Annotated in this window: 43 protein-coding genes, 1 rRNA gene and 1 pseudogene (1 of these 45 only partly in view); 32 read left to right on the top strand and 13 right to left on the bottom strand. The window is 72.9% G+C overall.

Annotated elements, in window-relative coordinates:
- Positions 1 to 105: ribosomal RNA gene (gene rrf, locus ACH4LD_RS14465) — 5S ribosomal RNA — on the top strand; the annotation flags it as partial.
- A 1,248-nt stretch (positions 106 to 1,353) separates the two neighbouring features.
- On the top strand, positions 1,354 to 2,115 hold the full coding sequence (locus tag ACH4LD_RS14460) for a hypothetical protein (protein WP_398055961.1): 762 nt from the start codon (positions 1,354 to 1,356) through the stop codon (positions 2,113 to 2,115).
- Positions 2,116 to 2,203: 88 nt separating this feature from the next.
- Here the strand turns inward: ACH4LD_RS14460 and ACH4LD_RS14455 are convergent, their stop codons facing one another.
- Positions 2,204 to 3,487 carry a DUF1015 domain-containing protein gene (locus ACH4LD_RS14455; protein ID WP_398055672.1) on the bottom strand — a complete coding sequence of 428 codons (1,284 nt, stop codon included), beginning with the start codon at positions 3,485 to 3,487 and terminating at the stop codon, positions 2,204 to 2,206.
- A 74-nt stretch (positions 3,488 to 3,561) separates the two neighbouring features.
- Between ACH4LD_RS14455 and ACH4LD_RS14450 the strand changes: the two genes are divergently transcribed.
- The 4 genes from ACH4LD_RS14450 (at position 3,562) to ACH4LD_RS14435 (ending at position 7,626) form a co-directional block, all read left to right on the top strand.
- Positions 3,562 to 4,590: an HAD hydrolase-like protein gene (locus tag ACH4LD_RS14450; protein WP_398055673.1), complete on the top strand. Its 1,029-nt coding sequence runs from the start codon at positions 3,562 to 3,564 to the stop codon at positions 4,588 to 4,590.
- A gap of 80 nt (positions 4,591 to 4,670) precedes the next feature.
- Positions 4,671 to 5,714: a FecCD family ABC transporter permease gene (locus ACH4LD_RS14445; protein WP_398055674.1), complete on the top strand. Its 1,044-nt coding sequence runs from the start codon at positions 4,671 to 4,673 to the stop codon at positions 5,712 to 5,714.
- The gene (locus tag ACH4LD_RS14440; protein WP_398055675.1) at positions 5,711 to 6,757 is read left to right on the top strand and encodes a FecCD family ABC transporter permease; all 1,047 of its coding nucleotides are present in this window, start codon (positions 5,711 to 5,713) and stop codon (positions 6,755 to 6,757) included. Before ACH4LD_RS14445 ends, ACH4LD_RS14440 begins: the two co-directional genes overlap by 4 nt.
- Positions 6,754 to 7,626: an ABC transporter ATP-binding protein gene (locus ACH4LD_RS14435; protein WP_398055676.1), complete on the top strand. Its 873-nt coding sequence runs from the start codon at positions 6,754 to 6,756 to the stop codon at positions 7,624 to 7,626. The genes ACH4LD_RS14440 and ACH4LD_RS14435 overlap by 4 nt, the downstream gene beginning before the upstream one ends.
- A 114-nt stretch (positions 7,627 to 7,740) precedes the next feature.
- Here ACH4LD_RS14435 and ACH4LD_RS14430 read toward each other — a convergent pair whose 3' ends face one another.
- Positions 7,741 to 8,088, bottom strand: coding sequence for a sterol-binding protein (locus ACH4LD_RS14430; protein ID WP_398055677.1), 348 nt, complete (start codon positions 8,086 to 8,088; stop codon positions 7,741 to 7,743).
- Between the two features lie 42 nt (positions 8,089 to 8,130).
- Here ACH4LD_RS14430 and ACH4LD_RS14425 point away from each other — a divergent pair, with 42 nt between their 5' ends.
- The 6 genes and pseudogenes from ACH4LD_RS14425 (at position 8,131) to ACH4LD_RS14400 (ending at position 14,260) form a co-directional block, all read left to right on the top strand.
- Positions 8,131 to 8,409 carry a hypothetical protein gene (locus tag ACH4LD_RS14425; RefSeq protein ID WP_132786334.1) on the top strand — a complete coding sequence of 93 codons (279 nt, stop codon included), beginning with the start codon at positions 8,131 to 8,133 and terminating at the stop codon, positions 8,407 to 8,409.
- Positions 8,410 to 8,416: 7 nt separating this feature from the next.
- On the top strand, positions 8,417 to 9,232 hold the full coding sequence (locus tag ACH4LD_RS14420; RefSeq protein WP_398055678.1) for a TlyA family RNA methyltransferase: 816 nt from the start codon (positions 8,417 to 8,419) through the stop codon (positions 9,230 to 9,232).
- Complete coding sequence (locus ACH4LD_RS14415; RefSeq protein ID WP_014671839.1) at positions 9,229 to 10,146, top strand: NAD kinase; 918 nt, start codon at positions 9,229 to 9,231, stop codon at positions 10,144 to 10,146. The genes ACH4LD_RS14420 and ACH4LD_RS14415 overlap by 4 nt, the downstream gene beginning before the upstream one ends.
- 39 nt (positions 10,147 to 10,185) lie before the next feature.
- Positions 10,186 to 11,928 (top strand): DNA repair protein RecN, encoded by a 1,743-nt coding sequence (recN, locus tag ACH4LD_RS14410; RefSeq protein WP_398055679.1) that lies wholly within the window; start codon positions 10,186 to 10,188, stop codon positions 11,926 to 11,928.
- Between the two features lie 74 nt (positions 11,929 to 12,002).
- Positions 12,003 to 12,752: pseudogene (locus tag ACH4LD_RS14405) on the top strand (hypothetical protein).
- 314 nt (positions 12,753 to 13,066) lie between these two features.
- Entirely contained in the window at positions 13,067 to 14,260 is a 1,194-nt protein-coding gene (locus ACH4LD_RS14400; protein WP_398055680.1) for a glycosyltransferase family 4 protein, read from the top strand.
- A 6-nt stretch (positions 14,261 to 14,266) separates the two neighbouring features.
- Here the strand turns inward: ACH4LD_RS14400 and ACH4LD_RS14395 are convergent, their stop codons facing one another.
- The 3 genes from ACH4LD_RS14395 to ACH4LD_RS14385 all read right to left on the bottom strand — a co-directional run bounded on the left by ACH4LD_RS14395 (position 14,267) and on the right by ACH4LD_RS14385 (position 19,302).
- The gene (locus ACH4LD_RS14395) at positions 14,267 to 15,913 is read right to left on the bottom strand and encodes a PucR family transcriptional regulator (protein ID WP_398055681.1); all 1,647 of its coding nucleotides are present in this window, start codon (positions 15,911 to 15,913) and stop codon (positions 14,267 to 14,269) included.
- 57 nt (positions 15,914 to 15,970) lie between these two features.
- On the bottom strand, positions 15,971 to 17,353 hold the full coding sequence (locus tag ACH4LD_RS14390; RefSeq protein WP_398055682.1) for an FAD-binding protein: 1,383 nt from the start codon (positions 17,351 to 17,353) through the stop codon (positions 15,971 to 15,973).
- Between the two features lie 146 nt (positions 17,354 to 17,499).
- Positions 17,500 to 19,302 (bottom strand): glycoside hydrolase family 15 protein, encoded by a 1,803-nt coding sequence (locus ACH4LD_RS14385; protein ID WP_103812271.1) that lies wholly within the window; start codon positions 19,300 to 19,302, stop codon positions 17,500 to 17,502.
- Between the two features lie 543 nt (positions 19,303 to 19,845).
- Here ACH4LD_RS14385 and ACH4LD_RS14380 point away from each other — a divergent pair.
- The 10 genes from ACH4LD_RS14380 (at position 19,846) to ACH4LD_RS14335 (ending at position 31,853) form a co-directional block, all read left to right on the top strand.
- Positions 19,846 to 21,495 (top strand): CTP synthase, encoded by a 1,650-nt coding sequence (locus ACH4LD_RS14380; protein WP_398055683.1) that lies wholly within the window; start codon positions 19,846 to 19,848, stop codon positions 21,493 to 21,495.
- Positions 21,496 to 21,596: 101 nt separating this feature from the next.
- Positions 21,597 to 22,223 carry an NUDIX domain-containing protein gene (locus ACH4LD_RS14375; RefSeq protein WP_398055684.1) on the top strand — a complete coding sequence of 209 codons (627 nt, stop codon included), beginning with the start codon at positions 21,597 to 21,599 and terminating at the stop codon, positions 22,221 to 22,223.
- 396 nt (positions 22,224 to 22,619) lie between these two features.
- Entirely contained in the window at positions 22,620 to 24,680 is a 2,061-nt protein-coding gene (locus ACH4LD_RS14370) for a tetratricopeptide repeat protein (protein ID WP_398055685.1), read from the top strand.
- Positions 24,681 to 24,817: 137 nt separating this feature from the next.
- On the top strand, positions 24,818 to 25,942 hold the full coding sequence (gene ald, locus ACH4LD_RS14365) for an alanine dehydrogenase (RefSeq protein WP_398106174.1): 1,125 nt from the start codon (positions 24,818 to 24,820) through the stop codon (positions 25,940 to 25,942).
- A 379-nt stretch (positions 25,943 to 26,321) separates the two neighbouring features.
- Entirely contained in the window at positions 26,322 to 27,455 is a 1,134-nt protein-coding gene (locus ACH4LD_RS14360) for a ParA family protein (protein WP_078629566.1), read from the top strand.
- Positions 27,440 to 27,988, top strand: coding sequence for a hypothetical protein (locus ACH4LD_RS14355; RefSeq protein ID WP_103812276.1), 549 nt, complete (start codon positions 27,440 to 27,442; stop codon positions 27,986 to 27,988). Before ACH4LD_RS14360 ends, ACH4LD_RS14355 begins: the two co-directional genes overlap by 16 nt.
- Before the next feature lie 18 nt (positions 27,989 to 28,006).
- Positions 28,007 to 29,059 carry a segregation and condensation protein A gene (locus tag ACH4LD_RS14350; RefSeq protein WP_398055686.1) on the top strand — a complete coding sequence of 351 codons (1,053 nt, stop codon included), beginning with the start codon at positions 28,007 to 28,009 and terminating at the stop codon, positions 29,057 to 29,059.
- Positions 29,056 to 29,706: an SMC-Scp complex subunit ScpB gene (scpB, locus tag ACH4LD_RS14345; RefSeq protein ID WP_132786344.1), complete on the top strand. Its 651-nt coding sequence runs from the start codon at positions 29,056 to 29,058 to the stop codon at positions 29,704 to 29,706. Before ACH4LD_RS14350 ends, scpB begins: the two co-directional genes overlap by 4 nt.
- A 13-nt stretch (positions 29,707 to 29,719) precedes the next feature.
- Positions 29,720 to 30,781, top strand: a complete 1,062-nt coding sequence (locus ACH4LD_RS14340) for a pseudouridine synthase (protein ID WP_398055687.1) — start codon at positions 29,720 to 29,722, stop codon at positions 30,779 to 30,781.
- 64 nt (positions 30,782 to 30,845) lie between these two features.
- Positions 30,846 to 31,853, top strand: a complete 1,008-nt coding sequence (locus ACH4LD_RS14335; protein WP_398055688.1) for an ADP-ribosylglycohydrolase family protein — start codon at positions 30,846 to 30,848, stop codon at positions 31,851 to 31,853.
- A 157-nt stretch (positions 31,854 to 32,010) separates the two neighbouring features.
- On the opposite strand, the gene ACH4LD_RS14330 is transcribed toward ACH4LD_RS14335, so the two are convergent.
- Entirely contained in the window at positions 32,011 to 32,754 is a 744-nt protein-coding gene (locus ACH4LD_RS14330) for a DNA polymerase beta superfamily protein (RefSeq protein WP_398055689.1), read from the bottom strand.
- A 22-nt stretch (positions 32,755 to 32,776) separates the two neighbouring features.
- Positions 32,777 to 33,232, bottom strand: coding sequence for a Rieske (2Fe-2S) protein (locus ACH4LD_RS14325; RefSeq protein ID WP_398055690.1), 456 nt, complete (start codon positions 33,230 to 33,232; stop codon positions 32,777 to 32,779).
- A gap of 147 nt (positions 33,233 to 33,379) precedes the next feature.
- On the opposite strand from ACH4LD_RS14325, the gene aroH reads away from it, so the two are divergent.
- The 5 genes from aroH to der all read left to right on the top strand — a co-directional run bounded on the left by aroH (position 33,380) and on the right by der (position 37,830).
- Positions 33,380 to 33,742: a chorismate mutase gene (aroH, locus tag ACH4LD_RS14320; RefSeq protein ID WP_059248520.1), complete on the top strand. Its 363-nt coding sequence runs from the start codon at positions 33,380 to 33,382 to the stop codon at positions 33,740 to 33,742.
- Positions 33,739 to 34,824 (top strand): prephenate dehydrogenase, encoded by a 1,086-nt coding sequence (locus tag ACH4LD_RS14315; RefSeq protein ID WP_398055691.1) that lies wholly within the window; start codon positions 33,739 to 33,741, stop codon positions 34,822 to 34,824. Before aroH ends, ACH4LD_RS14315 begins: the two co-directional genes overlap by 4 nt.
- Positions 34,825 to 34,922: 98 nt before the next feature.
- Complete coding sequence (cmk, locus tag ACH4LD_RS14310; protein WP_132786350.1) at positions 34,923 to 35,618, top strand: (d)CMP kinase; 696 nt, start codon at positions 34,923 to 34,925, stop codon at positions 35,616 to 35,618.
- Entirely contained in the window at positions 35,615 to 36,283 is a 669-nt protein-coding gene (locus ACH4LD_RS14305; protein ID WP_398055692.1) for a lysophospholipid acyltransferase family protein, read from the top strand. Before cmk ends, ACH4LD_RS14305 begins: the two co-directional genes overlap by 4 nt.
- 65 nt (positions 36,284 to 36,348) lie before the next feature.
- Positions 36,349 to 37,830 (top strand): ribosome biogenesis GTPase Der, encoded by a 1,482-nt coding sequence (der, locus tag ACH4LD_RS14300; RefSeq protein WP_132786352.1) that lies wholly within the window; start codon positions 36,349 to 36,351, stop codon positions 37,828 to 37,830.
- Positions 37,831 to 37,893: 63 nt separating this feature from the next.
- On the opposite strand, the gene ACH4LD_RS14295 is transcribed toward der, so the two are convergent.
- Both ACH4LD_RS14295 and ACH4LD_RS14290 read right to left on the bottom strand, forming a co-directional pair.
- On the bottom strand, positions 37,894 to 38,292 hold the full coding sequence (locus ACH4LD_RS14295; protein ID WP_398055693.1) for a hypothetical protein: 399 nt from the start codon (positions 38,290 to 38,292) through the stop codon (positions 37,894 to 37,896).
- 55 nt (positions 38,293 to 38,347) lie between these two features.
- Positions 38,348 to 39,139 (bottom strand): hypothetical protein, encoded by a 792-nt coding sequence (locus ACH4LD_RS14290; RefSeq protein WP_132786354.1) that lies wholly within the window; start codon positions 39,137 to 39,139, stop codon positions 38,348 to 38,350.
- Positions 39,140 to 39,681: 542 nt separating this feature from the next.
- Here ACH4LD_RS14290 and ACH4LD_RS14285 point away from each other — a divergent pair.
- A complete protein-coding gene (locus ACH4LD_RS14285) occupies positions 39,682 to 40,377 on the top strand; it encodes a transglycosylase family protein (protein WP_398055694.1) in 696 nt (231 codons plus the stop codon).
- A 75-nt stretch (positions 40,378 to 40,452) separates the two neighbouring features.
- A complete protein-coding gene (locus tag ACH4LD_RS14280; protein ID WP_398055695.1) occupies positions 40,453 to 41,493 on the top strand; it encodes a helix-turn-helix transcriptional regulator in 1,041 nt (346 codons plus the stop codon).
- Here the strand turns inward: ACH4LD_RS14280 and ctaD are convergent.
- A complete protein-coding gene (gene ctaD / locus ACH4LD_RS14275; protein ID WP_132786357.1) occupies positions 41,375 to 43,066 on the bottom strand; it encodes a cytochrome c oxidase subunit I in 1,692 nt (563 codons plus the stop codon). The genes ACH4LD_RS14280 and ctaD overlap by 119 nt on opposite strands.
- Positions 43,067 to 43,527: 461 nt before the next feature.
- On the opposite strand from ctaD, the gene ACH4LD_RS14270 reads away from it, so the two are divergent.
- Positions 43,528 to 43,743: an I78 family peptidase inhibitor gene (locus ACH4LD_RS14270; RefSeq protein WP_014671811.1), complete on the top strand. Its 216-nt coding sequence runs from the start codon at positions 43,528 to 43,530 to the stop codon at positions 43,741 to 43,743.
- A 109-nt stretch (positions 43,744 to 43,852) separates the two neighbouring features.
- Here ACH4LD_RS14270 and ACH4LD_RS14265 read toward each other — a convergent pair whose 3' ends face one another.
- Together ACH4LD_RS14265 and ACH4LD_RS14260 are read right to left on the bottom strand one after the other, a co-directional pair.
- Positions 43,853 to 44,878: a phosphatase PAP2 family protein gene (locus ACH4LD_RS14265; protein WP_398055696.1), complete on the bottom strand. Its 1,026-nt coding sequence runs from the start codon at positions 44,876 to 44,878 to the stop codon at positions 43,853 to 43,855.
- A gap of 237 nt (positions 44,879 to 45,115) precedes the next feature.
- Positions 45,116 to 46,384, bottom strand: a complete 1,269-nt coding sequence (locus ACH4LD_RS14260; RefSeq protein WP_398055697.1) for a glycosyltransferase family 39 protein — start codon at positions 46,382 to 46,384, stop codon at positions 45,116 to 45,118.
- Positions 46,385 to 46,644: 260 nt separating this feature from the next.
- Here ACH4LD_RS14260 and ACH4LD_RS14255 point away from each other — a divergent pair, with 260 nt between their 5' ends.
- Complete coding sequence (locus tag ACH4LD_RS14255) at positions 46,645 to 48,285, top strand: MFS transporter (RefSeq protein ID WP_398055698.1); 1,641 nt, start codon at positions 46,645 to 46,647, stop codon at positions 48,283 to 48,285.
- A gap of 112 nt (positions 48,286 to 48,397) precedes the next feature.
- Positions 48,398 to 49,588 carry an acyl-CoA dehydrogenase family protein gene (locus ACH4LD_RS14250; RefSeq protein WP_398055699.1) on the top strand — a complete coding sequence of 397 codons (1,191 nt, stop codon included), beginning with the start codon at positions 48,398 to 48,400 and terminating at the stop codon, positions 49,586 to 49,588.
- A 39-nt stretch (positions 49,589 to 49,627) separates the two neighbouring features.
- Here ACH4LD_RS14250 and ACH4LD_RS14245 read toward each other — a convergent pair whose 3' ends face one another.
- On the bottom strand, positions 49,628 to 49,768 hold the 3' end of the coding sequence (locus tag ACH4LD_RS14245; protein WP_103812297.1) for a cell division protein SepF. Its footprint extends 297 nt past the window's final position; the window shows 141 of its 438 coding nt (coding positions 298-438); its start codon lies off the right edge, out of view; it ends in the stop codon at positions 49,628 to 49,630.

The raw sequence follows: 49,768 nt of genomic DNA, 5'->3' as shown, positions 1-49,768 counted from the left end.
AGCGTGAGGGAAACGCCCGGTTACATTCCGAACCCGGAAGCTAAGCCTCACAGCGCCGATGGTACTGCAGGGGGGACCCTGTGGGAGAGTAGGACGCCGCCGAACAATCTTTGGAGGACCCCTGGTCACCAGCGTTCAGCTGGGACCGGGGGTCCTTTTGTTTTTACAATGCTTGTGGTACCGAAGACAGGAGTCACCATGTCCACCAACTCTCCCGACGACCGACCGGAGCGCGACCAGCGGCGACGGGACAGTGGTGACCGGGGTGACCGTGGCGGCTTCCGTCGCGACAACGACCGGCGCGACACCGACCGCCGCGACAGCGACCGGCGTGGTGGCGACCGTGGTGGCTACGGCCGCCGTGACGATCGCCGTGATGACCGCCGGGACGACCGTCGTGACGACCGCCGTGGTGGCGGTTTCCGCCGCGAGGGCGAGCGGGGCACGCGTCCAGGGTTCCAGCGGGATGACCGCGACCGGGGTGAGCGTGGCGGGTTCCGTCGCGACGACCGCCGTGACGACCGTGGGGACCGCCCGTCCTTCCGCCGTGACGACCGCGGTGACCGAGGCGACCGCCCGTCCTTCCGCCGGGACGACGACCGTGGCGGCTACGGCCGGCGCGATGACAACCGTGGCGGTGGCTACGGCCGCCGTGACGACCGGCGTGACGACCGCGACCGCGGTGAGCGCGGTGGCTTCCGGCGGGACGACCGGCGTGATGACCGACGCGATGACCGTCGGGACGACCGCAGGGATGACAGCCGTGGCGGCGGCTACCGCCGTGAGGGCGACCGGGGTTCGCGCCCGGCCTTCCGTCGGGACGATCGGCGTGACGACCGTCGCGATGACCGCCGTGACGACCGTGGGGACCGCGGTTTCCGCCGTGACGACCGCGGTGACCGAGGCGACCGCCCCTCCTTCCGCCGGGACGACGACCGTGGCGGTTTCCGTCGTGATGACCGCAACCGTGGCGACGACCGTGGCGGTTTCCGTCGTGACGACCGGCGCGACGAGAACCGAGGTGGCTTCCGTCGCGACGACGACCGTGGCGGCTTCCGTCGCGACGACGACCGTGGCGGCTTCCGCCGCGACGACCGCCGCGACGACCGCGACCGTGGTGACCGCGGTGGCTTCCGGCGGGACGACAGCCGTGGTGAGCGCGGCGGCTTCCGTGGCCGTGACGGCAGGGACGACCGTGGGGGCCGTGGGCCGCGCAGGGACGACCGTGGTGACCGCGGTGGTCGCCCCGGTGGCTTCCGGGGGCGTGACGGCCGGGACGACCGTCGGGACGACCGCCGTGGCGGTGGTCGGTTCCGTGATGAGCGGGACCGGGACCGGGAGCCGATCAAGCGGCTGCCGATCCCGGAGGACGTCACCGGCGACGAGATCGACAAGGACGTCCGGCAGGAGCTGCAGAGCCTGCCCAAGACGCTCGCGGAGGACGTCGCCAAGAACCTGGTGATGGTCGCCCGGCTCATCGACGAGGACCCCGAGGGTGCCTACGGCTACTCCAAGGTGGCCCTGCGCCTGGCGTCCCGCGTGGCCGCCGTGCGCGAGGCCGCGGGGTTCGCCGCGTACGCGAACCAGAAGTACGGCGAGGCGCTCGCCGAGTTCCGGGCCGCACGGCGGATGACCGGCACCGTGGACCTGTGGCCGGTGATGGCCGACTGCGAGCGCGGGCTCGGCCGGCCGGAGAAGGCGCTGGACATGGCCGGCGCCCCCGAGGTGCACAAGCTGGACAAGGCCGGTCAGGTCGAGATGCGGCTCGTCGCCGCGGGTGCCCGGCGTGACATGGGCCAGCTGGACGCGGCCATCGTGACCCTGCAGAGCCCCGAGCTGGCCTCCAACTCGGTGCAGCCGTGGACCGCTCGCCTGCGCTACGCGTACGCGGACGCCCTGCTGGCCGCCGGCCGGGAGCGCGAGGCGCGGGAGTGGTTCGCGAAGGCCGTCGAGGCCGACCGGGACGGCAGCACGGACGCCTCCGACCGGCTCGCCGAGCTGGACGGCGTGGAGTTCGTCGACGCCCTGTCCGAGGACGACGAGGACGGCGCGGACAGCGAGGACGCGGCCGACGGGTCCACCGACGCCTCCCCGGAGGACGGCGACAAGGACTGACGTCGGTCACCTGGAAGAGGGCAGGCTCCCGGCGGAGTCTGCCCTCTTCCGTGTGCCGGCGGCCCGTGCGTCGACGTCCGCTGCCGGCTCAGATCTCCAGTGCCCGCAGCACCAGCCCCGAGGCCGGTTTCGGGCCGAACGACGTCGACTTCCGGGGCATCGTCACGCCCTGCCGGGCCAGGTCGCGTACGACCTCCTCGCGGACCGGGTGCATCAGGACGGCCGTACCGCCGTCGCGCTCCGCCTTCTCGACCGTCGCGGCCGTGTCGTGGATGTAGGCGATGTGGGCCGGGGAGTCCTCGGGAATGTGCCAGACGTGGTCCAGCAGCGTGGCGTGCAGGACCGTGGCGTCCAGGGCGCGCCAGGCGGCCGGGCGGTCGGCGGGGACCGTGCGGGCCAGGAGGTCGGGATCCGGGCGGTCGAGCAGGTGGAAGGCGCCGTCGCCGGCGAGCAGGAAGGCGTTGCCGGCGCAGGCCGCGTCCGCCAGCGTCTCCAGTGCCTCGGGAAGGGGTTTGTCGAGGTGCCGTACCCGGAACAGGCCGTCCACGGCCGCCAGCGCGTCCGCGACCGGCAGGCCGTGGAGCAGCCGGTGGATCGCGCGGACGCGCAGCGGGTAGCGGGCGGTGTCGACCAAGAGGACCAGGCCGTAGTCCCAGGGGCTGGGGGAGGGGTGTTCCAGGCGCAGCCGGCGGTAGGTGGCCCAGCGGTGGTGGCCGTCGGCGATGAGGGCCTGGCGGCCGGCGAGGTCGGTCTGGACGCGGGCCAGTTCGTCGGGGTCGGTGATGGACCACAGGCGGTGCCGGAAGCCGTCCTCGGTGGTCGTGGCGAGCAGGGGCGGACGGTCCGCCGTACGCTCGACGACCTCGGCCGCCGCGCCGTCGCCCCGGTAGGTCAGCAGCAGCGGCTCCAGGTTCGCGCGCGTGGCCCGCATGAGGGCCGCGCGGTCGGCGACCACGGGCGGCATGACGTCCTCGTGCGGGAGCACCACGCCCTCGGCGGGCTCGGTGACCCGCAGGGTGCCGATGATGCCGCGTTGGAGCATGCCGTCGCCGTGCCGCTGCTCGTACACGTAGAGGCCCGGCTCGGGGTCGGCCGTGAGGATGCCCTCGTCCAGCCAGCGGCGCAGCGTGTCGGCTGCCTGCTCGGTGCGGGCGCTGGGGGTGCCGGCCTGGGGCAGGATCAGCCGGACGATGTTGTGGGGGTCGGCCGACTGGAGGTGGTGCAGGCCGTCGGGGCGTACGACGACGTCGTAGGGCGGGGAGGTGACGGAGGCGAGGCTGCCGACCCGGTCGGGGTCGTAACGAAGACCTCGGAACGGGGTGAGTTCCAGGCCTCGACGCGGTGTCGCCTCCCAGTGACCTGCTGTGTTCATCCCGGCATCGTACGTGTGTCAGTGGCGTGCGGGATGATCGGGGGAAAGGCGAGTGAACGAGGAGCGATGTGGACATGAGCCAGGGCGTCAGGACGAGGCCCGAGGGCAGTGGGCAGCCCCTGAACGAGGCGTACGACACGGCGCTGCTCGATCTGGACGGGGTGGTGTACGCGGGCGGGAGCGCGATCGCGCACGCGGTCGACTCGCTGGCGGTGGCCCGGTCGGGTGGAATGCGTCTCGCGTACGTCACCAACAACGCGCTGCGGACGCCGGACGCGGTGGCCGGGCATCTGACGGAGCTGGGCATACCGACGGGAGCGGACGATGTCATCACCTCCGCGCAGGCCGTCGCGCGGCTGATCAGCGAGCAGGTGCCGGCCGGGGCGCGGGTGCTGGTGATCGGTGGTGAGGGGTTGCGGGTGGCGCTGCGTGAGCGGGGTCTTACGCCGGTGGAGTCGGCGGACGACGACCCGGCGGCGGTCGTGCAGGGCTACGGCGGGCCGGATCTGCCCTGGGGGCGGTTCGCGGAGGCGTCGTACGCCGTACGGCGGGGTGTGCCGTGGTTCGCGTCGAACACGGACCTGACGATTCCGAGCGGGCGGGGCATCGCGCCGGGCAACGGGGCGGCCGTCGAGGTCGTGCGGATCGCGACGGGCGCGGAGCCGCAGGTCGCGGGCAAGCCGCTGCCCCCGATGCACCGGGAGACGATCATCCGGACCGGTGCCGAGCGGCCGCTGGTGGTCGGGGACCGGCTGGACACGGACATCGAGGGCGCGTTCAACGGCGGGGTGGACTCCCTGCTGGTGCTGACCGGGGTGACCGACGGGGCGCAGTTGCTCGCCGCGCCGCCGCAGCACCGGCCGACGTATGTGGACGCGGATCTGCGCGGGCTGCTCACCGGGCAGCCGGATATCACCCGGGAAGGTGACGGTTTCCGTTGCGGCGGGTGGACGGCGGCTGCCGGGGCGGACCGTCTGGAGCTGACGGGTGACGGCGAGCCGCTGGACGGGCTGCGGGCGCTGTGCGCGGCGGCCTGGACGGCGGCGGGGGAGGATTCCTGCGCGCTGGACGGGGAGAAGGCGCTGGCCCGGCTGGGGCTCTGACGGTCCCCCAGCGGAAAGCGGGCGGAGGTCGCGGGAACCGGGGATCGAGATCGGATGCGAGGGTAGGCTAACCTAACCTCGTGTTGGTCGACAGTCCTCCGGAACAGCGCGCGGAGACCGCCCCCGCGCCCCCAACCCGCCGGGCGGCGAGGGCCCTTGGGCTCCTGCTCTCGGTCGTGCTCCTGGTGCTCGTCGCTCTGGCGAGCATCGCGATCGGGGCGAAACCGCTGGCGCTGGACCAGGTCTGGCACGGACTGTTCCACGACACGGGGACGTACGGCGACGTGGTCGTCGACGAGCGGCTCTCGCGCACGGCCCTCGGTCTGCTGGCCGGTGCCGCGCTCGGCCTGTCCGGCGCGGTGCTCCAGGCACTGACCCGCAACCCGCTGGCCGAGCCCGGGCTGCTCGGCATGAACGCGGGCGCCTCCGCCGCCGTCGTGACGGCCATGACCTGCTTCGGCGTCACCAGCCTCAGCGGCTATGTGTGGTTCGCCTTCCTCGGCGCGGCGGCGGTCGGCGCGCTGGTGTGGTTCCTCGGCGGCAGCCGGGGCGCCACCCCGGTACGGCTCGCGCTCGCCGGCACGGCGATCAGCGCGGCCCTGTACGGCTACCTCCAGGCCGTGATGATCACGGACGGCGCGGCCCTGGGCAAGATGCGCTTCTGGACGGTCGGTTCGCTGGTCTCGGCCACGAACTCGACCATCGCGCAGGTCCTGCCGTTCTTCGCGGTCGGCACGGTCCTCGCGCTCGCCCTGGCCCGGCCGCTGAACGCCGTGGAGATGGGCGACGACACCGCGCGCGCCCTCGGCGCGAACCTCGACCGCACCCGGGCGCTGGCCATGCTGGCCGCCGTGGTGCTGTGCGGTGCCGCGACCGCCGCCTGCGGCCCCATCGTCTTCGTCGGCCTGATGGTCCCGCACGTCGTGCGCTCCTTCACCGGCCCCGACCTGCGCTGGATCCTGCCGTACGCCACGGTCCTGGCGCCCGTGCTGCTGCTGGGCGCCGATGTCATCGGCCGGGTCGTCGCCCGCCCCGCCGAGCTTCAGGTCGGCATCGTCACCGCGATCATCGGCGGCCCGGTCTTCATCTTTCTCGTACGACGGCGGAGGACGGCCCAGCTGTGAAGACACACTCCAGGAGCCGTGCCGTACGCACCCCCGGCGGGCTCTCGCTGCGCCTGGACCCGCGTGCGCTGGTCGTCGTCGTGCTGCTGCTCGCCGCGGCCTGCGCCGCCGGTGTGGCGTTGATCGGCACCGGCGAGGCGAGGATCCCGGCGGCCGACGTGCTGCGGACGCTCGCCGGGAACGGCACCGCCTACCAGGACTTCATCGTCAACGAGCTGCGGCTGCCGCGGGTCCTCGTCGGCCTGCTGGTCGGTGCCTCGCTCGGCCTCGGCGGGGCGCTGTTCCAGTCGGTCTCCCGCAACCCACTGGGCAGCCCGGACGTGCTCGGCCTGTCGCAGGGGTCGACGGCCGGCGCGCTCGTCGTGATCGTGCTGATGTCCGGCAGCGCCTCCCAGGTGACCGTGGGCGCGCTGGCCGGTGGCCTGGCGACCGGTCTCGCCATCTACGCGCTCGCCTGGAAGCAGGGCGTGCACGGATACCGGCTGGTGCTGGTCGGCATCGGCGTCAACGCGGTCATGACGGCGGTCAACGGCTATCTGCTCACCAAGGCCGACCTGGTCGACGCGACCCGCGCGGTGGTGTGGATGACCGGTTCCCTGAACGGCCGGGGCTGGGACCAGGTCTGGCCGCTGCTCGGGCTGTGCGCCGTCCTCGTCCCGCTGGTCCTCGCCAACGCGCGCGGCCTGCGGATGATGGAGATGGGCGACGACATCTCCAACGCGCTCGGCGTGCGGGTGCAGCGCGTCCGGCTCGTGCTGCTGGTCTGCGCCGTCCTGCTCGTCGCCGCCGCCACGGCCGCCGCGGGCCCCGTCAGCTTCGTCGCGCTGACCGCGCCGCAGCTCGCCCGCCGCCTCACCCGCTCGCCGGGGCCGAACCTGGTGCCCTCGCTGTGCATGGGGGCGACGCTGCTCGTCGCCGCCGACTGGGCCTCCCAGCGCGCCTTCGGCGCCGACCAGCTGCCCGTCGGCGTGGTCACCGGGGTCCTCGGCGGCGCCTACCTGCTGTGGCTGCTGGTGACCGAGCGCCGGGCGGGCCGGATATGAAGCGCGCGCAGGGCCCGGCCGGAAGCGGCGCGCACCCGAACACCCCTAGGAGCACTGTGAAGCGCCTGTCCGCGGAGAACGTCACACTCGCCTACGACCAGCGGGTCATCGCCGAACAGCTGTCGGTGGAGATCCCCGACAACTCCTTCACGGTGATCGTCGGCCCGAACGCGTGCGGCAAGTCGACGCTGCTGCGGGCGCTGTCGCGGATGCTCAGGCCCAGCCAGGGCCGGGTGCTGCTGGACGGGCAGGCCATCCAGTCGATGCCCGCCAAGAAGGTCGCGCGGACCCTCGGCCTGCTGCCGCAGTCATCCGTCGCGCCCGACGGCATCACCGTCGCCGACCTCGTCGGCCGCGGCCGCTACCCGCACCAGGGCCTGCTGCGCCAGTGGTCGGCGGAGGACGAGCGGGTCGTGCGGGAGTCGATGCGGCAGACCGGGGTGGCGGAGCTGGCCGAGCGGTACGTGGACGAGCTGTCCGGCGGGCAGCGGCAGCGGGTGTGGATCGCCATGGCGCTCGCCCAGCAGACCCCGCTGCTGCTCCTGGACGAGCCGACCACCTACCTGGACATCCAGCACCAGATCGACGTCCTCGACCTGTGCGCCGAGCTGCACGAGGAGCAGGGCCGGACGCTGGTGGCGGTGCTGCACGACCTCAATCACGCCGCCCGTTACGCCACCCACCTCATCGCCCTGCGCGGCGGCACGGTGATCGCGGAGGGCGCCCCGAACGACATCGTCACGGCCGAGCTGGTCGAGGAGGTCTTCGGGCTGCGCTGCCAGGTCATCGAAGACCCGGAGACGGGCACCCCGCTGGTGGTGCCGGCGGCCCGGAAGGCACGCGCGGAGAGGGCCACGGCGGCGTCCTGACGGCAGCCGTCGGAGAAGGTCACGGCGGCCTCTTTGTGATGCTCGGAGAAGGTCACGGCGGCCTCTTTGTGATGCTCGGAGAAGGCCACGACGGCCTCCTGGCGACGCGGGCGCCTACAGCAGCTTCCGGAGCCGGAACAGGTCCAGCAGGCTCGCCTCCAGCTTCACCCGGCCCGAGCCCCAGGCGGTCGCGAAGTTCAGCTCGCCGCCCACCAGGGCCACCAGGTCGTCCCCGGCCATGGCGAGCCTGATCTGCGCCTTCTCGCGCGGCGGGCCGGGATGCGTCTCGTCGACCTCGATCCGGCCGCCGGTCATCCGGCCCGCGAAGGTGACGTCGAGATCGGTGATGTGGCAGCTCACCGAGCGGTCGAGCGCGGCGGCCGCGCGCACGTCGCCCTCGGCCCCCTGCATGTTGTCCGAGAGCTTCCCCAGTGCGGCGCGGCATTCCTCGATCGTGGCCATCGCCCACGACGGTACCCCAGGGGTTCGGGGTAGCGTCTGGGCATGAGCGAGTCCGTGTCCGAGGCCGACATCGACACCGAGGCGGCGCCCGCGTACGACCCCGCGGCGCCCGCCCCCCTGAACGTCCCGCGCACCCCCACCGGCAACGCCGAGGTCGACGCCCAGCTCGACCGGCTCGCCGACGCCGACCACCTCGCCACCGACGGCCATGTCGAGGTGTACGAGGATGTACACCGGGGGCTGCGCGACGCGCTGACCGCGCTCGACGCCCGCCCGGGACCCGCGGCCCCCTCACCGTCGTACCACCAGAGCAGGAGCTGAACCGAACGTGGCAGGAGTCGCACGCCGCCGTCTCGACGCGGAGCTGGTCCGCCGGAAGCTCGCCCGCTCGCGCGAGCACGCCAGCCAGCTGATCGCCGCCGGCCGGGTCACCGTCGGCAAGACCGTGGCGACCAAGCCGGCCACGCAGGTGGAGACCGCGGCGGCGATCGTCGTCCAGGCCGACGACAGCGATCCCGACTACGTCTCCCGGGGCGGGCACAAGCTCGCCGGCGCGCTGGCGGCCTTCGTACCGCGGGGGCTCGTCGTCGAGGGCCGGCGCGCCCTGGACGCCGGCGCGTCCACCGGCGGCTTCACCGACGTCCTGCTGCGCGCGGGCGCCGCCCACGTCGTCGCGGTGGACGTCGGCTACGGACAACTCGCCTGGTCCCTGCAGAACGATGAACGCGTCACCGTCAAGGACCGTACGAACGTACGCGAGTTGACGCTTGAGGCGATCGATGGGGAACCTGTGGGTCTTGTCGTGGGCGATCTGTCCTTCATCCCGCTCGGGCTGGTGCTGCCCGCCCTGAAGCGGTGCGTGACGCCGGACGCCGACCTGGTGATGATGGTCAAGCCGCAGTTCGAGGTGGGGAAGGAGCGGCTCGGCAGCGGGGGAGTCGTACGGAGTCCGCAGCTGCGGGCGGAGGCCGTGCGAGGAGTGGCCGAGAAGGCGTGGGAGCTGGGGCTCGGGGTGCAGGGTGTCACCGCCAGCCCGCTGCCCGGCCCCTCGGGGAACGTCGAGTACTTTCTCTGGCTGCGGTCGGGGGCATCCCAGGTGGACCCGGCCGACGTCGACCGTGCAGTGGCGGAGGGGCCGCGTTGACACAGAACCTGGCGCGTACTGTTTTCCTGCTCGCCCACACCGGGCGGCCCGCGGCGATCCGCAGTGCGGAACTCGTCGTCAAGGGCCTGCTGCGGCATGGCATCGGGGTGCGGGTGCTGGAGGAGGAGGCGCGCGACCTGCCGCTCCCGGACGAGGTGGCCCTCGTCAAGGAGGCGACCCCGCAGTGCCTGGACGGGTGCGAGCTGCTGATCGTGCTGGGTGGTGACGGCACGCTGCTGCGCGGCGCCGAGTTCGCGCGGGCCTCCGGGGTGCCGATGCTCGGCGTCAACCTCGGGCGTGTCGGGTTCCTCGCGGAGGCCGAGCGGGACGACCTCGACCGGGTCGTGGACCGGGTGGTGGCGCGCTCGTACGAGGTCGAGGAGCGGATGACCGTCGACGTCGTGGTGCACCGCAACGGCGACATCGTGCACACCGACTGGGCCCTGAACGAGGCGGCCGTGCAGAAGGCCGGCGCCGAGAAGCTGCTGGAAGTCGTCCTGGAGATCGACGGGCGGCCGGTCACGGGCTTCGGGTGCGACGGCGTCGTGCTGTCCACCCCCACCGGGTCCACGGCGTACGCCTTCTCCGCCGGGGGACCGGTGGTGTGGCCGGAGGTGGAGGCCCTGCTGATGGTGCCGATCAGCGCGCACGCGCTGTTCGCCAAGCCGCTGGTCACCTCGCCGGACTCGGTGCTGGCGGTGGAGGTGCTGCCGCACATCCCGCCGGGGGTCCTGTGGTGCGACGGGCGGCGGACCGTGGAGCTGCCGCCGGGGGCGCGGGTCGAGGTGCGGCGGGGAGCAGTGCCGGTACGGCTGGCCCGGCTGCACCATTCGTCCTTCACCGACCGTCTTGTCGCGAAGTTCGCGCTGCCCACCACGGGATGGCGGGGCGCGCCCCACCACCCCTCGGAGTGACATAGGCGGGCCATGTGCGTTCCCGGCCCCGGACCTCGTATGGTCTGTTCCGTGTTGGAGGAGATGCGGATACGGTCGCTCGGGGTCATCGACGATGCCGTTGTCGAGCTGTCGCCGGGGTTCACCGCCGTCACCGGTGAGACGGGTGCGGGCAAGACCATGGTGGTCACCAGCCTGGGGCTGCTGCTCGGCGGCCGGGCGGACCCGGCTCTCGTGCGGATCGGGGCGGAGAAGGCGGTGGTGGAGGGGCGGGTCGCCGTACCCCCCGGCGCCGCCGCCGTCGTGCGTGCCGAGGAGGCCGGGGCCGAGCTGGACGACGGTGCCCTGCTGATCAGCCGTACCGTTTCCGCCGAGGGCCGCTCCCGGGCGCACCTGGGCGGGCGCAGCGTGCCCGTCGGGCTGCTCGCCGAGCTGGCCGACGACCTGGTGGCCGTGCACGGGCAGACCGACCAGCAGGGGCTGCTGAAGCTGTCCCGGCAGCGGCAGGCGCTCGACCGGTACGCGGGCGACGCCGTCGCCGTGCCGCTCGCCAAGTACGGCGAGGCGTACAAGCGGCTGCGGGCCGTCTCCGCCGAGCTGGAGGAGATCACCACGCGCGCGCGTGAGCGGGCGCAGGAAGCCGACATGCTGCGGTACGGGCTCGACGAGATCGCCGCCGTGGAGCCCCGGGCCGGCGAAGACGTGGAGCTGGCCGAGGAGGCCGACCGGCTGGGGCACGCCGAGGCGCTGTCGTCCGCCGCGACGGCCGCGCACGCCGCTCTCGCGGGCAATCCGGAGGACCCCGAGGGGATCGACGCCTCGACCCTCGTCGCGGGCGCACACCGGGCCCTGGAGGCCGTGCGGTCGCACGATCCGGCACTGTCCGCGCTCGCCGACCGGATCGGGGAGATCGGCATCCTGCTCGGTGACGTGGCGGGTGAGCTGGCGGGGTACGCCGACGACCTCGACGCCGACCCGCTGCGGCTGGCCGCGGTGGAGGAGCGCCGGGCCGCCCTGAACGCGCTGACCCGCAAGTACGGGGACGACGTCGCCGGCGTCCTGGCCTGGGCCGAGCGGAGCGCCGCGCGGCTCACCGAGCTGGACGGCGACGACGAGCGGATCGAGGAGCTGACGGCCGAGCGGGACGCGCTGCGCACCGAGCTGGGCGGGCTCGCGCAGGCGCTGACGGACGCGCGGACGGAGGCCGCCGAGCGGTTCGCCGCCGCCGTGACCGCCGAGCTGGCGTCGCTGGCGATGCCCCACGCGCGCGTGTCCTTCGACATCCGCCAGACCGAGGACCCGGAGGGCGTCGAGGTCGGCGGGCGGACGGTCGCCTACGGCCCCTCCGGCGTGGACGAGGTCGAGCTGCTGCTCGCCCCGCACCCTGGCGCCCCGCCGCGGCCCATCGCCAAGGGCGCGTCCGGCGGTGAGCTCTCCCGTGTGATGCTGGCCGTGGAGGTGGTGTTCGCGGGCACCGACCCGGTGCCGACGTACCTCTTCGACGAGGTCGACGCGGGTGTCGGCGGCAAGGCGGCGGTCGAGATCGGCCGGCGGCTGGCGAAGCTCGCCAAGACCGCGCAGGTCGTCGTGGTCACCCACCTGCCCCAGGTCGCCGCGTTCGCCGACCGCCAGCTGCTGGTGGAGAAGACCAACGACGGCTCCGTGACCCGCTCCGGGGTGAAGGTCCTGGAGGGCGAGGAGCGCGTGCGCGAGCTGTCCCGCATGCTGGCGGGCCAGGAGGACTCCGAAACGGCCCGCGCCCACGCGGAGGAACTCCTGGCGACGGCCAAGGCGGACCTGTAGCGCCGGGTGCGCCGGGGCGGGTGCCGGCCGGCCGTTGCCGGGACCTCCGGCTGGTGCGCCCTCAGGGTGATGCGGTGATCGTACGTGCGGACAGGAAGGGTGCCTTCGGGACGGCCGCGCTGCTGGCGCGTGCGGCCTGTGCCGGGCTCCGTGAGGCCGCTCCCGGTGGGCGGGAGCGCTGGCAGCGGACGAACCACGCCGGGCGGACCGTGGGGCTGTACGCCGGGCCCGCAGCGGTGCTCGGGGCGGCGGTCGCGGCGGGGCGGGTGCGTCCGGTGGCCGGGTTCGCGGTGCTGGCCGCCGGGGCCTGCGGGGCGTACGACGACCTCGCCGGGGATCACCGGCGGGGCTTCCGGGCGCATCTGAGGGCCCTGCGGGACGGCGAGGTCACCACCGGTGCCGTGAAGTTGTCCGGGATATCGGCGGCCGGGCTGGTGGCGGGGGCGCTGATGCGGGAGCGTCCGCTCGACAAGCTGCTCGGCGGGGTCGTGATCGCCGGGGCGGCCCATCTGGTCAACCTCCTCGACGTGCGGCCGGGGCGGGCCGCCGGCGCGGTGCTCGTGCTCGGGGCGCCGGGGCTGGTGCGGGAGTGACCGGGGGCCCGGCTGGCCGCCGGGGCGATGGGGGCCGCCGCGGCCCTGCTGCCCGACGACCTAGGCGAACGCGTCATGCTCGGGGACACGGGGGCGCACGCCCTCGGTGCCGCACTGGGGGCGGCCGTGGTGGCGGGAAACGGGCGCGCGGGATTGCTCGCGCACGCCGTCGCCCTGGTGGCCGCGGCCCGGTACGGGGACCGGGTCAGCGCCTGGGCACGCGCCCGGTGAGCGGCTGACCTCGCCGTATGCCCTCGCACACCGTTCGGCCGCGGCAGGCGTTCCCTCACCCGTGTGGGTGATGTGCTCCGGCGCATTGCCCCGGCCCGCCGCACGGTGCGCCCTCCTGGATGTCCCTGAACGGCCGTACGTCCTGGCATGCTTGACAGGGAACGCGGGGCGGGCGGCGGGTACGGACGGTCCGCCCGGGAGGCGCGCGGGGTGCGTCCTTCCGCCCCCCTGAGCCCGCTACCTTCTGTACGTTTCCTCGTGACCACCCCACGTGAACCTCGTGCCCGTCCCCGTGAACCAGGAGCCCCGGCCCCGTGAGCCCCCTGAGCAGGAACGCACCGCACGGCCAGTCGCCGCTGCGCACCGTGCAGGTGCTCGGCGGAGGCAACGCCGGCAGCAGCGCGCACGTGCGCTCCCTGGCCGAGGGACTGGTGGCGAGGGGCGTGCGGGTGACCGTATGCGCCCCCGTCGAGGCCGATCACGCCTACGACTTCATCGGGGCCGGCGCCGAACACGTGCACGTGCCGCGCAGCAGCGACCCCGTCTCCGTGGCCGCGCTCCGGACGGCCTGCGCGAACGCCGACCTGGTGCACGCGCACGGCCTGCACGCCTCCTTCCGGACCGTGCTCGCGCTCAGCGGTCGCACCACGCCGCTGGTGGTCACCTGGCACAACCGGGCCCACGCGGAGGGCCCGCGGGCGCATCTGCTGCGGCTGCTGGAACGGCGCGTGATGAGGACCGCGGCCGTGGTCCTCGGCACCAGCCCCGACCTGGTCGACCGGGCCCGGCGGACCGGCGCGCGCGACGCCCGGCTCGCGGCCGTCGCCCTGCCGGGCCGGCACCGCACCGGCGGCCTCCTCGACGCCGACGCCCCCGACCTCGGCACCCTGGACGCCTTCGACGGCCCCGACCGCGACGACCCCGACCGGCTGCGGCCCAAGACCCGGGCCGAACTCGGCGCCACCGGACGCCCGTTGCTCATCGCGGTCGGCTCCCTGGACCGGCACCGCGGCTACGACGTCCTGCTCGACGCGGCCCGTGCCTGGCGCGACCTCGACCCGGTGCCGCTGGTGGTCGTCGCGGGGGAGGGACCGCTGCGGCCGGTGCTGCAGCGGCGGATCGAGGACGAGGAGCTGCCAGTGCGGCTCATCGGGCACCGCGAGGACGTGCCCGAGCTGCTCGCCGCCGCCGACCTCGCGCTGCTGACCAGCAGTTGGGAGTCGCGGTCCGTCCTCGCACAGGAGGCGCTGCACGCGCGCGTGCCGCTCGTCGCCACCCGGGTCGGCGGCATCCCGGACCTCGTCGGCGACGCGGCCGAACTCGTCCCGTACGGCGATCCGCAGGCCCTCGCCGACACCGTGGTACGGCTCCTCGCGGACCCGGAGCGGTGCGCGGTGCTGCGCGAGCGCGGGACGCGGCAGGCCGCCACCTGGCCGACCGAGGACGAGACCGTCGCCCAAGTGCTCAGCGTCTACGACGAGTTGACGCAGCCGAGGCCACTGGCCTGACCGGGCTCAGGGCACGTGCCGGCGCGCCCTGAGGGCCAGGCTCAACGCCAGTACCGTCTGCGGGTCGTCCAGGTCGGTGCCCAGCAACTCCCCGATCCGGGCGAGCCGGTTGTACAGCGTCTGCCGGTTGAGATGCAGTTCGCGGGCCGTCTCCGCCTTGCGCCCGGCGTGCGCCAGATAGGTCTCCAGGGTCGGCAGCAGCGGCGGCCTGGAGCGGCGGTCGTGATCGCGCAGCGGGCCGATCGCCCGGTCCACGAAGGCCGCCAGGTCCGGGTGGTCACGCAGCCGCCACAGCAGCAGGTCGATGTCGAGGCGCCGGGCGTCGTACCAGGGCCGGTCGGTCAGGCCCTGGGCCGCCGTCGCGGTCTCCGCCGCGTGCCGCAGCCCCGCCGAGGCCGCCGCCCAGCCGCCCGCCACCCCGACGACCACCACCGGCGATGGCGAGCCCGGCCGGCGCATCCCGGCCCGCTCCACCCCGGCCCGCAGCGCCGCCGCCACCCGGTCCGCGACCGCCGACCGCTCCGACTCCGAGCGCAGCCCCAGCAGCACCAGCACCCGGCCCTCCACGGGCCGCACTCCCAGCAGCACCGGCACCCCCACCGCGGCCAGTTCCTCGGAGACCGCGCGGGCCAGCACCGCCCAGCCCCCGCCGGGGGAGAGGCTGTCCCCGATCCGCATCACCACGGGCAGCAGCGGGCTGTCGCCGGGCTTGAAGCCGAGCACCCGGGACTGCGCGGGGGCGTCCTCCGCCGCGATCCGGCCCTCGGCGAGATCGGTGAGGAAGTCACCGCGCCCGCGCGCCGCCAGCTCCTCCTCCTGCCGGGCCTGCATCAGCACCACCGCCAGGATGCCCGCGGCCCGCTCGGCGGCGATCCGGTGCACCGGGGCCAGCGGTGAGCGCACCGGCAGCAGCACCAGGCGGGCGCGCACGGCACCGGCGGTCCCGGGCCCGCCGCCGGGCACGTCCACCAGCACCGACCCGCCGGGCGGCGGGGCCTGCTTGTGCGGGCCGCGCAGCCCCTCCCACACCTGGAGCGGGTCAGCGCCCTCGGGCCCGGCTCCGGCGGCGTACAGCAGCCGGCCGTCGGCGGTCTCCAGGAACACCGGGTTGTCGCCGAAGCCGGCCAGGATGTCCAGCACCTGCGGCACCCCGCCGCCGCCCAGCAGGGCCTCGGTGCAGCGCCGGTGCACCTCCTCCGCGCGCTGGAGCAGTGCGTAGTGGCCGTTGACGATCTCGGTGTGGATCTCCTCGGTCACCGTCACGAACGGCACCTCGCGGTGCAGCTGGACCAGCGGCAGCCCGGCCGTCCGGGCCGTGTCCACCAGGGCGGCGGGCAGCCGGGCGAAGCGCGGACCCAGCTCCACCACCAGGGCGGCGATCCCGCGCTCGGCGAGGGTGCGCACGAACGCCCGCTGCTCGGCCGGCCGGGTGCCGAGGCCGTAGCCGGTGGTCAGCAGCAGCTCGCCGCCCTTGAGCAGCGAGGCGATGTTCGGGACCTCGCCCGCGTGCACCCAGCGCACGGTGCGGCCGAGCCGGTCGGCGCCCGCCAGCACCTCCGGCAGCCCGCTGCGCAGTCCGGGCAGCTCCAGCGCCCGCTGCACGGTGATCCCGGCGCCCTGGGTGTCGGATCGGTGGTCCGTACGGCTGTCCATGCGGCGACGCTACCTGCGACGACGCCCTCAGGACAGCCACCGGCGCACGGCCGCCGCCTACACCGGCCGGATGTTGTGGTTGAAGCGGAAGACGTTGTCGGGGTCGTAGCGCCGCTTCACCTTCGCCAGGCGCAGGGTGTTCCCGGCACCCAGGCCCGCGCGGACCCGCTCGGGGCCCTCGTCGCCGATGAAGTTGAGGTACACCGCCCCCGTGCTCCACCGCCGCAGGCCGGCGCGCACCTCCCGCACCCAGCCGATCGCCCGCTCGTCGTCGGCCGGGTCCGGCCAGATGGCGAGGGGGTGCGCCGCCCAGGGCGCGTCCCGGTACGGCACCGGGTACTCGTGCGGACCCGCCGCGACGGCCCCGCCCTGCGGGAACAGCAGGTGCAGGGTGGGACTCGGCACCGGCATGCCGTCCGCGCGGGCGCAAAAGGCGTCCACGGCCTCGTCCGGCAGCCCGGTCAGACACTCCGCCGACCAGTGGTTGCGCAGCCCCGCCGGCTGGTCGAGCAGGCACTGCGCATCGGCGTACGGCATGTCACCGGCCAGCTCGACCTCGTGCGGCAGCGCGAGCAGCGGCTCGGCGAGCCCCCGCAGCTGGTCCTCGCCGCCGGCGTACGTCAGCAGGGCCGCGCACAGTGGCGTGCCCACCAGCTCCGGCGGGGTGAACTCCGCGGGCGGCCCGGTGAGGTACAGCGCCGCGCCGCCCACCTCGTCCGGCCCGGTGCGGAAGATCTCGCGGAAGGTGCGGAGCACGTCCGGTCCGACGTCCGGCGGGAACAGCAGCAGGACGATCGAGAACTCCGGCAGCTCGTGCAGCCGCAGGGTGAGCGCGGTGGCGACGCCGAAGTTGCCGCCCCCGCCGTGCAGCGCCCAGAACAGCTCGGGGTTCTCGTCGGCGCTCGCGTGCACCCGCTCGGCGTCGGCGGTCACCAGCTCGACGGCGATGAGGTTGTCCACGGCGAGGCCGAAGGCGCGGTCCAGCCAGCCGGTGCCGCCACCGAGGACGAAGCCGCCGACGCCGGTGGTGGAGGCCCGCCCGCCGGTGGTCGCGAGACCGTACGGCTGGGTGGCGCGGTCCAGATGGCTCATCGTGGCGCCGCCCTCGATGCGGACCGCCTCGGCCGCCGGGTCGACGGTCACCCGGTGCATCCGGCGCAGGTCCACCACGAGCGCGCCGTCGCCCAGCGCCGTACCGGCCACGCCGTGGCCGCCGCCGCGCACCGCGATGTGCAGATCCAGGTCCCTGCCGAAGCGCACGGCCCGCACCACGTCGGTCGCGTCCGCGCACTGCGCGATCACCGCGGGCCGCCGGTCGACCATCGCGTTGAAGACCGCGCGGGCCTCCTCGTAGCCCGGGTCCCCGGGGGCGAGCACATCGCCGACCAGTTCCTCGCGCAACGCGGCGAGGGCCGCGCCCGCCTTCGAGAGGGGAGCCATGGCCGCCCCCTTCCGGCAAAGGGGCATCTGTCCGGTTCCAGCGTAGGCGGACGGCGCCGCCCGAAGGGGCGCGGGGAACTGCGCGACGAGCCCCGACGCGCCCGCAGCCGGCCGGAGACCCCCGCACGGCGCGCCTGGCGGAGCGTCTAGCCGCCGTACGCGCCCGACGCGGTCAGCCGCAGGGCCGTGTCGATCAGCGGGACGTGGCTGAACGCCTGCGGGAAGTTGCCCACCTGGCGCTTCAGGCGCGGGTCCCACTCCTCGGCGAGCAGACCGAGGTCGTTGCGCAGCGCGAGGAGCTTCTCGAACAGCTTGCGGGCCTCGTCGACGCGGCCGATCATCGCCAGGTCGTCCGCCATCCAGAACGAGCAGGCCAGGAACGCGCCCTCGTCACCCGGCAGGCCGTCGACGCCCGCGCGGTCGCCCTCCGTCGGGTAGCGCAGGATGAACCCGTCCGGGGTGGACAGCTCGCGCTGGATGGCCTCGATGGTGCCGATCACCCGCTTGTCGTCCGGCGGCAGGAAGCCCATCTGCGGAATGAGCAGCAGAGAGGCGTCCAGCTCCTGGGAGCCGTAGGACTGGGTGAAGGTGTTGCGCTCCTTGTCGTAGCCCTTCTCGCACACGTCCCGGTGGATGTCGTCGCGCAGTTCCTTCCAGCGCTCCAGCGGGCCGTCCGCGTCACCGGACTCGATCAGCTTGATCGTGCGGTCGACGGCGACCCAGGCCATCACCTTGGAGTGCACGAAGTGCCGGCGCGGGCCGCGCACCTCCCAGATGCCCTCGTCCGGCTCCTGCCAGTGGTCCTCCAGGTAGCGGATCAGCTTCAGCTGGAGCAGGGAGGCGTAGTCATTGCGGGCGAGCCCGGTCATGTGGCCCAGGTGCAGGGCCTCGGTGACCTCGCCGTACACGTCCAGCTGGAGCTGGTGCGCGGCGCCGTTGCCGACCCGGACCGGGGCCGAGCACTCGTAGCCGGGCAGCCAGTCCAGCTCGGCCTCGCCCAGCTCGCGCTCACCGGCGATGCCGTACATGATCTGCAGGTTCTCCGGGTCGCCGGCGACCGCGCGCAGCAGCCACTCGCGCCAGGCGCGGGCCTCCTCGCGGTAGCCCGTGCGCAGCAGCGAGGACAGGGTGATCGCCGCGTCCCGCAGCCAGGTGTAGCGGTAGTCCCAGTTGCGCACACCCCCGATGTCCTCGGGCAGGGAGGTCGTCGGCGCCGCGACGATGCCGCCCGTGGGGGCGTAGGTCAGCGCCTTCAGGGTGATCAGCGAGCGGATCACCGCCTCGCGGTACGGCCCGTGGTACGTACAGTGCTCGACCCACTCGCGCCAGAAGTCCTCCGTGGCCTCCAACGAGGCCTCCGGCTCCGGCAGCGGCGGCGGCTGCTTGTGCGACGGCTGCCAGGAGATGGTGAACGCGATCCGGTCACCCGGGGCGACCGTGAAGTCGGCGTAGGTGGTGAGCGCCTTGCCGTAGGTCTCGGCCTCGGTGTCGAACCACACCGAGTCCGGTCCGGCGACGGCCACCGTGCGTCCCTCGTGCTTGTGCACCCACGGCACCACCCGGCCGTAGGAGAACCGCATCCGCAGGGCCGAGCGCATCGGGACCCGGCCGGTGACGCCCTCCACGATCCGGATGAGCTGCGGGGCACCGTCACGCGGGGGCATGAAATCGGTCACACGGACCGTGCCGCGCGGGGTGTCCCACTCGGATTCCAGGATCAGCGAGTCGCCGCGGTAGCTGCGCCGGGCGGCCGTGGGCGGCTTGGCGTCCGCGGCGTGCGCCGGTCCGAGCCGCCAGAAGCCGTGCTCCTCGGTGCCCAGCAGGCCGGCGAAGATGGCATGCGAGTCGAAGCGGGGCAGGCACAGCCAGTCCACCGTGCCATCCCGGCAGACCAGCGCCGCGGTCTGCATGTCTCCGATGAGTGCGTAGTCTTCGATGCGCCCGGCCACGTGCAACTCCAGTCGAACGGCCACGTCACACCCCCGCGCAGGGGGCTGTCGCTAGTGCGGTCAAGGGATCGTTGTTAAGCGTCGTTGAGCGGTGAAGCAAAGCAGCCCGCCGAGCCCTGAGGCAAACACGACAGTCCTTGCTCAACGAACTGCCGCGCTCTCGTTGTTCCGGGTGATGTTGGCGGGGGTGTGCCGTCGTTCCGGCCGGGCTCGGCAGCCAATGTCCGAGCAGGATACGACGCACGCAGATGATCTGCGTGCCGCTCCGGGCAACCTGTGTGGGCCGAACGAGTGAGCACCGGGTGAGGACCGTGTGTCCGCGCGATGACCCGAGTGACCCCCGTGACCTCTGTGGCGGCCCGCTGTGCCCGGGCGAGTGCGAAGAGTGGCCGGGAGCCATCTCGCCCAGGCGCTGATACGCTGGTAGCCCGTGGACCGGTGGGAGAAAACCCCCGAACCGCAGCGACGGCACCTCCGGAAACACCCGGAAGGGTCGCCGTATCGCACCCCCCAGACCGCGACCACGGGAGCCCCCTCTTGGCCATGCCGCCCAACACCACGACGACCAAGCACATCTTCGTGACCGGGGGTGTCGCCTCCTCGCTCGGCAAGGGCCTGACCGCCTCCAGCCTGGGCATGCTGCTCAAGGCGCGGGGCCTGCGTGTCGTGATGCAGAAGCTCGACCCGTACCTGAACGTCGACCCGGGCACGATGAACCCCTTCCAGCACGGTGAGGTGTTCGTCACCAACGACGGCGCCGAGACCGACCTGGACATCGGCCACTACGAGCGGTTCCTCGACCGCGACCTGGACGGCAGCGCCAACGTCACCACAGGGCAGGTCTACTCCACCGTGATCGCCAAGGAGCGCCGCGGTGAGTACCTGGGCGACACGGTGCAGGTCATCCCGCACATCACCAACGAGATCAAGCACCGCATCCGGCGCATGGCCACCGACGAGGTCGACGTCGTGATCACCGAGGTCGGCGGCACGGTCGGTGACATCGAGTCGCTGCCGTTCCTGGAGACCGTCCGCCAGGTCCGCCACGAGGTCGGCCGGGACAACGTCTTCGTCGTGCACATCTCGCTGCTGCCCTACATCGGCCCGTCCGGTGAGCTGAAGACCAAGCCGACCCAGCACTCGGTGGCCGCGCTCAGGAACATCGGTATCCAGCCGGACGCGATCGTGCTGCGCTGCGACCGGGAGGTGCCGACCGCGATCAAGCGGAAGATCTCCCTGATGTGCGACGTCGACGAGGCCGCCGTCGTCGCCTGCCCCGACGCCCGCTCGATCTACGACATCCCCAAGGTCGTGCACGCCGAGGGCCTGGACGCCTACGTGGTCCGCAAGCTCGACCTGCCCTTCAGGGACGTGGACTGGACGACCTGGGACGACCTGCTCGACCGCGTCCACAACCCCGACCACGAGGTCACCCTGGCGCTGGTCGGCAAGTACATCGACCTGCCCGACGCCTACCTGTCGGTCACCGAGGCGCTGCGCGCGGGCGGCTTCGCCAACAAGGCCCGCGTGAAGATCAAGTGGGTCACCTCCGACGACTGCAAGACCCCGGCCGGCGCCAAGGCCCAGCTCGCGGACGTGGACGGCGTCTGCATCCCCGGCGGCTTCGGCGACCGGGGTGTGCTCGGCAAGGTCGGCGCGATCCGCTACGCCCGGGAGAACAAGATCCCGCTGCTCGGCCTGTGCCTGGGCCTGCAGTGCATCGTGATCGAGGCCGCCCGCAACCTGGCCGACATCCCGGACGCCAACTCCACCGAGTTCGACCCGGCCACCGCCCACCCGGTCATCTCCACCATGGCCGAGCAGCTCGACATCGTCGCCGGTGAGGGCGACATGGGCGGCACCATGCGGCTGGGCATGTACCCGGCCAAGCTGGCCGAGGACTCGATCGTGCGTGAGGTCTACGACGGCAAGGAGTACGTCGAGGAGCGCCACCGGCACCGCTACGAGGTCAACAACGCCTACCGCGCGGAACTGGAGAAGAAGGCCGGCATCGTCTTCTCCGGCACCTCCCCCGACGGCAAGCTCGTGGAGTACGTGGAGTACCCGCGTGACGTCCACCCGTACCTGGTCGCCACGCAGGCGCACCCGGAGCTGCGCTCGCGGCCGACCCGCGCGAACCCGCTCTTCGCCGGCCTGGTGAAGGCCGCGGTGGAGCGGAAGAACTCGAAGTAACACACCAGTTGTACGGTGGCCGGGGTGCGAACCTTCAAAGGTGAGCGCCCCGGCTTTCTTCGTCGGCCGGAGTTTTGGAACAGCACGTGGAAGGACAGGGCATGACGATCAAGGACACCCCCGAGGAGTGGGAGATCCGGGCCACGGACACCCCCTTCACGGGCAACAAGACCTCCGTCCGCACGGACGACGTGGTCATGCCCGACGGGTCGGTGGCCCGCCGTGACTACCAGGTCCACCCCGGCTCCGTGGCCGTCCTCGCCCTGGACGAGGAGGACCGGGTGCTGCTGATCAACCAGTACCGGCACCCGGTGCGGCACAAGCTGTGGGAGATCCCGGCCGGGCTGCTGGACGTGCCCGGCGAGAACCCGCTGCACGCGGCGCAGCGGGAGCTGTACGAGGAGGCGCACGTCAAGGCCGAGGACTGGCGGGTGCTGACCGACGTGTACACCACCCCGGGCGGCTGCGACGAGGCCGTACGGATCTTCCTGGCCCGTGGCCTGTCCGACGCCGAGGGCGAGCGCTTCGCGGCGGAGCACGAGGAGACCGACATGCAGCTCGCGCGCGTGCCGGTCGAGGAGCTGGTGCGCCGCGTCCTGGCCGGGGACCTGCACAACAACTGCCTCGTGGTGGGCGTGCTCTCCCTGGTCGCCGCCCGTGACGGGGACGGCCTGGACGCGCTGCGCCCCGCCGACGCGCCCTGGCCGGCACGCCCCTTCGAGAGCTGACCCGGCCCCGTCCGGACGCGGCCCGGCCCCGGCCCCGCCCCGTCCGGACGCGGCCCGGCCCGTCTGGGACTTCCTCGGCCTGTCTGGGGCCCGGCTCGACCCCGTCCGGACGCGGCCGGCCTGCCTCGAACGCGACCCGGCCTGTCTGGGGCCCGGCCCCGCCCGTCTGGGACCTGACCCGTCCGGGACCCGACCCGGCGCGTCCGGGACCCGACCCGCCCCCCGGGACCCGTCCGTACTCGTTCGGACCACCGGTGTGACGATCGCCTGATCCGATCGGGCGATCCCCCCGCCGCGCTCTTCCCGGAACGTCGCAGAGCGTGAACTAGGCTCTTCAACGCCCGCATCGGAAGACACCGGCGGGCTTGCGCGTGCGGTGGGACGGGAGTGTGGCCCGTGACGGATCAGGCGGTGGACCCAGACGGTGCGGAGCGGACCGCGCACCCGGCCAGGGAGGACCGATTCCTGGGCCGGACGCGGGAGTTGAAGGAGCTGCGCGCCGACATCCAGCGCGCCGGACTGGACACTCTCTCCGGCCGCAAGGCCCCCCGCGCGCGCGTGCTCCTCATCGCCGGCCGCCCCGGCTCCGGCCGGACCCGCCTCGCCGAGCAACTCGTCCGGCAGGTCGCCGGCCGCTACCCCGACGGAGTGCTGCGCGCCCGGCTGAGCGAGCCCGGCGGCACGCCGGTGCCCGTGGAGCAGGCAGCCCGCGACCTGCTCGCCGCACTGGAGCTGCCCGCCCCCGCCGGAGCCGCCGAGGACGACCTGGCCGCGGCCCTGCGCGCCGCCCTCGCCGGCCGGCGGATGCTGCTCCTGCTCGACGACGCGGCCGGCGCCGAGCAGGTCGACGCGCTGCTCCCGGACGCCCCGGACTGCCTGGTGGTGGCCGTCTCCGGGGGCCCGCTCACCGGCATCGCGGACGTCCGCCCCTGCACGCTCGGCGGCCTCGACACCAAGTCCGCGGTGGAACTGCTCACCGGCTACGCCGGCTCCGTCCGCGTCACCGTCGACCCGCGCTCGGCGGAGAGCCTGGTCGAGGCCTGCCAGGGCCACCCGGCCGCGCTGGTGCTGGCCGGCGGCTGGCTCGCCGCCCGCCCCCAGGCCGCCGTCTCCGACCTCACCAAGCGGCTGCACGCCGACGGCGGCGCGGACGGCACCCCGCTGTCCCGCGTCTTCCGGCTCGTGTACGACCAGCTGCCCGGCCCGGCCGCCCGCATACTGCGACTGCTCTGCCTCGCCCCGGCCGGACTGGCCGACCCGCACACCGCCTCCGCGCTCGCCGGCTGCTCGGTCGACGCCGCCCGCGCCACCCTGGACGACCTCGTCGCCCTCGGGCTGCTGCGCGCGCTGGACTCCCCGCTGCCCCAGTACGAGGTCCCCGGCTGTCTGCACCCGCTGCTGCGCGCCCTGGCGGAGGCCCAGGAGCGGCCCGCGGAGTTGCAGCTGGCCCGGGCCCGGATGCTGGAGCGGACGGTACGGCTGCTGCAGTCGTGCCGGGCGATCACCGAGACGGACAGCCCGCAGGCCCGGGAGAAGCTGAGCGGCCTGCCTCCCGCGCTGCGTTTCCCGACCCCGCGGGCCGCCGCCGACTGGCTGCGCATCCGGCGGCCCGCCCTGCTGGCGTCGGCGCGCCTCGCGGTGGCCGACGGCGAGCTGGACACCCTCGCCCGGCGGCTGATGTCCCAGCTCGTCAGGGCCCTGGCGGCGCATGTCGGCACGCAGGCCGCCGCAGCCGACCTGTACGGCCTGCACGGCCTCGTCCTGGACGTGGCCGAGCGGCGCGGGCTGCCCCGGGAGAAGGCCGCGGCCCTGCTGAACCTGGGTGATCTGGACGCGCAGACCGGCCGGACCCGGGAGGCACTGGTCCGCTACCGGGCCGCCCTGGACGCCGGACGCGAGGCGAACGACCCGTACGCGACCGGCCGCGCGATGGAATCCGTAGGCGGCGCCTACCAGGAGCTGGGGGATCACGACCGGGCCGCCGACTGGTTCGGCCGGGCGCTGGCCGAGCGGCTGGCCCGGGGGGAGCACCCGGAGGCGGCCCGGCTGTACGGCCGTATCGGCACCGCCCACACCTACGCGGGCCGTTACGGGGAGGCGCTGCGGAACTGGCGGGCCGCCCTCGCCGGCTACCGCAGGAGCGGCGATGTCGCCGCCAGCGCGCGGGCGTTGAGTGAGATCGCCCGGGTGCAGGAGTACGCGGGGCGGCCCGAGGAGTCGCTGCGCACCTGCCAGGAGGCCGTGGAGTGGGCGCGGCGCGCCGAGGACGCGCGGTTGCAGGCCGCACTGCAGCTACGCCTCGCCGACACCCTGGACCGGCTGGGCGACCCCGCGTCGGCCCGTCTGCACCGCGCCGCGGCGGAGCGCATGCTGGGTGAGGAGCCGCCGGAAGAGGACGCAAGGCTGGAACACGACGCTAACGCCTGCGAAATCCGTAGTGCGCCCAGTGAAGATTGATGCAATGAAAGGCTAGACAGCCGGAACGCCTTCATTAGACTGGCTCTGCCGCTCGTTCTCCTGCGGTGTCTCCCGGTATGCCCCCGCATGTCTGGGTACGTCTGTAAATGCACCCCCTACCCTCTGAGCCAAGGACCGTGATCGACGTGAAGGTCGGCATCCCCCGCGAGGTCAAGAACAACGAGTTCCGGGTGGCCATCACCCCCGCCGGTGTGCACGAGCTGGTGCGCAACGGCCACCAGGTCGTCGTCGAGCGGGGCGCCGGCCTCGGCTCCTCCATCACGGACGAGGAGTACGTCTCTGCCGGTGCCGCCATCCTCGACACGGCCGACGAGGTGTGGGCCGCCGCCGACCTGCTGCTGAAGGTCAAGGAGCCCATCGCCGAGGAGTACCACCGCCTGCGCAAGGACCAGATCCTCTTCACCTACCTGCACCTGGCCGCGTCCAAGGAGTGCACGGACGCGCTGATCGAGTCCGGCACCACGGCCATCGCCTACGAGACCGTCGAGCTGCCGAACCGCGCCCTGCCGCTGCTCGCCCCGATGTCCGAGGTCGCGGGCCGGCTGGCCCCGCAGGTCGGCGCCTACCACCTGATGCGCGCGGCCGGCGGACGCGGCGTGCTGCCGGGCGGCGTGCCGGGCGTGACCCCGGCCAAGGCCGTCGTCATCGGCGGCGGTGTCTCCGGCTGGAACGCCACCCAGGTCGCCATCGGCATGGGCTTCGAGGTGACCCTGCTCGACCGCGACATCAACAAGCTGCGCGAGGCCGACCGGATCTTCGGCACGAAGGTCAAGGCGATCATGTCCAACGCCTTCGAGCTGGAGAAGGCCGTCCTCGACGCCGACCTCGTCATCGGCGCGGTCCTCATCCCGGGCGCCAAGGCCCCGAAGCTGGTCACCAACGAGATGGTGTCCCGCATGAAGCCGGGAAGTGTCCTTGTCGACATCGCGATCGACCAGGGCGGCTGCTTCGAGGACTCCCGTCCCACCACGCACGCCGAGCCGACCTTCCGGGTGCACAACTCGGTCTTCTACTGCGTCGCCAACATGCCGGGCGCGGTGCCCAACACCTCCACCAACGCCCTCACCAACGCGACGCTGCCGTACATCGTCTCCGTGGCCAACAACGGCTGGGTGGAGGCGCTGCGCCGCGACGCCGCGCTCGCCAAGGGTCTCAACACCCATGACGGCAAGGTGGTTTACAAGGAGGTCGCCGAGGCCCACGGCCTGGACCACGTGGAGCTGGAGAGCCTTCTCGGCTGACCCAAAAGGCGATTCGTCAACACGGTTCGTCAACAGCGCGCACCCGGCCGGACCTTGCCCGACAAGGTCCGGCCGGGTGTGTGTATGGTCACTTTGCGGCTCTCGGTCAACTCGCCTCGAACGTAACCCTTCGACCGATTCGCACACCGGTGAAACCTGCCGTGCGACGGCCGTACGCCCTTGACAGCGGGATGTTTCATTGCCGACACATCGGGCCGGGTCCGGCGGATTGTGTTGCTGCGGACGCCCGACACGCCATAGAGTCGCCAACCGTCGGCATGGTGCCACGCTGACCTTGTCTAGAAGTTTCCTGGTCACCAAGGAGGTAAGACGACTTGTGAATGAGTCGACATTTTCTCCCGGGGGTGGTCAACCAGGAATGCCTGCACGGGGCCAGGGCCCCGCGGGATTCGAGGCTGTCGGCTCCGTAGCTGTGCGCACCTTCGCAGCCCACCAGAGTTCCGGTCCGCAGGCGGCCGGGACAGCACACCAGAGCATGGATGGCCATCACGTGAACGCCATGGCCGGCGACGGAAGTGGCGCGCCCCACAACCACTTCGCCGACTACGACGAACTGCCCGAGGGGCACTTCTACGACCCCGACGCCGAGTACGAGCCCGATCCCGAGTACGCGGCCACGCTCGCGCCCGACGCGGCCCGCCAGCGCCGTGAGCGCATCGGCCCGACCGGACGCCCGCTGCCGTACTTCCCGATCCCGGGCCCGCTGACCGACCACGGCCCCGCGACGATCATCGCGATGTGCAACCAGAAGGGCGGCGTCGGCAAGACGACGTCGACCATCAACCTGGGTGCCGCGCTCGCGGAGTACGGCCGGCGCGTGCTGCTCGTGGACTTCGACCCGCAGGGCGCGCTGTCGGTCGGTCTCGGCGTCAACCCGATGGAGCTGGACCTCACCGTCTACAACCTGCTCATGGAGCGGGGCATGTCCGCGGACGAGGTCCTGCTGAAGACGGCGGTCCCCAACATGGACCTGCTGCCGTCCAACATCGACCTGTCGGCCGCCGAGGTCCAGCTGGTCTCCGAGGTCGCGCGCGAGTCGACGCTCCAGCGCGCCCTGAAGCCGCTGCTGCCCGACTACGACTACATCGTCATCGACTGCCAGCCCTCGCTCGGCCTGCTCACCGTCAACGCGCTGACGGCCGCGCACAAGGTGATCGTGCCGCTGGAGTGCGAGTTCTTCGCCCTGCGCGGTGTGGCCCTGCTGACCGAGACCATCGAGAAGGTCCAGGAGCGGCTCAACCCCGAGCTGGAGCTCGACGGCATCCTCGCCACGATGTACGACTCGCGCACGGTGCACAGCCGCGAGGTGCTGGCCCGCGTGGTCGAGGCCTTCGACGACCACGTCTACCACACGGTCATCGGCCGCACGGTCCGCTTCCCGGAGACCACGGTCGCCGGTGAGCCGATCACCACGTACGCCTCCAACTCCGTCGGTGCCGCCGCCTACCGCCAGCTCGCCAGGGAGGTGCTCGCCCGGTGTCACGCCGAGTGAGTCTGCCCGGGGCCGACGAACTGTTCCGCACGACCGGGGGGATGGCACTCCAGCCGTCCACGCCCCGGCGCGCGGCCAACGGCGAGGCCCGGGTGCCGGCTCCCGCGGGGGAGAGCGACGAGGCGGCCGCAGCCGAGGACGCACCGCAGTCGGTGCCCGTCCAGAGCGGTGACGGAGAGGGCGCGGAGCATGTGGCGGTGGAGGCCGAGCCGGCCGAGGCCGGCGAGTCCCGCACCCGCCCGGCGCGCCGGCAGGCGGCGCAGGAGGGTCCTGCCGCCGCGCAGCCGCGCAAGCGCGGACGGTCGGCGGCCCGGCGGCCCAGCGGGCGCGAGCGGCACGACGAGAAGATCACCGTCTACGTCTCCGCCGAGGAGCTGATGGACCTGGAGCACGCGCGACTGGTGCTCCGCGGCGAGCACGGGCTCGCGGTGGACCGCGGGCGGATCGTCCGCGAGGCGGTGGCCGTGGTCCTGGCCGACCTGGAGTCCCGTGGTGACGCGAGCATCCTCGTGCGACGGCTGCGCGGGCGGTAGCGGTAGCCTGCGGGGGCCATGACCTCGAACGGAGCCCCTGCCCCCGGCGCATCCGCCGGTCGTCGGCGTGCGCTGGGGCGAGGACCGGGAGCCGCGCCGGACGAGCCGGCCGCCGTACCCGTGGAGTCTCCCGAGCCCGAGCTGCCCGAGCCCGAGCTGCCTGAGTACGAGCCGGATCTGCCCGAGCCGGATCTGCCCGAGCCTGAGCCCGCCGAGCCTGAGCCCGCTGAGTCCGAGCCCGTTGGCTCCGAGCCCGCTTCCGACGGCGTCTTCAAGGTCCGTCTCGCGAACTTCGAGGGCCCCTTCGACCTGCTCCTCCAGCTGATCTCCAAGCACAAGCTGGACGTCACCGAGGTCGCCCTGTCGAAGGTCACCGACGAGTTCATGGCGCACATCCGGGCCATGGGAGCCGACTGGGACCTGGACCAGACCACGGAGTTCCTGGTCGTCGCGGCCACGCTGCTCGACCTCAAGGCCGCCCGGCTGCTGCCCGCCGCCGAGGTGGAGGACGAGGCCGACCTGGCCCTGCTGGAGGCCCGGGACCTGCTGTTCGCCCGGCTGCTCCAGTACCGCGCCTACAAACAGGTCGCCGACATCTTCGACCAGCGGCTCGACGACGAGGCCCGGCGCCGTCCCCGTACCGTCGGCCTCGAACCGCAGCACGCCGAGCTGCTGCCCGAGGTCGTCATCAGCATCGGCCCCGAGGGCTTCGCCAGGCTCGCCGTCAAGGCCATGCAGCCCAAGCCCAGACCGCAGGTGTACGTCGACCACATCCACGCCCCGCTGGTCAGCGTGCAGGAGCAGGCCGGGATCGTGGTCGCCCGGCTGCGCGAGCTGGGCGAGGCCAGCTTCCGGGCGCTGATCGAGGACACCGACGACACGCTCACCGTCGTGGCGCGGTTCCTCGCCCTGCTGGAGCTGTACCGGGAGAAGGCCGTGGCCCTGGAGCAGGAGGCCGCGCTGGGGGAGCTGACCGTGCGCTGGACCGGCGGCGACGCGGACGCGGGGCTGATGGTCACGGACGAGTTCGACCGGCCGCCCGCGCCGCCCGAGGAGGAGAAGAAGCCATGAGCGATCAGACCGCCGGGGTACCGGCCGGGCCGCGGACCGTCGCCGAACTCGACCTCAAGCCCGCCCTGGAGGCGATGCTCATGGTCGTGGACGAGCCCGCGACCGAGGGGCACCTGGCGAAGATCCTGGAGCGGCCCGAACGGCAGGTCGCGGACGCCCTGCGCGAGCTGGCCGACGAGTACACCGTGCAGGGCCGCGGCTTCGAGCTGCGGTTCGTCGCGGGTGGCTGGCGCTTCTACACCCGCGCCGCCTACGCGCCCGCCGTCGAGCGGCTGGTCCTGGACGGCCAGACCGCCCGGCTCACCCAGGCCGCGCTGGAGACCCTGGCGGTCGTCGCCTACCGCCAGCCGGTCAGCCGCAGCCGGGTCTCCGCCGTGCGCGGGGTGAACTGCGACGGCGTGATGCGCACCCTCCTCCAGCGCGGTCTGGTCGAGGAGGCGGGCACGGAACCCGAAACAGGTGCGATCCTGTACAGGACGACGAACTACTTCCTGGAGCGGATGGGCCTGCGTGGCCTGGACGAGCTCCCGGAGCTCGCGCCCTTCCTCCCGGAGGCGGAGGCGATCGAGGCCGAGACCCAGGAGGGAGTCCCGTCGTTCGACCCGGACGCGCCCGACGCGCCCGGCGGTCAGGACGCAGACGACTAAGACGGAAACCTTGATGCGAAGCAGCGGCAGCGGCAAGAGCGGCGGGCGCGGTAACTACCGCGGTGCCGGCAACGACAGGGACCAGAAGCAGGGGCAGGGCCGGCCCCGCAAGCCCCGCCCCGAGGAGCGCCGCTACGACGTGGGCCCGGGGGCCACCAAGGACGGCCCCAAGGCCGGGCGCGGCGGTGCCGCGAGGGGAGGGGCCAAGGGCGGCCCGAAGCGGCCCCAGCAGGGCGGCCGTACGGCCCCGTCGCGCTCCCGCGAGTACGAGACGCGGGTCGAGGAGCGCAACCGGGAGCGGTACGCGGACAAGAAGGACATCAAGCTGCCCAAGACCTTCCCGGGCGCCGAGCAGGAGGGCGAGCGGCTGCAGAAGGTCCTCGCACGCGCGGGCTACGGCTCCCGGCGCGCCTGCGAGGAGCTGATCGACCAGGCCCGGGTCGAGGTGAACGGCGAGATCGTCACCGAGCAGGGCAAGCGGGTCGACCCCGAGAAGGACGAGGTCAAGGTCGACGGCCTGACGGTGGCGACCCAGTCGTACCAGTTCTTCTCGCTGAACAAGCCCGCGGGCGTGGTCTCCACCATGGAGGACCCGGAGGGCCGGCAGTGCCTCGGTGACTACGTGACCAACCGCGAGACCCGGCTCTTCCACGTCGGCCGGCTGGACACCGAGACCGAGGGCGTCATCCTGCTCACCAACCACGGTGAGCTGGCCCACCGCCTGACGCACCCCAAGTACGGCGTGAAGAAGACCTACCTCGCGCACATCGTCGGCCCGATCCCGCGCGACCTGGGCAAGCGGCTGAAGGACGGCATCCAGCTGGAGGACGGCTACGCGCGCGCGGACCACTTCCGCGTGGTGGAGCAGACCGGCAAGAACTACCTGGTCGAGGTGACCCTGCACGAGGGCCGCAAGCACATCGTGCGCCGCATGCTGGCCGAGGCGGGCTTCCCCGTCGACAAGCTGGTGCGCACCGCCTTCGGCCCGATCACCCTCGGCGACCAGAAGTCGGGCTGGCTGCGCCGCCTGTCCAACACCGAGGTCGGCATGCTGATGAAGGAAGTCGACCTCTAAAGCGCCTTGCCGTGATCACCGTCCCCCTTTATTGTCATGATGACGATAAAGGGGGATGACGCATATGCCCAAGCAGCCGGCGACCGGAGCACTCCTCGGCCTCGCCCTCGGGGACGCCCTCGGCTTCCCGACCGAGTTCAACGACGTGCCGTCGATCCTCGCCAAGTGCGGGCCCTGGCGGGAGATGGAGCTGCCGAAGCGGGCCTTCGTCTCCGACGACACTCAGATGACCCTCGCCCTCGGGCGAGCCCTGCGCACGGCCATGGAGCGCGGACCCCTCGCCCCCAAGCGGCTGGAGCGGCCCCTGCGCGAGGAGTTCGTGGACTGGTACGAGTCGCCCGAGAACAACCGCGCCCCCGGCACCACCTGTCTGCGGGCCTGCGAGCTGCTCAAGGCGGAGGGCCGGGCCTGGCAGGACGCCAGCCGGATCGACTCCAAGGGCTGCGGCGCCAACATGCGGGTCGCCCCGGTCGGGCTCGCCCCCGGACTGAGCGCCGAACAGCGCGCCGGCGCCGCCCAGTTGCAGGCCGCACTCACCCACGGCCACCCCACCGCGCTGGCCGCCTCCGACCTCACCGCGCACGCCGTCCACCTGCTCGCCCAGGGCACCGACCCGGCCGGACTGGTCGGGCACCTGCGCTCCCACGCCCTTCGGAACCGCACCCGCTACCACCGCACCTGGCTCGGCGACCTGTGGACCCGCTCGCAGGACCCCGGCCCCGAGCAGTTCATCGCGCGCGGCTGGGACGAGTGCCTGGAGATCCTCGGCCGGCTCCAGGAGGCCGCGCGGACCGTCTCCCCGGAGACCGACCCCTGCCTGGCCACCGGCGAGGGCTGGATCGCCGAGGAGGCCCTCGCGACCGGGCTGCTGTGCTTCCTGCTCTTCCCCGACGAACCCGTCACCGCCCTGCGCCGGGCCGCCTGCACCGCCGGCGACTCCGACTCCATCGCCTGCCTCACCGGCGCCTTCGCGGGCGCCTGGCTCGGCGCCGCCGCCTGGCCCGCCGACTGGACGGAGCGGATCGAGCACCGAGACGACCTGTTGACCCTGGGAGCGCTCTGGGACACCTAGGCCCACGATCGACGACGCCCACCGGGAACCGGCCGTCCCGGCCCCCGGTGTCGCCGCCGAGCAGGACCGGGAGCACGGCAAGGCCGGCGTCGGCCACGCGTGCGTGGAGGCCGACGTGGGGCGGCCGCGCGCCGTGCTGGACGAGGCGCGGGCCGGTTCAGCCCTGTCCGGGGCGGACGGTGCCCAGGACGCCCTGCACGACCTGGTGGTCCGGCTCCGCCTCAAGGGCTGAGGCCCGGCGCACCCGGTACAGGAACGCGGCCACGCGCGCGTGGTCCGGCTCCGGCGGCAGCGGGCTGCCCCGCAGGGCCTCCTCGGCCTCGGCCGCCAGCCGGGCCATCCACGCCTCCACCTCCGCCCACGGCACCTCGCCGTGCTTCACCGCCAGCAGGCGCTCGCGCCGCTCACCGACGTCGATCCGCAGCTCGCCGGTGCGCAGCAGGTCCCGGGCGCTCATCAGCAGGCGCAGCAGGTGCATCGCGTGCTTCCAGCGCGGGGCGCCCGTCGTGCGGACGTCGGCGTCGAGCTTCCTGCGCTGGCCGAGGGCGTACCGGGTGAAGGTGTCGTACGCCTGCCGGGACAGGAAGGCGCCGCGCAGGGACAGCAGCTCGCGACCGGTGTCGTCCACGTGCTCCACCAGCGGGGAGTGCAGGCACTCCAGGATGTTCGGGTTGCCGCGAAGCGCCAGTTCGCAGAACCGCTCCAACTCCCAGGAGAACCGCTCCTCGCCCGGCCCCTCCACATGCGTCGGCGGCTTGTCGAACCGCCAGAACAGCGGGGTCGGGGCGAGGAACACCCCGCGCCGGTCGGTGTCGCTGGCGTCCGTCACCAGACCGAAGGCGCGGGAGCCCATGACACAGGCGTAGATCGTGTGGTCGCGTACGAGATCCTGCGGCTGCATCCCCGGAGCGTACGCGGCACCCTCAGGTCAGGCGGATGGATTTCCCGTCCACCTTGATCGACCGCTTGGGCAGCGGCCTGGTCGCGGGACCGTGGGCCACCGAGCCGTCCTCGATGCGGAACCTGCTGCCGTGGCAGGGGCAGTCGATGGTGCCGTCCGCCACCGTGTTCACCGTGCAGCCCTGGTGCGTGCAGATCGCCGAGAAGGCCTTGAAGTCACCCTTCTTGGGCTGGGTGACCACCACCTTCTCCTCCTTGAACACCTTGCCGCCGCCCTCCGGGATGTCGCTCGTCCGCGCCAGCGCCTTCCCGTCCCCGGCCGCCTCCTGCGCGGCCGGGGACGACGACGCCGACGATGCCGGGGCCGACGACGCCGACGCGGCCTCGCCGCCCTTCTCGGCGCCGCACCCCACGCATCCCAGGGCGAGCGCACCGGCGCCCGTGGCGAGGACTGTCCGCCGTGTCGCTGGCTGGGTCATGTCAGACCTCCGTACAGATGTGCATATCGGTGGATACCGGAACTCTCGCATCGTCTCAGCGAGCGAGCGGCCCACGCCCGTCCCGCGCGGGCTGACTACGCTGGACGGACCAAGAACGGAACACGCACGTCAGCGAGGAGCAGCGCCGTGGCGGTACGAGCGGTCCGGGGGGCCGTCCAACTGGAGCGGGACGAGGCCGGTCACATGGAGGAGCGGGTCGGGGCCCTGCTCACCGCCGTCCTGGAGCGGAACGGGCTGACCGCCGACGACCTGATCAGCATCTGGTTCACGGCCACCCCCGACCTGCACAGCGACTTCCCGGCCGCCGCGGCCCGCAAGCTCGGCATCGTGGACGTCCCCCTGATCTGCGCGCAGGAACTGGACATCGAGGGCGCGATGCCCCGCGTCGTGCGGATCCTCGCGCACATCGAGTCGGACCGGCCCCGCGCCGACATCGCCCACGTCTACCTCGGCGCCGCCGCGGCCCTGCGCAAGGACATCGCCCAGTGAGAACCGCACTCGTCATCGGAACCGGCCTCATCGGCACCTCCGCCGCCCTGGCCCTCACCCAGCGCGGTGTCACCGTCCATCTCGCCGACCACGACTCCGAGCAGGCCCGCACGGCCGCGGCGCTGGGCGCCGGCACCGAGCAGGCCCCCGAGGGCCCGGTCGACCTGGCGATCGTGGCGGCCCCGCCCGCCCATGTGGCCCGGATCCTCGCCGACGCCATGCGCCGGGGCGTGGCCCGCGGCTACGTGGACGTCGCCAGCGTCAAGGGCGGCCCCCGCCGTGAGCTGGAGGCGCTCGGCCTGGACCTCACCGCGTACATCGGCACGCACCCCATGTCCGGCCGGGAGAAGTCCGGCCCGCTGGCCGCCACCGGTGACCTCTTCGAGGGCCGCCCCTGGGTGCTCACCCCGACCCGGGACACCGACACCGAGGTGCTCAACCTGGCCCTGGAGCTGGTCTCGCACTGCCGGGCCGTACCGGTCGTCATGGACGCCGACGCCCACGACCGTGCCGTCGCCCTCGTCTCCCACATGCCCCACCTGGTGTCCAGCATGGTCGCCGCGCGCCTGGAGCACGCCGAGGAGGCCGCCGTACGGCTGTGCGGGCAGGGCATCCGGGACGTGACCCGGATCGCCGCCTCCGACCCGCGCATGTGGATCGACATCCTGTCCGCGAACCCGGGACCGGTCGCCGACCTGCTCTCCGACGTCGCCGCCGACCTGGACGAGACGGTCCGGGCGCTGCGCGCCCTGCAGTCCTCCGACGAGGCCAAGCGCGGCGAGGGCACCGCCGGGATCGAGGACGTGCTGCGGCGCGGGAACGCGGGCCAGGTGCGGGTACCCGGCAAGCACGGCAGCGCCCCGCGGGCGTACGAGACCGTCGTCGTCCTCATCGACGACCAGCCCGGCCAGCTCGCCCGCATCTTCGCCGACGCGGGCCGGGCCGGGGTCAACATCGAGGACGTCCGGATCGAGCACGCGACCGGGCAGCAGGCCGGTCTGGTCCAGCTGAGCGTGGAACCGAAGGCGGTTCCCGTGCTGGAGGGGGCACTGCGCGAGCGGGGCTGGGCGCTGCGCCAGTAACACCCGGTGAGGGCGCCTCCCGCGAGCCAGTAACCTTGTCCGGGGCGCCCTCGCGCCCCGGACCCCGCTCCCACCCTTCACCAGGAAGGTGCCCTCCCGTGGAAAACGGCGCCGCCCCGACCGCCAAGCCCGTGATCGTCGCCATCGACGGTCCCTCCGGCACGGGCAAGTCGAGCACGTCGAAGGCCGTGGCCGCACAGCTCGGCCTCAGCTACCTGGACACCGGCGCCCAGTACCGGGCGATCACGTGGTGGATGGTGACCAACGGCATCGACCTGGACGACCCGACCGCGATCGCCGCCGTCGCCGGCAAGCCCGAGATCGTCTCCGGCACCGACCCGGCCGCCCCGACCATCACGGTCGACGGCGTCGACGTGGCCGGCCCGATCCGCACCCAGGAGGTCACCTCCAAGGTCAGCGCGGTCAGCGCGGTGCCCGAGGTGCGCGCCCGGATCACCGAGCTGCAGCGCTCCCTGGCCGCCGGCGCGGAGCACGGCATCGTGGTCGAGGGCCGGGACATCGGTACGACCGTCCTGCCGGACGCCGACCTGAAGATCTTCCTCACCGCCTCCCCGGAGGCCCGCGCGGCCCGCCGCAGCGGCGAGCTGAAGGGCGCCGACGTCCACGCCACCCGCGAGGCCCTGATCAAGCGGGACGCGGCCGACTCCAGCCGCAAGACCTCGCCGCTCGCCAAGGCCGACGACGCGGTCGAGGTGGACACCACCGAGCTCACCCTCGCCCAGGTCATCGAGTGCGTCGTCACCCTGGTCGAGGAGAAGCGGGCCGGGAAGTGAGCCGTCCGCCGGTCGCGTCGGAGCGGGGCGCCGAGATCGGGCGGCGCATCGGCGTCGGCCTGATGTACGGGCTGTGGCGGCCGCGCGTGCTCGGCGCCTGGAAGGTGCCGGCCACCGGCCCGGTGATCCTCGCGGTGAACCACTCCCACAACATCGACGGCCCGATGGTCATGGGCGTGGCACCCCGGCCGACGCACTTCCTGATCAAGAAGGAAGCCTTCACCGGCCCGCTGGACCCCTTCCTGACCGGCATCGGCCAGCTGAAGGTGGACCGCGCCGCCGCCGACCGGACCGCGATCGGCCAGGCCCTCGACGTGCTGGCGGCCGGGGGAGTGCTGGGCATCTTCCCGGAGGGCACCCGGGGCGAGGGCGACTTCGCCTCGCTGCGCGCCGGGCTGGCCTACTTCGCGGTCCGCAGCGGGGCGCCGATCGTCCCCGTGGCCGTCCTGGGAAGCGCGGAGCGGCCCGGCCGGTTGATAAAGGCGCTGCCGCCGCTGCGCTCCCGCGTCGACGTCGTCTTCGGCGACGCGTTCCCGGCGGGCGACGGCAGCGGGCGGCGTACGCGCAAGGCGCTGGACGAGGCGACCGAGCGCATCCAGAAGCAGCTCACCAGCCACCTGGAAAACGCCAGGCGCCTGACCGGGCGCCGGGCGACACTTGAGTAGTGGATCAGCCCCCGCGGGGGCTCCTTCCACCGATCACCACGAATGAACGACGAGGTACGGACTTCATGAACGACGACATCCAGCCCGACGGCTCGGCCGAGCACGAGTACGAGCACGGGGCTCTCGGCGACGCCGAGTACGCGGAGTTCATGGAGCTCGCCGCGGAAGAGGGCTTCGACATCGAGGACGTCGAGGGCGCCATCGAGGCGGCGGGCCACGGTCCGCTGCCCGTGCTCGCCGTCGTCGGCCGCCCCAATGTCGGCAAGTCGACACTGGTGAACCGGATGATCGGCCGCCGTGAGGCGGTCGTGGAGGACCGGCCCGGCGTCACCCGCGACCGCGTCACCTACGAGGCCGAATGGGCCGGCCGCCGCTTCAAGGTCGTCGACACCGGCGGCTGGGAGCAGGACGTCCTCGGCATCGACGCCTCCGTGGCCGCCCAGGCCGAGTACGCGATCGAGGCGGCCGACGCGGTGGTCTTCGTGGTCGACGCCAAGGTCGGCGCGACCGACACCGACGAGGCGGTCGTCCGGCTGCTGCGCAAGGCCGGCAAGCCGGTCGTGCTGTGCGCCAACAAGGTCGACGGCCCGAGCGGCGAGGCCGACGCGGCCTACCTGTGGAACCTGGGCCTCGGCGAGCCCCACCCGGTCTCGGCCCTGCACGGCCGCGGCACGGGCGACATGCTCGACGCCGTCCTGGAGGTCCTGCCGGACGCCCCCGAGCAGTCCTTCGGCACCGCGATCGGCGGCCCCCGCCGCGTGGCCCTGATCGGCCGCCCGAACGTCGGCAAGTCCTCGCTGCTGAACAAGGTGGCCGGCGAGGAGCGCGTCGTCGTCAACGAGCTGGCGGGCACCACCCGCGACCCGGTGGACGAGATCATCGAACTCGGCGGCAAGACCTGGAAGTTCGTCGATACGGCTGGTATCCGCAAGCGTGTCCACCTCCAGCAGGGCGCCGACTACTACGCCTCGCTGCGCACGGCCGCCGCCGTGGAGAAGGCCGAGGTCGCCGTCGTGCTGATCGACGCCTCCGAGTCCATCTCCGTGCAGGACCAGCGGATCATCAGCATGGCCGTCGAGGCGGGCCGCGCCATGGTCATCGCGTTCAACAAGTGGGACACGCTGGACGAGGAGCGCCGGTACTACCTGGAGCGGGAGATCGAGACCGAGCTGGGCCAGGTCGCCTGGGCGCCCCGGGTCAACGTCTCGGCGCGCACCGGCCGGCACATGGAGAAGCTGGTCCCGGCGATCGAGACGGCGCTGGCCGGCTGGGAGACGCGCGTCCCCACGGGCCGGCTGAACGCCTTCCTCGGCGAGCTGGTCTCGGCCCACCCGCACCCCGTCCGGGGCGGCAAGCAGCCGCGCATCCTGTTCGGCACCCAGGCCGGCACCAAGCCCCCGCGGTTCGTGCTCTTCGCCTCCGGCTTCATCGAGGCGGGCTACCGGCGCTTCATCGAGCGCCGCCTGCGCGAGGAGTTCGGCTTCGAGGGCACCCCGATCCACATCTCGGTGCGGGTGCGCGAGAAGCGCGGCGCGAAGAAGAAGTAACGGCGGTACGACGAGGAGGGCGGCCCTGGTGTTCCAGGGCCGCCCTCCTCGTCCGTGTGCCCGTCAGGCACTCCGGCGCGGCCCCGGCGGCAGGGCGGCCGCGGCCGGCACGTGGTGCATCCCCGTGTCGTGCTGCCGGCCCAGCGTGCCGACCCGCTGCCACTGCGACTGCTGCCGGGCGCTGTAGGCCCCCGCGCTGTAGGCGCTGTAGGAGCTGCTGAACGTGCCCGCCCGGTGCCCGCCGTACGTCCCCGAACCGTCGGGGAAGTCCCCGAAGGCGCTGAACCCCAGCTCCTCCTCGCCGCTGCGGTCCCCCGGCAGCGTGCGGAAGGTCCTGACCCACTCCGCGTAGAGCGAGTCGTAGATCGGCGTGGCCGAGGACCCGCCGGACGGCTCGTGCGCCGCCCGGGCGGACGGCACGGAGGAGAAGGACCGGCGGGGAGGAGTGTCATATGCGTGCACGTATGTCCAAACGACCGTAACCGGAAAGAGATGCGGCCGGACGGCTCACCGGGGCTCAGGTGCCCGCGAGGGGGAGCGCCGCGGCGACGAGCTTGCCGCCCGCGGCGGCCCTGTCCAGCGCCTCCCGCAGCAGGTCCTCCCGGGGCTGACGCCCGATCGACCCGACCGGCGCGGCGAACATCAGCACCTGCTGGTGCTTGTTCGCGGCGGCCCGCCAGCTGTCGGTCACCTGGAGCGGCTGGTGCGCCTGCCACCACGCCACCGGCTGCCCGCCGGCCGCCGACGGCTGGAGCACCGCGTGCAACTGGCCCACGGCCAGCAGGACGGACCAGCCGTGCAGCACCGGGGGGACGGACGCCAGCTCGGTCACCGGCATGAAGCCCTGCTCGATGAGCAGCGGCAGGAAGTCGTCGCCCGCCCCGGTGGTGCCCGGACGGACGATCGGCGAGGTCGGCTCGACGACGAGCGCGGGGTGGAGTTCCCCGTCGACCAGGACGAGTCCGCTGGTCACCCCGAGCACCGCCTGCTCGGGAACGGACGTGCGCGGCTCACCGCCGGCCGGGTCGCCGCCGACGGCGCCGATGGAGCGGACGGCGCCCTGGAGCTGTTCCTCCGTCACCTGGACGACCTGCGAGGGCAGACAGCTGGCGTGGGCGAAGGCGAGGACGGCGGTCTCGTCGCCGACGAACAGAACGGTGCTGGTGCGCTCCTGCTCGGAGTCGCCCGGGGTGCGACAGGACGTGCAGTCGTAACTGCCCGGGGCGTTCTCTCCGGCGAGCAGCCGGTCGGCTTCTTCGTCGCCGATCTCGGCGCGTACGGCGTCGCTGACGTCGAGCATGCGCGGCACGGGTGGCTCCCTCGGGATGCGGTGCTGGGTCGGCCGGGTGGCTCCCGGCCGATGAGCCCCGGGGTTCCGGGCTCATGAAGAAGACAACGGGCGTCCTGTGGTGGTGGTCACGCCCCGGGGGCGACCGGTTCGCACCTTCCACCGCGCACGGTCACCTGGGGTGCGGAATCGAACACTCACTGTCAACTCCGTTCGCGGTCAAGGAACTTGAATGGGTGAAGTGGGTCACAGATCGCGTCGGCCGGTGGTCGACAAATCAGGAAATCCGCGTATGTAGTGGGTGGCCGAAAATCGCCGATACCGGGGGTAACGGGCAAGTGGCCTGGACCGACGGCGAGTTGGTTGATTCCCGCCGCTCACCCTCCCTACATTCCTCCGCCGTGTGCAACGAGCACCGCTCGGGTACGTCCGCCGGCCGGCACAGGCAGAGCTGCATCGCCGACTCCGGTCACGGCGGGCGGGGCGGGCGCGAGGAACCGCGGTCCTACGCGGTGAGGCGCGCTCCGCCTTGGGGGAGCCCGGGTTCGTGGAGAGGGAACTACATGTCCGAGTGTGCCGATACCACCCGCAACACCGCCCGTCCCGACGGCGCCCGTCCCGACGGCGCCCGCAAGGGCCGTACGACGGCCGCGCTCGCCGGAGCCGCCCTGCTGGCCCCGCTGGGACTGCTGGCAGCGACCGGCAACGCCGCCGCGGCGGACAACGGGGTGTGGGACCGCATCGCCCAGTGCGAGAGCGGCGGCAACTGGCACATCAACACCGGCAACGGCTACTACGGCGGACTCCAGTTCTCCGCCTCGACCTGGCGCGCGTACGGCGGCTCCGCCTACGCCCCGACGGCCGACCAGGCCTCCAGAAGCGCGCAGATCGCCGTCGCCACCAGGGTCCAGCAGGCACAGGGCTGGGGCGCCTGGCCGGTGTGCTCGGGCCGGGCCGGGGCCTCCGGCGCCGCCCCGGCGGCGGCCCGCACCGGCTCCTCCGGTACGGCGGCCCACGACAGCGGTGCGACGACGAGGTCCGCGCCCGTCCGGTCCACCCCGGCGAAGACGCCGGAACGACCCGCGACCACCACCGGCCGTGGTGCCCCGCACGGTGACTACACCGTCCGTCGGGGAGACACCCTGAGCACCATCGCGGCCCGGCACGGCACCACCTGGCAGCGGATCTACGCCGCCAACAAGGCCGTCATCGGCGACGACCCGAACCTGATCGTGCCCGGGCAGCGCCTCGCGCTCTGAGCCCGGCACGCCGGCGGACAGCCGCTGTCCCGATGAGGACAGCGGCTGTCCGCGTCCCCTGGCAGACTCGGGCCCATGTTGGAGACCTCGGCACGCCTGTTGCGCCTGCTCTCGCTGCTCCAGGCCCACCGCGAGTGGTCCGGCCCCGAGTTGGCCGAACGGCTCGACGTCACCCCGCGCACCGTCCGCCGGGACGTGGACCGGCTGCGCGAGCTGGGCTACCCGGTGCACGCCAGCCCCGGCACCGGTGGCGGCTACCGGCTGGGCGTCGGCGCCGAACTCCCGCCCCTGCTGCTGGACGACGACGAGGCCGTCGCGGTGGCCGTCGGCCTGCGCACCGCCGCCGGACAGGGCATCGAGAGCATCGGCGAGACCTCCGTACGGGCCCTCGCCAAGCTGGAGCAGGTGCTGCCGCACCGGCTGCGCCGCCGGGTGAGCGCCCTCAACGCCTTCACCGTGCCCATGCTGCGCGGCGGCCCGCCGACGGCCCCCGTCGACCCGGCCCTGCTCACCGAACTCGCCCACCTGTGCCGGGACGCCGAGCGGCTGCGGTTCGAGTACCGCACCCACGAGGGCGCGAGCAGCCGCCGTACCGTCGAACCGCACCGGCTGGTGTGCACCGAGCGGCGCTGGTACCTGGTCGCCTGGGACGTCGACCGGGCGGACTGGCGGACCTTCCGGGTGGACCGGATCACCCCCAGGCCGCCGCACGGGCCGCGCTTCACGCCGCGCGAGCCGCCCGCCGAGGATCTCGCCGCCTACGTGTCCCGGGGCGTCTCCACGGGCGCCTACCCCACGCACTCCACCGTCCGGCTGCTGGTGCCCCTGCACGAGGCCGCCGAGCACGTCTCACCGTCCTCCGGGACGCTGGAGCCCGACGGGGCGGACGCGTGCCTGCTGCGCTCCGGCGCGGCGAGCCTCGACGTGATGGTCGTTCACCTGTTGATGCTGGGCCTGCCGTTCGAGGTGATCGAGCCCGCCGAGCTCACCGACGCCGTCAGGAGGCTCCGGGACCGGCTTGATGGCGCTTTGGCTCGGGCTGCGGAGCCTGGGCCGCGTACTCGGGGTGGTGCAGGTCGAACGCCGGGGACTCCGAGCGGACCCGGGGCAGGGTGACGAAGTTGTGCCGGGGCGGCGGGCAGGACGTGGCCCACTCCAGGGAGCGGCCGTAGCCCCAGGGGTCGTCGGTGTCCACCTTGTCCCCGTACACGGCGGTCTTCCAGACGTTGTAGAGGAACGGCAGCGTCGACAGGCCCAGCAGGAAGGAGCCGATGGTCGACACCGTGTTGAGCGCGGTGAACCCGTCGGCCGCCAGGTAGTCGGCGTACCGGCGGGGCATCCCCTCGGCGCCCAGCCAGTGCTGCACCAGGAACGTGGCGTGGAAGCCCACGAACAAGGTCCAGAACTGGATCTTCCCCAGCCGCTCGTCCAGCATCTTGCCGGTGAACTTCGGCCACCAGAAGTAGAAGCCGCCGAAGACCGCGAAGACGACCGTGCCGAAGACCACGTAGTGGAAGTGGGCGACGACGAAGTACGAGTCCGTCACGTGGAAGTCCATCGGCGGGGACGCCAGGATCACCCCGGTCAGCCCGCCGAACAGGAACGTCGCCAGGAAGCCCATCGCCCACAGCATCGGCGTCTCGAAGGACAGCGAGCCCTTGATCATCGTGCCGGTCCAGTTGAAGAACTTCACCCCCGTCGGCACCGCGATCAGGAACGACATGAAGGAGAAGAACGGCAGCAGCACCGCGCCCGTGGCGAACATGTGGTGCGCCCACACCACCATGGACAGCCCGGTGATCGCCATCGTCGCGCCGACCAGCGTCAGATAGCCGAAGATCGGCTTGCGGCTGAACACCGGGATGATCTCCGTGATGATCCCGAAGAACGGCAGCGCGATGATGTACACCTCGGGGTGCCCGAAGAACCAGAACAGGTGCTGCCACAGCAGCGCCCCGCCGTTCGGCGCCTGGAACACCTGCGAGCCGAACCGCCGGTCCGACTCCAGGGCCAGCAGCGCCGCCGCCAGCACCGGGAACGCCATCAGGATCATGATCGACGTGAACAGCGTGTTCCAGGTGAAGATCGGCAGCCGGAACATCGTCATGCCCGGGGCCCGCATCCCGATGATCGTGGCGAGGAAGTTGACCGCGCCGAGGATCGTCCCGAAGCCGGCCAGCGCCAGACCCATGATCCACAGGTCCGGGCCGACGCCGGGGGAGTGCCGTGCGTCGTTGAGCGGCGCGTAGGCGAACCAGCCGAAGGCGGCCGGCCCGGTGGGCACCAGCAGCGAACCCAGCACGATCAGCCCGCCGAACGCGAAGAGCCAGTACGACAGCATGTTCAGCCGGGGGAAGGCCACGTCCGGCGAGCCGATCTGCAACGGCATCAGCTCGTTGGCGAAGCCCGCGAAGCTCGGGGTCGCGAACAGCAGCAGCATGATCGTGCCGTGCAGCGTGAACAGCTGGTTGTACTGGTTGTTGCCCATGAGCTGAAGCCCCGGCCGGGCGAGCTCCGCGCGCATCAGCAGCGCCATGACCCCGCCCGCCAGGAAGAACCCGAAGCCCGTGATCAGGTACAGGTGGCCGATCTTCTTGTGGTCGGTGGTGGTGAGCCAGTCCACCACCAGCCGGCCGGCCCTGGCCCGGCGCACCGGTCGCGCCGGCGCCCCTGCGGTCTCGGTCCCCATCGCTCGCTCGCCCCTTCGCATCGTCGCGCCCGGGCCCGCGGCGGCCCGCGGCACGCGCGCCACGAGCTGTCGTCCGGAGACTCGCCGGGCGTGCGCTCCGACAGGGGGCGTCCGGCGGTTGTGTGCTGAATCCGTGAATTTCCTATGTGGTGTCAGCCGCCGTCGCGCCACTGCGGATTGCGCCGGGAATCGCGGCCCCGGGCCCACCCCGATCCCCACTGCGGCACTTTCCGCCGGGTAATTCGGAGCGGCCCTCCGACACGCGTGAATTCTGTTCGATTACCCCGGTGAGCCGAACGGAAACCCCCGTTCGTGTGACACGCGTCGTGGCAGCCGATGATGTGACCGCGGCCGAAACGGGATCGCGGTGGCTGTGACAGAAGTGTGACGGGAGCCGGATACGGCTCTTACCCGTCTGTGCCCCGCTTCCGTCACCACCGGTCGCGGCCTAGCGTGGCCGCATGGCACCGATTCCCACTCCGTCAGCGGAGCCCCAGGACAGCCCGGACGGGTACGTCGGCCTCGACGCGGCGCACGCCGAACGGCTCGCGCGGCAGCGCGGCTGGTCGACGGTGCGGTCGCTGCCGCCGGGCGCGATCATCACCATGGAGTACCGGGCCGGACGGCTGAACTTCGAGGTGCGGGACGGCCGGGTGGCCCGCGCCTGGAAGGGCTGACCGCCCGTTCCCGTGGATACGCGCAAGGCCCCGCTCCAGGAACGGCAGCGGGTCCTTCGGCCTGGCGTGGGGCGGTGGTGCGTACCGAACCCCGTGCCGGTGCGGGCAGTCAGCCGCCGGTCAGCGGCCGGGCCGGCTGGGACGTGCCGCGCGGGAGGCGGTCGGCGTGCGGCGGACGGCGGCTGCCCGCCGGGGTGACCGGGGTGCGTTCCGAACGGGCCGTGTGCGGTCCGGGCGCGAGGTGCGCCAGACCCCGGGAGGAACGGGTGGAGGCCACCGGCTCGCGGGCCGGCGTCGGCTGCTCGGCCGGCAGGTTGCGCGGCTTGAGCAGCACCGGCGTGACCGGCACGGCCGGTTCGGGCGCGGGCAGGCCGCGGCGGGCGCGCAGGCGGTCGCGCAGGTCGAAGAGCCACAGCTCGGCCTTGGCGATCAGTGGCTCGAACCAGGGCAGGGCGAGCAGGATCAGCAGACCGGCGGCCCAGCCCAGCAGCACGTCGCTCAGCCAGTGCGTACCGAGGTAGACGGTGGTGAGGCCGACGCCGAGCGAGGTGACCGCGGAGAGGGCCGACAGCCAGCGGCGCGCCGTCGGGGTGGAGGCCAGATATGCCAGGATTCCCCAGGTCACCACCGCGTTGGCGGTGTGGCCGCTGGGGAATATATCGCCGCCCAGGCCCATCTCGTTCGAGCCGATCACGGTCGCGTAGTGCGGACCGAGCCGCCCCATGCCGAGCTTGGCGGCGCCGACCGTGATGTTCAGCAGGAGCAGCGAGGTGGCCAGGGTGAGCAGCGGGCGGAGGGTGTGCTGCCGCCAGGAGCGCCAGCCGAGCCAGGCCGCGACCATCACGGCGGTGGGGCCGCGCTGGCCCAGCACCACGTAGTAGTCGAGGAACGCGTGGATCTCGGGCCACTGCTGGTACGGCCGGAAGAACATGACCTGCCAGTCCAGCCGGACCAGCCAGGAGGTCGTCACCACGGCCCACACGATCGCCAGGTAGAAAGCCAGGGTCGCGGAGAACAGAACGACCCGGTGCCGGCTCATCCTCGGCACATCGATGTGGGCCGGTCGTTCCGGCTCACGGTCCAGTCTGGCGAACACCCGGTCCAGACGCCGGGTGAGGTTTCGTTCGGTACGCACCCAATCGACGTTACAGCGAGTGAGCGGTGTTCCCGGTCGAAACAGCGTCTTTGTGATGACGATGTGATGTGGGAAACCTCTCAAGGGCGGCCCGAATTCCCGGGATTCCGCAATCCTGTGAGTCCGATCGGGCCAATTCCATTGATCATGCCGGGTGTTGTTTATATGGCGCTTATGAATGTGTTAACCCGGTCCTGGCGCGGAATTCTCCGGGGCGTCATCGGGCGGCCCGGTGGATCATGGTGGACCGGAACCGTTCAGCCAGAACGCCCCGTAGACCGCCGCCGCGACCGCCAACCCCGCCGTGAGCAGGGCCGATCGGGGGCTGCGCGGCCGGGCCAGGGCACGGGCGAGCGGCAGCAGCAGCGGGAAGGCGGGCATCAGCAGCCGCGGCTTGGAGCCGAAGTAGCTCGACGCGCAGAGGGCGAGGGCCAGCACGACCCCCGTGTAGACCAGCAGTTCGACCGGCTGGCGCGCGCGGACCCCGGTGACGTACAGCCAGATCAGCAGGGCCACCCCGGCGATCAGGCCGAGGCCGGCGAGAGCGGACGGGAATGACGTGAACTTGTCGGCCACGAAGCGGGCGAAGGCGTAGCCGCCGTCGAACCCGTTGCGCCATCCGGCCTGTACGTCCAGATAGCCGAGCGGGCCCTTGCCGGTGCGGTGGCCGACCCAGAGGACGTAGCCGGCGGCCCCGAGCGGAGCGAGCAGCATGCCGAGCGCGCGCCACCGGCCGGGGGCGTACGGGGTGACGGGTGCGCCGGGGGTGAGCGCGGGCGCGTGTTCCTCATGACGCGCGCCCGGCGTGTGCTTCGCGCCGCGCTCTCGCCCGAACGAGACCGCGTCCGGCGTGTGCTTCGCGCCGCGCTCTCGCCCGAACGAGACCGCGCCCGCCACCCACACCGCCGCGACCACCGCCACCCCCACCGGCCGGGTCAGCCCGGCCAGGGCCGCCAGCGCGCCCGCGCTCACCCACCGCCCGGTCAGCGCCGCGTACAGCGACCAGGCCGCCAGCGCCGTGAACAGCGACTCGCTGTACGCCATCGACTGCACGATCCCGACCGGCAGCACCGCCCACAGCAGCACCGCGCACGTCCCGACGCGGGGGCCGTACACCCGGTCCGCGACCGCGAAGATCCCGGCCGCGGCGGCGAGCGAGGCCACCAGGCTCACCACGAATCCGGCCGCCGCGTACGACAGCGGGGTGACCGCGTGCAGCAACCGCTCCAGCCAGGGCAGCAACGGGAAGAACGCGAGGTTGGAGTGGACGTCCCCGTTCGGCAGCCGCACCTCGTAGCCGTACCCCAGTTCGGCGACCCGCGTGTACCACAGCGAGTCCCAGCGCGCGGTCAGCAAGGTGAACGCGCTCTTGCCGCGCGCGGCGCTCCACACCGCCAGCACCACCAGCCCCAGGGTGCGGACCGCCGCGTAGCCCAGGAGGGCCGGGGCGGCCCGGCGCGGAAGAGGGGCGTGGGGCGGGGCCGCACGCGTCGCAAGATCGGTCACGGGCTCGATTATCGACCGCGCGCTCCACCGGACCTCTCGCCGGGTCACGGTCAAGAGCGGGTGACGTGGTGTACGCCACACGGGTTCCCTCCGGCGGGTGAGATGTCCGCCACGTGACCGCGTGACGGACTCGCGTACGCTGACGAGTCACTCGCACGGGTTCGCGCGGGCCGGAGACACCGCTCCTCTCCGGCCGTACGGCAGGGGGTCCCCGCCCCGTCGGTCCGCCCCATACGAGGGATCATCTGGGAGGTACGTACATGTCCGGGACGACCACGGCTGCCGTACGGCCGCGCCGTCGGGCGCCCGGGGCAGGTGCCAACCGCTGGGTCGTCCTCGTCGTCCTCTGTGTCAGCCTGCTGCTCGTCGCGCTCGACGCGACCGTGCTGCACGTGGCGGTCCCCGCCGTCACCGAGGACCTCAAGCCCGGCGCCATCGAACTGCTCTGGATCGTCGACGTCTACCCGCTGGTCTGCGCTTCGCTGCTGATCCTCTTCGGCACCCTCGGCGACCGGGTCGGCCGCAGACGCGTCCTGCTGCTCGGCTACGCCCTCTTCGGGGTCGCCTCCGCCGTGGCCGCGTTCGCGCCGACCGCCGAGATGCTCATCGTCGCCCGCGCGCTGCTCGGCGTCGGCGGCGCCATGATCATGCCGGCCACCCTGTCGATCCTGCGCCAGGTCTTCCCCGACCGGCGCGAGCGTGCCCTCGCCATCGGCGTCTGGAGCGCCGTCGCGGCGGTCGGCGCGGCGGTCGGACCGCTGCTCGGCGGCTTCCTGCTGGAGCACTTCTGGTGGGGCGCGGTCTTCCTGGTCAACATCCCGCTGATGCTGGTGAGTCTGCCGGTGGGCCGGATGCTGCTGCCCGAGTCCCGGGGTGACCGCGAGGGCCCCTGGGACGTGACCGGCGCGCTGATGGCGGCGGCCGGACTGTTCGGCGTGGTCTTCGGCGTGAAGCGGCTCGGCGGCGGGGAGGCGGTCGCCAGACCCCTCACCGTGCTGCCGCTGCTGACCGGCGCCGCCCTCCTCTTCCTCTTCGTACGGCGCCAGCGGCGGCTCCGGCATCCGCTGGTGGACCTGCGCATGTTCCGCCGGCCCGCGTTCAGCACCTCGGTGGGCTGCATCGTGCTGGCCATGCTGGCGCTGGTCGGCCTGGAGCTGATCGCCGCCCAGTACCTGCAACTGGTGCTCGGCCTGTCCCCGCTGCAGACCGGCCTGAGACTGCTGCCCCTCACCCTCGCCGCGATGGCGGCCGGCCTCGCGGGCGCGCGCATGCTGCGCCGCTTCGGACCGCGCCGCATGGTGTGCTTCGGCTTCTGCCTGACGGCGGCGGCGGTGCTGACGCTGACGGGCATGGGCGGCACCGACGACCCGACGCTGCTGCTGGCCGGCTTCGTGCTGCTGGGCTTCGGCCTGGAGACCACGCTCTTCGGGGCCTACGAGTCGATGCTCAGCGAGGCCCCGGCCGACCAGGCCGGCGGCGCGGCGGCGATCGGGGAGACGTCGTACCAGCTCGGGGCCGGTATCGGCATCGCGCTGCTGGGCAGCGTGATGAACGCGGCCTACGCGCCGGGGCTGCGGTCGGTGCCGGGCGTGCCCCGGCCCGCCTCGACCGCGGCGGGCCACTCGCTCGGCGAGGCCTACGAGGTCGCCGGACGGCTCGGCGGCACGGCCGGGACCGCGCTGCGCCGTGCCGCGCGGGACTCCTTCGTGCACGGGCTGCATGTGACGTTGCTCGTGAGCGCGGGTCTGTTGCTGCTGGGCGCGGTGATGGCACTGCGGCTGCCGTGGCTGATGCAGTGCGGTGAGGAGCCGGCGGGCGGCGAAGCGGCGGACGGCGAGGCCGCGCTGCCGTCGCCGCGCGGGGCGGAGGCGGCGGCCGGGAAGCCGCGGGTCACCGCCTGACCTCCTCTGGACGTGGGGGACACTGCACCGTAACGTCGGCCGGAGAGCCGTAACTAGCGCTGCTAGTTTTGCCGACGTCCCGTGTGACGTCCCGTGTTCCGGAGGGTGTTCCATGTCCGCGTCCGCGAAGCTGCCCCCGTTCGACGCCGCCGACCCGCTCGGGATCGACGACCTGCTGGAGCCGGAGGACCTGGCCGTCCGGGACACCGTCCGCGCGTGGGCGGCCGACCGCGTGCTGCCGTACGTCGCCGACTGGTACGAGAAGGGCGAACTGCCCGGCGTCCGGGACCTCGCGCGCGAACTGGGTTCGATCGGCGCCCTCGGCATGTCCCTCACCGGCTACGGCTGCGCGGGCGCGAGTGCTGTCCAGTACGGCCTGGCCTGCCTCGAACTGGAGGCGGCCGACTCCGGCATCCGGTCGCTGGTCTCCGTGCAGGGCTCCCTCGCGATGTACGCCATCCACCGGTTCGGCAGCGAGGAGCAGAAGCTCCAGTGGCTGCCGCGGATGGCGGCCGGCGAGGTGATCGGCTGCTTCGGGCTGACCGAGCCCGACCACGGCTCCGACCCCGCCTCGATGCGCACCCACGCCAAGCGGGACGGCGACGACTGGGTGCTGAACGGCCGCAAGATGTGGATCACCAACGGCTCCGTCGCCGGGGTGGCCGTCGTCTGGGCGCAGACCGAGGAGGGCATCCGCGGCTTCGTCGTCCCCACCGACAGCCCCGGCTTCTCGGCACCGGAGATCAAGCACAAGTGGTCCCTGCGCGCCTCCGTCACCAGCGAACTCGTCCTGGACGACGTACGACTGCCCGCCACGGCGGTGCTGCCGGAGGTCACCGGGCTGCGCGGACCGCTCAGCTGTCTGTCGCACGCCCGCTACGGCATCGTCTGGGGCGCGATGGGCGCGGCGCGCAGCAGCTTCGAGGCGGCCCTCGACTACGCCAGGTCACGGGAGCAGTTCGGGCGGCCCATCGGCGGCTTCCAGCTCACCCAGGCCAAGCTCGCCGACATGGCGGTGGAGCTGCACAAGGGGATTCTGCTCGCCCACCATCTGGGGCGGCGGATGGACGCCGGCCGCCTGCGTCCCGAGCAGGTCAGCTTCGGCAAGCTCAACAACGTCCGCGAGGCCATCGAGATCTGCCGTACGGCGCGGACGATCCTCGGTGCCAACGGGATCTCCCTGGAGTACCCGGTGATGCGGCACGCGACCAACCTGGAGTCGGTGCTCACCTACGAGGGCACCGTCGAGATGCACCAGCTCGTGCTGGGCAAGGCGCTCACCGGGCTCGACGCCTTCCGGTGAGCCCCGGTGCTGAGGCGGGGCCGGTGCGGCGGCCCCGCCTCAGCTCTGGTTGAAGAAGCCGTCCGAGCGGTGGGCGGACGCCTCGCCGCTGATGATCTCGGTGTCGGCCGGGGTGAGCAGGAACACCCGGTTGGAGACGCGGTCGATCGAGCCGCGCAGTCCGAAGATGAGCCCCGCCGC

Origin of the sequence: Streptomyces sp. NPDC017676, from assembly GCF_044329325.1 — a bacterium.
Lineage (GTDB): Bacteria > Actinomycetota > Actinomycetes > Streptomycetales > Streptomycetaceae > Streptomyces.
This window is presented reverse-complemented; position numbering and strand designations above follow the sequence as displayed.

Excerpts from the sequence above, each read along its gene's own strand:
- der (WP_132786352.1), top strand. The coding sequence starts at position 36,349 with ATGAACGACGACATCCAGCCCGACGGCTCGGCCGAGCACGAGTACGAG.
- ACH4LD_RS14250 (WP_398055699.1), top strand. The coding sequence starts at position 48,398 with ATGTCCGCGTCCGCGAAGCTGCCCCCGTTCGACGCCGCCGACCCGCTC.
- ACH4LD_RS14435 (WP_398055676.1), top strand. The coding sequence starts at position 6,754 with ATGAAGCGCGCGCAGGGCCCGGCCGGAAGCGGCGCGCACCCGAACACC.
- ACH4LD_RS14380 (WP_398055683.1), top strand. The coding sequence starts at position 19,846 with ATGCCGCCCAACACCACGACGACCAAGCACATCTTCGTGACCGGGGGT.
- ACH4LD_RS14285 (WP_398055694.1), top strand. The coding sequence starts at position 39,682 with ATGTCCGAGTGTGCCGATACCACCCGCAACACCGCCCGTCCCGACGGC.
- ACH4LD_RS14390 (WP_398055682.1), bottom strand. The coding sequence starts at position 17,353 with ATGGCTCCCCTCTCGAAGGCGGGCGCGGCCCTCGCCGCGTTGCGCGAG.
- ACH4LD_RS14450 (WP_398055673.1), top strand. The coding sequence starts at position 3,562 with ATGAGCCAGGGCGTCAGGACGAGGCCCGAGGGCAGTGGGCAGCCCCTG.
- ACH4LD_RS14430 (WP_398055677.1), bottom strand. The coding sequence starts at position 8,088 with ATGGCCACGATCGAGGAATGCCGCGCCGCACTGGGGAAGCTCTCGGAC.
- ACH4LD_RS14340 (WP_398055687.1), top strand. The coding sequence starts at position 29,720 with ATGCGAAGCAGCGGCAGCGGCAAGAGCGGCGGGCGCGGTAACTACCGC.
- ACH4LD_RS14350 (WP_398055686.1), top strand. The coding sequence starts at position 28,007 with ATGACCTCGAACGGAGCCCCTGCCCCCGGCGCATCCGCCGGTCGTCGG.
- ACH4LD_RS14455 (WP_398055672.1), bottom strand. The coding sequence starts at position 3,487 with ATGAACACAGCAGGTCACTGGGAGGCGACACCGCGTCGAGGCCTGGAA.
- ACH4LD_RS14375 (WP_398055684.1), top strand. The coding sequence starts at position 21,597 with ATGACGATCAAGGACACCCCCGAGGAGTGGGAGATCCGGGCCACGGAC.
- ACH4LD_RS14280 (WP_398055695.1), top strand. The coding sequence starts at position 40,453 with ATGTTGGAGACCTCGGCACGCCTGTTGCGCCTGCTCTCGCTGCTCCAG.
- ACH4LD_RS14395 (WP_398055681.1), bottom strand. The coding sequence starts at position 15,913 with ATGGACAGCCGTACGGACCACCGATCCGACACCCAGGGCGCCGGGATC.
- ACH4LD_RS14255 (WP_398055698.1), top strand. The coding sequence starts at position 46,645 with ATGTCCGGGACGACCACGGCTGCCGTACGGCCGCGCCGTCGGGCGCCC.
- ctaD (WP_132786357.1), bottom strand. The coding sequence starts at position 43,066 with ATGGGGACCGAGACCGCAGGGGCGCCGGCGCGACCGGTGCGCCGGGCC.
- ACH4LD_RS14360 (WP_078629566.1), top strand. The coding sequence starts at position 26,322 with ATGCCTGCACGGGGCCAGGGCCCCGCGGGATTCGAGGCTGTCGGCTCC.
- recN (WP_398055679.1), top strand. The coding sequence starts at position 10,186 with ATGGTCTGTTCCGTGTTGGAGGAGATGCGGATACGGTCGCTCGGGGTC.
- ACH4LD_RS14335 (WP_398055688.1), top strand. The coding sequence starts at position 30,846 with ATGCCCAAGCAGCCGGCGACCGGAGCACTCCTCGGCCTCGCCCTCGGG.
- scpB (WP_132786344.1), top strand. The coding sequence starts at position 29,056 with ATGAGCGATCAGACCGCCGGGGTACCGGCCGGGCCGCGGACCGTCGCC.
- ACH4LD_RS14325 (WP_398055690.1), bottom strand. The coding sequence starts at position 33,232 with ATGACCCAGCCAGCGACACGGCGGACAGTCCTCGCCACGGGCGCCGGT.
- ACH4LD_RS14270 (WP_014671811.1), top strand. The coding sequence starts at position 43,528 with ATGGCACCGATTCCCACTCCGTCAGCGGAGCCCCAGGACAGCCCGGAC.
- ACH4LD_RS14330 (WP_398055689.1), bottom strand. The coding sequence starts at position 32,754 with ATGCAGCCGCAGGATCTCGTACGCGACCACACGATCTACGCCTGTGTC.
- ACH4LD_RS14425 (WP_132786334.1), top strand. The coding sequence starts at position 8,131 with ATGAGCGAGTCCGTGTCCGAGGCCGACATCGACACCGAGGCGGCGCCC.